This is a genomic window from Kitasatospora sp. NPDC057223 (assembly GCF_042669755.1).
GTDB lineage: Bacteria > Actinomycetota > Actinomycetes > Streptomycetales > Streptomycetaceae > Kitasatospora.
Window position 1 is genome coordinate 1 of the sequence record NZ_JBHUWW010000050.1, and the last position, 54,626, is coordinate 54,626.

47 protein-coding genes, 1 tRNA gene and 1 pseudogene are annotated in these 54,626 nt (G+C 72.7%); 25 read left to right on the forward strand and 24 right to left on the reverse strand.

Annotated features, from left to right (window positions below; translation table 11 throughout):
* Window positions 1-56 precede the first annotated feature (56 nt).
* From ACFUK0_RS19035 to ACFUK0_RS19055, 5 genes are all read right to left on the reverse strand, one after another.
* Window positions 57-2,183 (reverse strand): 3-hydroxyacyl-CoA dehydrogenase NAD-binding domain-containing protein, encoded by a 2,127-nt coding sequence (locus ACFUK0_RS19035; RefSeq protein ID WP_380251600.1) that lies wholly within the window; start codon window positions 2,181-2,183, stop codon window positions 57-59.
* 2 nt (window positions 2,184-2,185) lie between these two features.
* On the reverse strand, window positions 2,186-3,403 hold the full coding sequence (locus ACFUK0_RS19040) for a thiolase family protein (protein WP_380251602.1): 1,218 nt from the start codon (window positions 3,401-3,403) through the stop codon (window positions 2,186-2,188).
* A gap of 236 nt (window positions 3,404-3,639) precedes the next feature.
* Window positions 3,640-4,926, reverse strand: coding sequence for a ribonuclease D (locus tag ACFUK0_RS19045; RefSeq protein WP_380251604.1), 1,287 nt, complete (start codon window positions 4,924-4,926; stop codon window positions 3,640-3,642).
* 428 nt (window positions 4,927-5,354) lie between these two features.
* Window positions 5,355-6,071 (reverse strand): LuxR C-terminal-related transcriptional regulator, encoded by a 717-nt coding sequence (locus tag ACFUK0_RS19050; RefSeq protein ID WP_380251606.1) that lies wholly within the window; start codon window positions 6,069-6,071, stop codon window positions 5,355-5,357.
* A 321-nt stretch (window positions 6,072-6,392) separates the two neighbouring features.
* A complete protein-coding gene (locus ACFUK0_RS19055; protein ID WP_380251608.1) occupies window positions 6,393-7,043 on the reverse strand; it encodes a DUF3000 domain-containing protein in 651 nt (216 codons plus the stop codon).
* A gap of 146 nt (window positions 7,044-7,189) precedes the next feature.
* On the opposite strand from ACFUK0_RS19055, the gene hemE reads away from it, so the two are divergent.
* Window positions 7,190-8,278: a uroporphyrinogen decarboxylase gene (hemE, locus tag ACFUK0_RS19060; protein ID WP_380251610.1), complete on the forward strand. Its 1,089-nt coding sequence runs from the start codon at window positions 7,190-7,192 to the stop codon at window positions 8,276-8,278.
* A gap of 62 nt (window positions 8,279-8,340) precedes the next feature.
* Here hemE and ACFUK0_RS19065 read toward each other — a convergent pair whose 3' ends face one another.
* The 7 genes from ACFUK0_RS19065 to ACFUK0_RS19095 all read right to left on the reverse strand — a co-directional run bounded on the left by ACFUK0_RS19065 (window position 8,341) and on the right by ACFUK0_RS19095 (window position 16,344).
* Entirely contained in the window at window positions 8,341-9,366 is a 1,026-nt protein-coding gene (locus ACFUK0_RS19065; protein ID WP_380251612.1) for a DUF4349 domain-containing protein, read from the reverse strand.
* Between the two features lie 212 nt (window positions 9,367-9,578).
* Complete coding sequence (locus tag ACFUK0_RS19070) at window positions 9,579-12,287, reverse strand: fumarate reductase/succinate dehydrogenase flavoprotein subunit (RefSeq protein WP_380251614.1); 2,709 nt, start codon at window positions 12,285-12,287, stop codon at window positions 9,579-9,581.
* Between the two features lie 13 nt (window positions 12,288-12,300).
* The gene (locus ACFUK0_RS19075) at window positions 12,301-13,038 is read right to left on the reverse strand and encodes an ABC transporter ATP-binding protein (RefSeq protein ID WP_380251616.1); all 738 of its coding nucleotides are present in this window, start codon (window positions 13,036-13,038) and stop codon (window positions 12,301-12,303) included.
* On the reverse strand, window positions 13,035-13,814 hold the full coding sequence (locus ACFUK0_RS19080; RefSeq protein WP_380251687.1) for an ABC transporter permease: 780 nt from the start codon (window positions 13,812-13,814) through the stop codon (window positions 13,035-13,037). The genes ACFUK0_RS19075 and ACFUK0_RS19080 overlap by 4 nt, the downstream gene beginning before the upstream one ends.
* 71 nt (window positions 13,815-13,885) lie before the next feature.
* The gene (locus tag ACFUK0_RS19085) at window positions 13,886-15,274 is read right to left on the reverse strand and encodes an ABC transporter substrate-binding protein (RefSeq protein WP_380251617.1); all 1,389 of its coding nucleotides are present in this window, start codon (window positions 15,272-15,274) and stop codon (window positions 13,886-13,888) included.
* A 14-nt stretch (window positions 15,275-15,288) separates the two neighbouring features.
* Window positions 15,289-15,516, reverse strand: coding sequence for a ferredoxin family protein (locus ACFUK0_RS19090; RefSeq protein WP_371479140.1), 228 nt, complete (start codon window positions 15,514-15,516; stop codon window positions 15,289-15,291).
* 63 nt (window positions 15,517-15,579) lie between these two features.
* Complete coding sequence (locus ACFUK0_RS19095; protein WP_380251618.1) at window positions 15,580-16,344, reverse strand: GntR family transcriptional regulator; 765 nt, start codon at window positions 16,342-16,344, stop codon at window positions 15,580-15,582.
* Between the two features lie 265 nt (window positions 16,345-16,609).
* Between ACFUK0_RS19095 and ACFUK0_RS19100 the strand changes: the two genes are divergently transcribed.
* Genes ACFUK0_RS19100 through hemQ form a run of 4 tightly spaced genes read left to right on the forward strand, consistent with a single transcriptional unit; the run spans window position 16,610 to window position 20,098 of the window.
* Window positions 16,610-17,320, forward strand: a complete 711-nt coding sequence (locus ACFUK0_RS19100; RefSeq protein ID WP_380251620.1) for a YoaK family protein — start codon at window positions 16,610-16,612, stop codon at window positions 17,318-17,320.
* 9 nt (window positions 17,321-17,329) lie between these two features.
* Window positions 17,330-17,917 (forward strand): Uma2 family endonuclease, encoded by a 588-nt coding sequence (locus ACFUK0_RS19105; protein WP_380251622.1) that lies wholly within the window; start codon window positions 17,330-17,332, stop codon window positions 17,915-17,917.
* A gap of 34 nt (window positions 17,918-17,951) precedes the next feature.
* Entirely contained in the window at window positions 17,952-19,385 is a 1,434-nt protein-coding gene (hemG, locus tag ACFUK0_RS19110) for a protoporphyrinogen oxidase (RefSeq protein ID WP_380251624.1), read from the forward strand.
* Window positions 19,382-20,098 carry a hydrogen peroxide-dependent heme synthase gene (gene hemQ / locus ACFUK0_RS19115; RefSeq protein WP_380251626.1) on the forward strand — a complete coding sequence of 239 codons (717 nt, stop codon included), beginning with the start codon at window positions 19,382-19,384 and terminating at the stop codon, window positions 20,096-20,098. The genes hemG and hemQ overlap by 4 nt, the downstream gene beginning before the upstream one ends.
* Before the next feature lie 46 nt (window positions 20,099-20,144).
* Here the strand turns inward: hemQ and ACFUK0_RS19120 are convergent, their stop codons facing one another.
* From ACFUK0_RS19120 to ACFUK0_RS19135, 4 genes and pseudogenes are all read right to left on the reverse strand, one after another.
* Window positions 20,145-20,924 carry a TIGR04222 domain-containing membrane protein gene (locus ACFUK0_RS19120; RefSeq protein ID WP_380251628.1) on the reverse strand — a complete coding sequence of 260 codons (780 nt, stop codon included), beginning with the start codon at window positions 20,922-20,924 and terminating at the stop codon, window positions 20,145-20,147.
* Window positions 20,925-21,010: 86 nt separating this feature from the next.
* On the reverse strand, window positions 21,011-21,976 hold the full coding sequence (locus ACFUK0_RS19125) for a protocatechuate dioxygenase (protein WP_380251630.1): 966 nt from the start codon (window positions 21,974-21,976) through the stop codon (window positions 21,011-21,013).
* Between the two features lie 75 nt (window positions 21,977-22,051).
* On the reverse strand, window positions 22,052-23,086 hold the full coding sequence (locus ACFUK0_RS19130) for a TIGR04222 domain-containing membrane protein (RefSeq protein ID WP_380251632.1): 1,035 nt from the start codon (window positions 23,084-23,086) through the stop codon (window positions 22,052-22,054).
* A gap of 62 nt (window positions 23,087-23,148) precedes the next feature.
* A pseudogene (locus ACFUK0_RS19135) lies at window positions 23,149-24,448 on the reverse strand (DUF692 domain-containing protein).
* A gap of 312 nt (window positions 24,449-24,760) precedes the next feature.
* Between ACFUK0_RS19135 and ACFUK0_RS19140 the strand changes: the two are divergent.
* From ACFUK0_RS19140 to ACFUK0_RS19150, 3 genes are all read left to right on the forward strand, one after another.
* Window positions 24,761-25,681 carry a GNAT family N-acetyltransferase gene (locus ACFUK0_RS19140; RefSeq protein WP_380251634.1) on the forward strand — a complete coding sequence of 307 codons (921 nt, stop codon included), beginning with the start codon at window positions 24,761-24,763 and terminating at the stop codon, window positions 25,679-25,681.
* Between the two features lie 68 nt (window positions 25,682-25,749).
* A tRNA-Trp gene (locus tag ACFUK0_RS19145) sits at window positions 25,750-25,827 on the forward strand.
* Between the two features lie 306 nt (window positions 25,828-26,133).
* Window positions 26,134-27,045 (forward strand): hypothetical protein, encoded by a 912-nt coding sequence (locus ACFUK0_RS19150; protein WP_380251636.1) that lies wholly within the window; start codon window positions 26,134-26,136, stop codon window positions 27,043-27,045.
* A 5-nt stretch (window positions 27,046-27,050) separates the two neighbouring features.
* Here ACFUK0_RS19150 and ACFUK0_RS19155 read toward each other — a convergent pair whose 3' ends face one another.
* From ACFUK0_RS19155 to ACFUK0_RS19175, 5 genes are all read right to left on the reverse strand, one after another.
* Entirely contained in the window at window positions 27,051-27,326 is a 276-nt protein-coding gene (locus ACFUK0_RS19155) for a hypothetical protein (RefSeq protein WP_380251638.1), read from the reverse strand.
* Between the two features lie 314 nt (window positions 27,327-27,640).
* A complete protein-coding gene (msrB, locus tag ACFUK0_RS19160; protein ID WP_380251640.1) occupies window positions 27,641-28,045 on the reverse strand; it encodes a peptide-methionine (R)-S-oxide reductase MsrB in 405 nt (134 codons plus the stop codon).
* Window positions 28,046-28,068: 23 nt separating this feature from the next.
* Window positions 28,069-29,478: a UDP-N-acetylmuramate--L-alanine ligase gene (gene murC / locus ACFUK0_RS19165; protein WP_380251642.1), complete on the reverse strand. Its 1,410-nt coding sequence runs from the start codon at window positions 29,476-29,478 to the stop codon at window positions 28,069-28,071.
* Window positions 29,479-29,618: 140 nt separating this feature from the next.
* Window positions 29,619-30,080, reverse strand: a complete 462-nt coding sequence (locus ACFUK0_RS19170) for an indole-3-glycerol phosphate synthase (protein ID WP_380251644.1) — start codon at window positions 30,078-30,080, stop codon at window positions 29,619-29,621.
* Between the two features lie 111 nt (window positions 30,081-30,191).
* Window positions 30,192-30,974 carry a dihydrofolate reductase family protein gene (locus tag ACFUK0_RS19175; RefSeq protein WP_380251646.1) on the reverse strand — a complete coding sequence of 261 codons (783 nt, stop codon included), beginning with the start codon at window positions 30,972-30,974 and terminating at the stop codon, window positions 30,192-30,194.
* On the opposite strand from ACFUK0_RS19175, the gene zapE reads away from it, so the two are divergent.
* The 6 genes from zapE to ACFUK0_RS19205 all read left to right on the forward strand — a co-directional run bounded on the left by zapE (window position 30,973) and on the right by ACFUK0_RS19205 (window position 38,567).
* The gene (gene zapE / locus ACFUK0_RS19180; protein WP_380251648.1) at window positions 30,973-32,094 is read left to right on the forward strand and encodes a cell division protein ZapE; all 1,122 of its coding nucleotides are present in this window, start codon (window positions 30,973-30,975) and stop codon (window positions 32,092-32,094) included. The two genes, ACFUK0_RS19175 and zapE, sit on opposite strands and share 2 nt — an antisense overlap.
* Before the next feature lie 52 nt (window positions 32,095-32,146).
* Window positions 32,147-34,237 (forward strand): excinuclease ABC subunit UvrB, encoded by a 2,091-nt coding sequence (uvrB, locus tag ACFUK0_RS19185; protein WP_380251650.1) that lies wholly within the window; start codon window positions 32,147-32,149, stop codon window positions 34,235-34,237.
* Window positions 34,238-34,521: 284 nt separating this feature from the next.
* Window positions 34,522-35,103, forward strand: a complete 582-nt coding sequence (locus tag ACFUK0_RS19190) for a TerD family protein (protein ID WP_380251652.1) — start codon at window positions 34,522-34,524, stop codon at window positions 35,101-35,103.
* Window positions 35,104-35,388: 285 nt separating this feature from the next.
* Window positions 35,389-36,363 (forward strand): TerC family protein, encoded by a 975-nt coding sequence (locus ACFUK0_RS19195; RefSeq protein ID WP_380251654.1) that lies wholly within the window; start codon window positions 35,389-35,391, stop codon window positions 36,361-36,363.
* A gap of 152 nt (window positions 36,364-36,515) precedes the next feature.
* Window positions 36,516-37,643 carry an RNA ligase gene (locus tag ACFUK0_RS19200; RefSeq protein ID WP_380251656.1) on the forward strand — a complete coding sequence of 376 codons (1,128 nt, stop codon included), beginning with the start codon at window positions 36,516-36,518 and terminating at the stop codon, window positions 37,641-37,643.
* Window positions 37,644-37,652: 9 nt separating this feature from the next.
* Complete coding sequence (locus tag ACFUK0_RS19205) at window positions 37,653-38,567, forward strand: AAA family ATPase (RefSeq protein WP_380251658.1); 915 nt, start codon at window positions 37,653-37,655, stop codon at window positions 38,565-38,567.
* A 41-nt stretch (window positions 38,568-38,608) separates the two neighbouring features.
* On the opposite strand, the gene ACFUK0_RS19210 is transcribed toward ACFUK0_RS19205, so the two are convergent.
* The 3 genes from ACFUK0_RS19210 to ACFUK0_RS19220 form a co-directional block, all read right to left on the reverse strand.
* Window positions 38,609-38,809: a hypothetical protein gene (locus ACFUK0_RS19210; protein WP_380251660.1), complete on the reverse strand. Its 201-nt coding sequence runs from the start codon at window positions 38,807-38,809 to the stop codon at window positions 38,609-38,611.
* Window positions 38,810-38,958: 149 nt separating this feature from the next.
* Complete coding sequence (locus ACFUK0_RS19215; RefSeq protein WP_380251662.1) at window positions 38,959-39,612, reverse strand: MBL fold metallo-hydrolase; 654 nt, start codon at window positions 39,610-39,612, stop codon at window positions 38,959-38,961.
* A gap of 74 nt (window positions 39,613-39,686) precedes the next feature.
* On the reverse strand, window positions 39,687-40,574 hold the full coding sequence (locus tag ACFUK0_RS19220; RefSeq protein WP_380251664.1) for a maleylpyruvate isomerase family mycothiol-dependent enzyme: 888 nt from the start codon (window positions 40,572-40,574) through the stop codon (window positions 39,687-39,689).
* A 416-nt stretch (window positions 40,575-40,990) separates the two neighbouring features.
* Between ACFUK0_RS19220 and uvrA the strand changes: the two genes are divergently transcribed.
* The 11 genes from uvrA to ACFUK0_RS19275 all read left to right on the forward strand — a co-directional run bounded on the left by uvrA (window position 40,991) and on the right by ACFUK0_RS19275 (window position 54,590).
* On the forward strand, window positions 40,991-43,993 hold the full coding sequence (uvrA, locus tag ACFUK0_RS19225) for an excinuclease ABC subunit UvrA (RefSeq protein ID WP_380251666.1): 3,003 nt from the start codon (window positions 40,991-40,993) through the stop codon (window positions 43,991-43,993).
* 177 nt (window positions 43,994-44,170) lie between these two features.
* Window positions 44,171-44,620 (forward strand): Rieske (2Fe-2S) protein, encoded by a 450-nt coding sequence (locus ACFUK0_RS19230; protein WP_380251668.1) that lies wholly within the window; start codon window positions 44,171-44,173, stop codon window positions 44,618-44,620.
* A 162-nt stretch (window positions 44,621-44,782) separates the two neighbouring features.
* Window positions 44,783-46,945: an excinuclease ABC subunit UvrC gene (gene uvrC / locus ACFUK0_RS19235; RefSeq protein ID WP_380251670.1), complete on the forward strand. Its 2,163-nt coding sequence runs from the start codon at window positions 44,783-44,785 to the stop codon at window positions 46,943-46,945.
* A gap of 124 nt (window positions 46,946-47,069) precedes the next feature.
* Window positions 47,070-47,948, forward strand: a complete 879-nt coding sequence (gene rapZ / locus ACFUK0_RS19240) for an RNase adapter RapZ (protein WP_380251672.1) — start codon at window positions 47,070-47,072, stop codon at window positions 47,946-47,948.
* Between the two features lie 133 nt (window positions 47,949-48,081).
* Window positions 48,082-49,086: a uridine diphosphate-N-acetylglucosamine-binding protein YvcK gene (gene yvcK / locus ACFUK0_RS19245; protein WP_380251674.1), complete on the forward strand. Its 1,005-nt coding sequence runs from the start codon at window positions 48,082-48,084 to the stop codon at window positions 49,084-49,086.
* Window positions 49,077-50,057 (forward strand): DNA-binding protein WhiA, encoded by a 981-nt coding sequence (gene whiA / locus ACFUK0_RS19250; RefSeq protein ID WP_380251676.1) that lies wholly within the window; start codon window positions 49,077-49,079, stop codon window positions 50,055-50,057. The genes yvcK and whiA overlap by 10 nt, the downstream gene beginning before the upstream one ends.
* A 366-nt stretch (window positions 50,058-50,423) precedes the next feature.
* Complete coding sequence (gap, locus tag ACFUK0_RS19255) at window positions 50,424-51,428, forward strand: type I glyceraldehyde-3-phosphate dehydrogenase (protein WP_380251678.1); 1,005 nt, start codon at window positions 50,424-50,426, stop codon at window positions 51,426-51,428.
* A gap of 229 nt (window positions 51,429-51,657) precedes the next feature.
* Window positions 51,658-52,863, forward strand: a complete 1,206-nt coding sequence (locus tag ACFUK0_RS19260; RefSeq protein WP_380251680.1) for a phosphoglycerate kinase — start codon at window positions 51,658-51,660, stop codon at window positions 52,861-52,863.
* 5 nt (window positions 52,864-52,868) lie between these two features.
* Complete coding sequence (tpiA, locus tag ACFUK0_RS19265) at window positions 52,869-53,654, forward strand: triose-phosphate isomerase (RefSeq protein ID WP_380251682.1); 786 nt, start codon at window positions 52,869-52,871, stop codon at window positions 53,652-53,654.
* Between the two features lie 88 nt (window positions 53,655-53,742).
* Window positions 53,743-53,976 (forward strand): preprotein translocase subunit SecG, encoded by a 234-nt coding sequence (secG, locus tag ACFUK0_RS19270; protein WP_380251684.1) that lies wholly within the window; start codon window positions 53,743-53,745, stop codon window positions 53,974-53,976.
* Between the two features lie 278 nt (window positions 53,977-54,254).
* Window positions 54,255-54,590 (forward strand): RNA polymerase-binding protein RbpA, encoded by a 336-nt coding sequence (locus ACFUK0_RS19275; RefSeq protein ID WP_207811681.1) that lies wholly within the window; start codon window positions 54,255-54,257, stop codon window positions 54,588-54,590.
* Window positions 54,591-54,626 lie beyond the last annotated feature (36 nt).

The window sequence follows — 54,626 nt, forward strand, 5'->3', positions numbered from 1 at the left end:
AGTCCACCTTCATCGAGGGCCTGGGTCACCGGCGCTCCGCCGCGAGCTGTCCGGTCTCAGGCCGGGACGGAGGCCACGCCCTGGGCGAGGAACGGCTTGCCGTTCACCCGCTCGGAGATGCCCTCACGGTCCAGGTACGGGGTGATCCCGCCCAGGTGGAAGGGCCAGCCCGCGCCGGTGATCATGCACAGGTCGATGTCCTGCGCCTCGCCGACGACACCCTCGTCGAGCATCAGGCCGATCTCCTGCGCCACGGCCTCCAGGGAGCGGGCGAGGACCTGCTCCTCGGTCAGCACGGTGTCGCCGAGGGTCAGCAGGGCCAGCACCTCGGGGTCGAGGACCTGCTGGCCGTCCTGCCAGACGTAGAAGCCGCGCTTGCCGGCCTTGACGACCTCGCCGAGGTTCGCGGAGACGGCGAAGCGCTCCGGGAAGGCCCCGTGCAGGGTCTCCGAGACGTGCTGGGCGATGGCCGGGCCGACCAGCTCCAGCAGGACGATGGGGGACATCGGCAGGCCGAGCGGCTCGACGCCCTTCTCGACGGTCGCGATCGGGGTGCCCTCGTCGATGATGCTCTGGATCTCGCCCATGAAGCGGGTCAGGACCCGGTTCACGACGAACGCCGGGGCGTCCTTGACCAGGACGGCGGTCTTCTTCAGCTTCCGCGAGACGCCGAAGGCGGTCGCCAGCGACGCCTCGTCGGTCTGCTCGCCGCGGACGATCTCCAGCAGCGGGAGGATCGCGACCGGGTTGAAGAAGTGGAAGCCGACGACCCGCTCGGGGTGCTTCAGCTTCGACGCCATCTCGGAGACCGAGAGGGAGGAGGTGTTGGTCGCCAGCACGCAGGTCGGCGAGACCACGGCCTCCAGGTCGGCGAAGACGGCCTGCTTGACGCCCATCTCCTCGAACACGGCCTCGATCACGAAGTCCGCGTCGCCGAAGGCCGCGGCCTTGTCGAGCGAGCCGGTGACCAGGCCCTTGAGGCGGTTGGCCTTGTCGTTGCCGATCCGGCCCTTGCCGAGCAGCTTGTCGATCTCGGCGTGGACGTAGCCGACGCCCTTGTCGACGCGTGCCTGGTCGATGTCGGTGAGGACCACCGGCACCTCCAGGCGGCGGGCGAAGAGCAGCGCCAGCTGGGAGGCCATCAGGCCCGCGCCGACGACGCCGACCTTGGTGACCGGGCGGGCCAGCGCCTTGTCCGGGGCGCCGAAGGGGCGCTTGGCCCGGCGCTGCACCAGGTTGAAGGCGTACAGGCCCGCACGCAGCTCGCCGCTCATGATGAGGTCGGCCAGCGCCGTGTCCTCGGCGTCGAAGCCGGCCTGCAGGTCCTGGTCCTTGACCTGGGCGATGATGTCCAGCGCCTTGTAGGCGGCCGGAGCGGCGCCGTGCACCTTGCTGTCGGCGATCAGGCGGCCCCAGGCGACGGCGTCGTCCCAGGCCTTGCCCCGGTCGATCTCCTCGCGCTCGACGGCGGTCGCGCCGGTGAGGACCTTGGCGCTCCAGAGCAGCGACTGCTCCAGGAAGTCGGCCGGCTCGAAGATCGCGTCCGCGATGCCGAGCTCGAAGACGTCCTGGCCGCGCAGCTGCTTGTTCTGGCTCATCGAGTTCTCGATGATGACCTTGATCGCCTTGGACGGGCCGATCAGGTTCGGCAGGATGGTGCAGCCGCCCCAGCCGGGGACGAGGCCGAGGAAGACCTCGGGCAGCGAGAACGCCGGGACGCCCGTGCTGACCGTCCGGTAGTCGGCGTGCAGGCCGACCTCGACGCCGCCGCCCATCGCCGCGCCGTTGTAGTAGGCGAAGGTGGGAACGGGCAGGGCGGCGATCCGCTTGAAGACGTCGTGGCCGCCCTTGCCGATGGCCAGCGCGTCACTGTGCTCCTTCAGCACCTCGACGCCCTTGAGGTCGGCGCCGACCGCGAAGATGAACGGCTTGCCGGTGATGGCGGCCGCGACGATCTGACCGGCGGCGGCCTCGGCCTCGACCTGGTCCAGCGCCTCGGACAGCTTGGCCAGCGAACCGGGGCCGAAGGTGGTCGGCTTGGTGTGGTCGAAGCCGTTGTCCAGGGTGATCAGGGCCAGCCGGCCGGCCTGCAGCGGCAGGTCCAGGTGCCGTACGTGCGCCGAGGTGACGACCTCGCCGGGGAACAGCTCGGCGGCGCGCTTCAGCAGCTCAGTGGTGCTCATGGTCACTTACCACCCTCGAAGTGCGGGTTCTCCCAGATGACGGTCCCGCCCATGCCGAAGCCGATGCACATGGTGGTCAGGCCGTACCGGACGTCGGGGCGCTGCTCGAAGCGGCGGGCCAGCTGGTTCATCAGGCGCACGCCCGAGGAGGCCAGCGGGTGGCCGAAGGCGATCGCGCCGCCGAACGGGTTGACCCGCTCGTCGTCGTCCGCGATGCCGTAGTGGTCCAGGAAGGCCAGCACCTGCACGGCGAAGGCCTCGTTGACCTCGAAGGCCTGGATGTCGTCGATCGTCAGGCCGGCCTTGGCCAGCGCCTTCTCGGTCGCCGGCACCGGGCCGATGCCCATCACCTCGGGCTCGACGCCGGCGAAGGCGTACGAGACCAGGCGCATCTTGACGGGCAGGCCCAGCTCCTCGGCCACGTCCTCGGCGGCGAGCAGCGAGGCGGTGGCGCCGTCGTTCAGACCGGCCGAGTTGCCCGCGGTGATGTTGCCGTGCGGGCGGAACGGGGTCTTCAGGCCGGCCAGGGACTCCATCGAGGTGCCCGGGCGCATCGGCTCGTCCGTGGTCGCCAGGCCCCAGCCGGTCTCGCCGGCGTCGGGGTTGCTGTTGCGGACCGAGACCGGCACCAGGTCGGGCTGGATGTCGCCGTTGGCGTACGCCTTGGCGGCCTTCTCCTGGGAGCGGACCGCGTAGGCGTCGCAGCGCTCCTTGGTGAGGTGCGGGAAGCGGTCGTGCAGGTTCTCCGCCGTCATGCCCATGAACAGGGCCGACTCGTCGACGAGCTTCTCGGAGACGAAGCGCGGGTTCGGGTCGACGCCCTCGCCCATCGGGTGACGGCCCATGTGCTCGACGCCGCCGGCGACGACGATGTCGTACGCGCCGAAGGCGATGCCGCCCGCGGTGGCGGTGACGGCGGTCAGCGCGCCGGCGCACATCCGGTCGATCGAGTAGCCCGGGACGGACTTCGGCAGACCGGACAGCAGTGCGGCGGTACGGCCGATGGTCAGGCCCTGGTCGCCGATCTGCGTGGTGGCCGCGATCGCGACCTCGTCGATGCGCTCGACGGGCAGGTTCGGGTTACGACGCACGAGCTCCCGGATGCACTTGACGACCAGGTCGTCGGCTCGCGTCTCGTGGTAGATGCCCTTCGGGCCTGCCTTGCCGAACGGGGTGCGGACGCCATCGACAAAGACGACGTCCCTCGCGGTACGAGGCACGGGGGCTCTCCTCCCAGGGACCAACGGATGAAGTGGGCAGGCCGCCACCGGCAAGGGCGAGCAGCGCTGCTACACCGCCATGCTACCCGCCGGTAACTAACTTGCCCAGGCCCGGTGCCCCGATCCGGAGGTGTGTCCCGCGCCACGTCCCGCGCCGGGCCGCTCCCGGCCGCCCCCGGGAACGACGGAGGGGACGCCTTCCGGCGTCCCCTCCGTCCTTGCTCAGCCCCGCCCGCTCACTCCGCGGCCGGCTCCGTGACCGGCTCCGTGACCGGCTCGGCCGCCGGCTGGGTGGCGGCCTTCACGAAGGCCGCGGCCAGCGCCGGAGCCACCAGGCCGACCTGCCACTGCCGGGCACCCAGCCCGCGCAGCGCGGTCGCCACGGCCTCGGCGGTGGGAGCCGCCGGCGGCTCCCAGGAGACCCGGCGCACCAGGTCGGGGGTGATCAGGTTCTCCGGCGGCATGCTGTGCTTCTCGGCCAGCTCGCTCACCGCGGCCCGCGCCGCCGACAGCCGGGCGGCCGCGACCGGGTCCTTCTCCGCCCAGGCGCGCGGCGGCGGCGGCCCCTCGTGCGGTGCGGACGGCGGCGGCAGCTGCGCCTCCGGGATCTCCCGGGCCCGCTGCACCGCGGCCAGCCACTGCTCCAGCTGCCGGCGGTGAACCCGCGGCCCGAAGCCCTGGACGGCCTGCAGGGCGGCCAGGTTGAGCGGGACGGCCAGCGCGGCGTTCACGATCGCGGCGTCCGACAGCACCCGGCCCGGGGAGACGTCGCGGTCCTGCGCCATCCTGTCCCGGGCCAGCCACAGCTCCCGTACGACGGCGAGCTGGCGCCGTCTGCGGATCTTGTGCAGCTGCGAGGTACGGCGCCACGGGTCGACCCGGGGGGCCGGCTTCGGGGCGTTGGCGATCGCGGCGAACTCCTCCAGGGCCCAGTCGAGCTTGCCCTGGGCGTCCAGCTCCTGTTCGAGTGCGTCCCGCAGCTCGACCAGCACCTCGACGTCCAGGGCGGCGTAGCGCAGCCACGGCTCGGGCAGGGGGCGGGTCGACCAGTCGACCGCCGAGTGCTCCTTGGCCAGCGTCAGGCCGAGCACGTTCTCGGTCATCGGCCCCAGGCCCACCCGGGGGAACCCGGCGATCCGCCCGGCCAGCTCGGTGTCGAACAGGCGGCGGGGCTTCATCCCGACCTCGGCCAGGCACGGCAGGTCCTGCGTCGCCGCATGGACGACCCACTCGGTGTCGGCGAGGGCCTCGCCGAGCTCACTGAGATCCGGACAGGCGATCGGGTCGATCAGCGCGGTGCCGGAGCCGGCCCGCCGCAGCTGGATCAGGTACGCGCGCTGCCCGTAGCGGTAGCCGGAGGCCCGCTCGGCGTCGACGGCGACCGGCCCGGTTCCCGCCACGAACGCCGCGACGGTGGCGGCGAGGGCCTGCGCGTCCGTCACGACCGGGGGGATTCCCTCCCGCGGTTCGAGGAGCGGGACCGGGGCTGTCTCTTCTGGGATGGCTGCTACGGCATCGGTCACCCCCCAAGGGTACGACGGCACCCGGCGGCAGGAGTGTTGTCGGACTGGTCAGACCACGTTCACGGATATGCCACCGGTAAGCGGCGCACCACGTTCCGCGACGGACAACCCGAAGCCGATCACGGACAGCGACCCGCCACGACCACAGTGCAGTGGACCCGGCCGGTGCCCCCTGCCGTGACCCCGGCCCCGTCTAGCCCGCCACGACCACAGCGCAGTGACCCCGGCCCCCGTCGCGCCCGCCACGAGCCAAAGGCGCGCGCCGGTGCCGAAAGGGAAGGAGCGAGGAAGCGACCGAGGAACGAGGGAGCGCCGGAGCGATGACCGTCGGCGCCGGATCGAAGCGCGCCGGCGGCGAGTGGCGCCAATAAAAGGTGCAGCCCGGAGGAAACGTTCCTCCGGGCTGCTGCCGTGGTGGTGCGGGTGGGTCAGTGGATGATTCCGGTGCGCAGGGCGACCGCGACCATGCCGGCGCGGTCACCGGTGCCCAGCTTGCGGGCGATCCGGGCGAGGTGGCTCTTCACGGTGAGGGCCGAGAGGCCCATCGCGACGCCGATCGCCTTGTTGGACTGGCCTTCCGCCACCAGGCGGAGAACCTCGACCTCGCGGCCGGAGAGCTCCCGGTAGGCGGACTGCGGCGCTCCCGGCGCACCGGGGGCTCCCGGGGCACCGGGTGCACCGGTGGCTCCGGGGACGCCCGGCATGCCGGGGCGGCGCATGCGGCCGGCCAGGCCGCCGGCTCCGATCGGCATGCCGGGGCGGCCCGGCATGGCGATGTTGGTTCGGGTACCGGTGACCACGTAGCCCTTGACGCCGCCGGCAAGGGCGCTGCGGACCGCGCCGATGTCGTCGGCGGCGGAGAGCGCGAGGCCGTTGGGCCAGCCCGCTGCGCGGGTTTCGGCCAGGATGGTCAGCCCGGAACCGTCCGGGAGGTGGACGTCGGCGACGCAGATGTCGCGCGGCGTGGAGACCCGGGGGCGGGCTTCGGCGATCGAGGAGACCTCGATGACGTCACGGACGCCGAGCGCCCACAGGTGACGGGTGACGGTGTTTCGGACTCGGGGATCAGCGATGACCACCATGGCGGTGGGCTTCGTCGGACGGTAGGCGACCACGTTTGCGGGGTGCTCAAGAAGGACCGACACCAGGCCTCCTGCGGGGAGTGGCGGACGGAACCCCGATGGGGCGGTCGGAGTGTTCCGCGTTTGGAAAGGGTCACAGTCTGCTTCGGCAACAACCGTGCCCGGCTTTAGCGAAAGATCACGATTTAGTGAGTAACAATACGGACAAATCGCGCAGGTGAGTGATGCGACATGCCCTGGAATCGCACAAAATCGATCAGATCCGGGCGTGGCTCGGTCAGCCCTGGCGGGTGAATTGACGAGGAACGGAGTGGAAGTCACACTCCGTCAGCCCTGGGGGTGGCTTTGGGGCACGACGGGCCGCTCAGGGCCCGCCGTCACCCGTCAGTGCGAGCGCGGACGGCGCCGGGCGGGCATCGGGACCACTCCACCGAGTGACGGCGCGTCGGGTGCCGTCTGCGGGGAGGCAGGCACCGGCGGGAGGCCGGCGCTGATGCAGAGCAGGTCGGCCCAGGCGGCCAGGTGGCGTTCGAACCGGCCGTCGGCCGGCGTCCAGGACGCCCGGATCTCGATCTCGGTTGAGGACGGCCGGTCGGCCAGCGCGCCGAAGTACTGCGAGGCGCACCTGGTCACCGTGCCGCCCGCCTCCGCGTGCCCGGCGCCGTGCGCCTGCAGCGAGTCCAGCAGCCAGGCCCAGCCGACCTCGGTGAGCATCGGGTCGCCGGCCATCTCCGGCTCCAGCTCGGCCCGGGTCATCGTGACGATCCGGAAGTCGCCGTTCCAGGCCTCCTGGCCCGCCGGGTCGTGCAGCAGCACCAGTCGTCCGTCCGACAGCTCCTCGCCGTCCACCTCGACCGAGGCGGTCAGCGCGAACGCGTACGGGGCGAGTCTGCGCGGCGCGGGGGCAGGGGAGAGCTCCACCTCGGGGCGAAGCCTCGCCCCCGTCAGCGCCTCGACCGCATCGCGGAACTCGATCGGCGCCGACTCCTTGCCCGTTCCTCCACCTTGTGCGGGGTGCCCGCCGACCGCTGCCATGCCCCGAAGACTAGGTCGGACGGCGCCGCAATTCCCGTAACTTCCGTTTGTGCGGCGTGCCGAGGCCCGTTCCGGAGCCAATGTTGGAGCTTCGTACCAACCGGGGGCGCGAAGGCGGGCCCGGGGCGCGTGCGAAGATTTGGACCGTGAGCGAGACAACGGCAGACACCACCGGTCAGCAGCCCCCCGTGCGCCGCGGCGCCGCGTACGACTCCGCGTTCCTGCGCGCCTGCCGGCACGAGCCGGTGCCGCACACGCCGGTGTGGTTCATGCGCCAGGCCGGGCGCTCGCTGCCCGAGTACCTGAAGGTCCGCGAGGGCATCCCCATGCTGGAGTCCTGCATGCGGCCCGAGCTGGTCAAGGAGATCACCCTCCAGCCGGTGCGCCGCCACGGCGTGGACGCGGCGATCTTCTTCAGCGACATCGTGGTGCCGCTCAAGGCGATCGGCATCGACGTCGACATCAAGCCCGGCATCGGCCCGGTCATCGCCGACCCGATCCGTACCGCCGAGGACCTCAAGCGGCTGCGGACCCTGGAGCCCGACGACGTCCCCTACATCACCGAGGCGGTCGGCCTGCTCGTCGACGAGCTGGGTTCCACGCCGCTGATCGGCTTCGCCGGCGCCCCGTACACGCTGGCCAGCTACCTGGTCGAGGGCGGGCCGTCGAAGAACCACGAGAACACCAAGGCCATGATGTACGGCCAGCCGGAGCTGTGGGCCGAGCTGGTCGACCGCCTCGCCGACATCACCTCCGCCTTCCTGAAGGTCCAGATCGAGGCGGGCGCCTCGGCCGTGCAGCTCTTCGACTCCTGGGTGGGCGCGCTCGCCCCGGACGACTACCGCCGCTCCGTCATGCCGTCCAGCACCAAGGTGTTCGACGCGGTGGCCGGGTACGGCGTGCCGCGGATCCACTTCGGGGTCGGCACCGGCGAGCTGCTCGGGCTGATGGGCCAGGCCGGCGCCGACGTGGTCGGCGTCGACTGGCGGGTGCCGCTGAACGTCGCCGCCGAGCGGGTCGGCCCCGGCAAGGCCCTCCAGGGCAACCTCGACCCGGCGGTGCTCTTCGCGCCGACCCACGCCGTCGAGACCAAGGCCCGCGAGGTGCTGCACGCGGCCCAGGCGATCGGCAGCAGCGGCCACATCTTCAACCTCGGCCACGGCGTGCTGCCCAGCATGGACCCGGACGCGCTCAGCCGCCTGGTCGCCTTCGTGCACGAGGCCAGCGCGCGCTGACCGAGCCGGGTGGCGGGCCCTCGCGGCCCGCCACCCGTGCCCGGCTGCGCCCTGCCGGTGCCCTACTGCTCGTCCGGCCCGTCGTGCGGGGCCGTCCACGGGTCCGAGGCCTCGGCCGGGGCCGGGCGGGACGCCTTGCGGGCCGCGCCGCGCCGGTTCACGAACCAGATCATCCAGCCCAGCGGGCCGAGCACCAGCAGGAACGGCGAGACGGCCGCCAGCGCGACCAGCAGACCCTTCACGATCGCGCCGAGCACGTGCCAGCCGCCGCCCAGCGCGGAGCCGACCGAGGCCCAGAACCCGTCCTTCTTCTCCGCCACCGGCAGCGGGGCCGCCGTCTCACGCTGCAGGTTGAGCGTGATGGTGGAGAGCGACGTCCGCGAGACCAGCTCCTGCTGCTGCCGCTGGAGCGACTCCAGATCGGCCTGCCGACGGCTCAGCTCGCTCTCCAGCGACACGATGTCGGACAGTGACCGCGCCTCCGACATCAGCGCCCGGACGCGCTCCACGCTGGCCTGCTGGCTCTGCAGCCGGCTCGCCACGTCGACGGCCTGCTGGGTGAGGTCGTCCGCCTGGCTGCTGCGGGACAGCACCTGCCCGAGCCCGGCGAGCCCGTCCAGGACCTGCTGGTAGGAGGAGGAGGGCACCTTCAGGACGATCTGGCCGGTCATCGCGTGACCGTCGGCGTCCCCGCCGGGCCGGCCCGAGCCGGCCGAGCCGCTCACCGTCTCCTTGCCGACGTAGCCGCCGGCGCCGGCCGTCAGGCTCCGGGCCTGCTGGGCCGCCTTCTCCACGTCGTCGGTCAGCAGGGCCAGCTGCGCGGTGTACGCGATCAGCCGGGTGTCGGCGGTGGCCACCGCCGAGGGCTGGGCGGGCGCGGCACCGGCACCGGCGCCCGAGCCGGGCACCGCGTTCTTCCCCGCGGCGCCCGGGTCCGCCTTCGGCGCCTGGGCGACGGCCGGGGCGGCCGCCGCGTCCTGCGACGACCTGGAGCCGCCGCCCTCCCCGCTGCACCCGCCGACCAGTAGCGCCGCCCCCAGCACCGCGGCCGCTGCCAGTACCCCCGGTCTGCGCCGTCCTGTTCCCATCGTCGTGCCCTCCCCGTGTCCGGTCTCCGAGCCCCCCGACCGGGGGCTCCGAACCATTCGACGGGCCCGGCGGCCCACGGGATCCGTCCGGGAGGTCGCGATGTGATCACGGGTCGGCGGCGGCCCGGACTCGGGGCGGCGCTATCGGCCGGAGTGCACCGAAATGCTCTCGCGGCGCGGCGCCCCTGCCCTCGGTCCGGCGGCGCGGGGCCTCACCCGACCGCCCGCAGGGCGAGCCTGGAGTACGCGCGGACGTCGGCGTCCGAGTCGGCGAGACGCTCGCGCAGCGCCCCGGCGACGGCCGGGTCGGCGGCCTGCGCGGCCAGTGCCCGGACGGCCGCCTTGCGGACGTCCATGTGCTCGTCGGCGAGTGCGGGGAGCAGGGCGGGGATGCCCGCCGGGCCGGTGGCGCCGAGCGCGGTGGCAGCGGCCCGGCGGACCTGCCAGGCGTCGTCCGGTACGGCCGCCAGGGCGGCCAGCGGCGGCGGGCACCCGATGCCGGCGGCGCCCTGGAACGCCGCGGCGCGCACCAGCGGGTCCGGGTCGGCGGCGAGCCGGACGAGGACGGGGGCCGCGGACCGGTCCCCGATCGTGCCGAGGCCCTCGCCGACCAGCACCCGGACTTCGCGGGAAGCGTCCTGGGCCGCCGCCGCCAGGGCGCCGGCCGCGTCCAGCGAGACCAGCCCGCGGACGGCCTGCAGCCGGACGGGCGTCTCGGGGTCGGCCAGCGCGGCGGCGAACAGGCCCGCCGAGCCGGTGTGCAGGGCGCGGGCGACGTCCAGCGCGCCGGCCCGGACGCCGGGGTCGGGGGAGCCGGCGGCGAGCCGCAGCGGGTCTGCGAGCGCGGGGCCGTCCAAGACCTCGACGAGTTCGCGCAGCCCGGCGACGGCCGCCGCCCGGACGGAGGCGTCCGGGTCGCCCAGCGCGCGGGCCAGCTCGGAGCCGGTGCCGTCCGGGGCGGCCTCGGTGAGGACGGCGAGGGCGGTGCGGCGGACGTCCGCGGCCGGGTCGTCGAGGTAGGGGAGCAGCTGCTCCAGGGTGGGCTGCTCCTCGGCGAGCCGGAGCAGGCCCAGCAGCCGGGGGGAGGAGGGGGCGGCGCCGGGGGCGGCGCTCGCCCGCGCACCGGTCGCGGCGGTGGCGCCGGTCCGTCCGACGGGCATCGCGTGCACCTCGCCGATGACGGTCACCGCCCCGCCGGCGGGCGGCTCCAGGCCCTCCACCGGGACGAGGTAGGGCGCCACCGGCCGGGTCAGGAACTCCATCGCCCCGTCCGCGTTCCGGCGGACGTTGAGGTGGCTGAACCAGCGCTCGTCGTCCTTGCCGGGGTGGTCGATCCGCTCGTGGTAGAGGCCCCAGCGGCTCTCGGTGCGGGCGAGCGAGGAGCGGGCGGCGAGCTCGGCGCAGTCCCGGATGAAGTCGACCTCGACGCAGCGCATCAGCTCGTGCGGGGTGCGCCCGCCCATGCCGGCGATCTCGCCGCGCATCCGCTCGAAGTGCTCCAGGGCGACGGAGAGCCGCGACCCGGTCTTCGGCGGGGCGACGTAGTCGTTGACGAAGCGGCGCAGCTTGTACTCGACCTGCGGCTGCGGCGGCCCGTCGGGGTTGCGCAGCGGGCGGTAGACCAGCTCGTGCGCCTCCTTGACCTGGTCCTCGGGCAGTTCGGGCCGGTCGGCGGGCAGGTGGGCGGTGGCGTGGGTGCCGGCCAGGTCGCCGAACACGAACGCGCCGATCATGTAGTTGTGCGGGACGCAGGCCAGGTCGCCGGCCGCGTACAGGCCGGGCACGGTGGTGGCGGCGTTCTCGTCCACCCAGACGCCGGAGGCGGAGTGCCCGCCGCAGAGGCCGATCTCGGAGATGTGCATCTCCACGTCGTGGGTGCGGTAGTCGTGGCCGCGCCCGGCGTGGAAGGTGCCCCGGCTGGGGCGTTCGGTGGTGTGCAGGATCGACTCCAGCGCCTGCACGGACTCCTCCGGCAGGTGGGTGGTCCGCAGGTACACCGGCCCCCGGTCGGACTCCAGTTCGGCGGCGAACTCGGCCATCATCTGGCCCGACCAGTAGTCCGAGTCGACGAACCGCTCGCCGTGCCGGTTGACCTGGTAGCTGCCGAACGGATTGGCGACGTAGGCGCAGGCAGGCCCGTTGTAGTCCTTCATCAGCGGGTTGATCTGGAAGCACTCGATGCCGCTCAGCTCGGCGCCCGCGTGGTACGCCATCGCGTAGCCGTCCCCGGCGTTCGTCGGGTTCTCGTAGGTGCCGTAGAGGTAGCCGCTGGCGGGCAGGCCGAGCCGTCCGCAGGGGCCGGTGGCGAGGATCACCGCGCCGGCCGAGACGGTGACGAACTCGCCGCTGCGGGTGTCGAACCCGGCCGCGCCGACCGCCCGGCCGCCGGCGGTGAGGACCCGGACGGGCATCACCCGGTTCTCGATGGTGATCCGCTCGCGCATCTCGCGCCGGCGCAGCACCCGGTACAGCACCTTCTTGACGTCCTTGCCCTCCGGCATCGGCAGCACGTAGCTGCCGGAGCGGTGCACCTGGCGGACCTGGTACTCGCCGTACTCGTCCTTCTCGAACTTCACGCCGTACTTCTCCAGCCGCTGCACCATCGCGAAGCCGCGGGTGGCGGTCTGCCGGACGGTGCGCTGGTCGACGATGCCGTCGTTGGCGCGGGTGATCTCGGCGACGTAGTCGTCCGGTTCGGCGCGGCCGGGGACGACGGCGTTGTTCACGCCGTCCATCCCCATCGCGAGCGCACCGGAGTGGCGCACGTGCGCCTTCTCCAGCAGCAGCACGTTCGCGCCCTGCTCGGCGGCGCTGAGCGCGGCCATCGAGCCGGCCGTGCCGCCGCCGACCACCAGGACGTCAGAGGTCAGCCGGCGGGCCTCGGCGAGGTCGGGGATCCGCAGGGTCTCGGTGCTCGGCATGGCGTGCGGCCTCTCAGGACAGCCCGGCGAGGACGGCCTCGCGCAGGCGCAGTACGGCGGGATCGGTACGGGCGGCGCCGTCGCGCGGGCGCGGCACCTCGTGCAGGGCGGCGATCGCACCGCCGCCGAGCACTGCGACGCGGTCGCCGAGCAGCAGAGCCTCGTCCACGTCGTGGGTGACGAACACCACGGTGCAGCGCTGGCGCTCCCAGACGGTGAGCAGCAACTGCTGCATGGCGGAACGGTTCTGGGCGTCCAGGGCGCCGAACGGCTCGTCCATCAGGACGGCGCGCGGCGATCCGACCAGGGCGCGGGCGAGCTGCACGCGCTGGCGCTGGCCGCCGGACAACTGCCGCGGCAGCCGGTCGTGGTGGCCGTCCAGGCCGACCCGGGCCAGCCAGTCCGCGACCGGCCGGCTGCGCTCGGCGCGCGGCACCCGGCGGATCGCCAGCGGGAGTTCGACGTTGCGGCGCACGCTGCGCCAGGGCAGCAGGCCGTCCTCCTGGAAGACCAGCGCCCGGTCGGCGTGCGGGCCGGCCAACGGCTCGCCGTCGGCGAGGAGTTCACCGCCGGTGGGCGGCAGCAGGCCGGCCAGTGCGCGCAGCAGGGTGGACTTGCCGCAGCCGGACGCGCCGAGCACGGTCAGCACCTCGCCGGGCGCCACGTCCAGATCGACGCCGTGCAGCACGGGGTGCCCGGCGTGGCCGAGGCTGAGGTCGCGGGCGGTCAGCCGCAGGCCGGTGGTCGTCACAGCGCGCTCCCGGGTCGGGTCGGCAGCCACCGGGTGACGCGGCGGCCGAGGAGTTCGACGGCGGCCGAGGTCAGCCAGCCGAGCAGGCCGATGGTGGCCATCCCGACGAACACGCCGGGGTAGTCGAGCACGGTGTACGACTGCCAGGTGCGGTAGCCGACGCCGAACTGCCCGGAGACCATCTCGGCGGAGATCACACAGATCCAGGACACCCCGATGCCGACCGACAGCCCGCCGACCACCCCCGGCAGGGCGCCCGGCAGCACCACGCTCCACAGCACCCGCCACCGCCCGCCGCCCATCGTGCGCACGGCCTCCTCCCACAGCGGCGGCACCGCGCGCACCGCGTGCCGGGTGGAGACGGTGACGGGGAAGAACGCGGCGGCGAAGGTGATGAAGACGATGCCCTGCTCGTTGTCCGGGAAGAGCATGATCGCCACCGGGACGAGCGCGATCGCCGGGACGGGCCGGATCACCTCCAGCACCGGTCCGAGCAGGTCCGAGGCCCACCGCGAGCGGGCCGTCGCGACCCCGGCGGCGACGCCGAGGACGGCCGCCAGCAGGAAGCCGCTGCCGATCCGGCGCAGGCTGTCCGCCAGGTCCTGCCAGTACTGGTCGGTGCCCAGTTGCCGGCCGAACGCCTGCCAGACCTGGACGGCCGTCGGCAGGTGGTCGAACCGCACCCACAGCTGCACCTTCGCGGCGGTGAGCCACTGCCACAGCCCGGCGAACGCGAGCAGTGAGGCCGCCCGCAGCGCCCGCCGGCGCCAGCGCACCGGGCGGGGAGCGGTGGCCGGGGGCCGCGCCTGCGGCGGGGCGGCCGGCCGGGCGGTGTCCTGGACGGTGCTCACGACGCCGCCAGGGCTTCCTGGTAGCTCAGCTGCCGGGCACCCGGGTGTGCGGCCAGGTACGCCTTCACGCCGTCCTCGGTGGTGAAGGGCAGCAGTTCGGCGCCGTCCTGCGCCCAGAGGTCCTTGTCGGCGAACCAGCGGGTGCCGGTCGCGGCGTCCGGCACGTACGCCGCGCGGACCTTCTTGTCGCCGGCGGCCCTGACGGCCTTCAGCAGGCAGGCCGGGGTGGCGGCGGGCCGGGTGGCGTCCTCGCCGTCGAACCAGATCTCGCCGGCCTTCGCCGGATCGTCCACCGGCCGGCCGCAGACCGCGTCGGTGCCGGTGATCCGGGCCGGCGCGATGTCCGGCAGGGCAGCCTTCGCCAGGTAGGACGGGTCGACGAAGGTGTCGAGGTCCAGGGCCTTGAGCACGCCGACCGACTTCAGGAACGGGACGTCGTCGCGCAGCGCGGCCAGCAGCTCCGGCCGCAGCGGCAGCGCGAAGGTGGCGATGCCGTTCGGCCCGTTGTAGAGGTGCACGACCTCCGGCGCCAGGCCGGTCGCCTCCGCCACCTGCCGGGAGGCGGCCAGCGGCTGTTCGTTGAGGTAGCGGGTGGCGTCCGCCTGCGCCCGCAGGAACGCCTCGACCACCTCGGGGTGCGCGGCGCCGTACTTCTGCCGGACGACCACCCCGTGCAGGGTCGGGCGGCCGAGCGCCGCGCCGTCGTACAGCAGCCGGGCGCCGCCGCCGAACACCACCAGGCCGGGCCAGGCCACGAACTGCGCGAGCGCGTCCACGCTGCCGGCCTGCAGCGCCGAGGCGCCGATGGCGGGCTGCTGGTTCTGCTTGGAGATGTCGGAGTCCTGGACGCCCGCCTTGCGCAGCGCCTGGACGAGCGTGCCGTCGGCGGCCGAGCCGACCGAGGTGGAGACCTTCCTGCCCTTCAGGTCGGCGAGCGTGTGCGCGGGCGAGGCGTTCGGCACCACCACGCTGTTGAGCGCGCCCAGCTCGTTGTAACCGGTGATCGACACCAGCCGGGTGCCGGGCCCGCCGGCCTCCTGCGCCCGCGAGCCGTTGATCAGCAGCGGGTAGTCGCCCATCGAGCCGATGTCGGTCTTGTCCGCCAGCATCTGCGCCGTGATCGGGGCGCCCGAGTCGTAGTCCTGCCAACTGACCTTGTACGTCCGGCCGTTCTTCTTCCCCTCGGCGGCGAGCTGCTGCTCGAAGTAGCCGCGGGCCCGCAGCAGGGTACCGGCGGTGACGGTGTTGATCGTCTTCGACTGGTAGCCGACCACGACCTCGACGGCCGAGCCGGACGAGGCGTCGGCGGCGGAGCAGCCGGTGAGGCCGGCTAGCACGGCGGCGGCCAGCAGGGCCGGCGGCAGGGGTCTGGGCTTGCGGGACATGGCGGTTGAACTCCTCAGCGCAGCAGATAGGGCATGTTGACGGTGACCGCCCCGGTGGGGCAGCGGGCGGCGCACGGGCCGCAGTACCAGCACTCGTCGACGTGCATGTAGGCCTTGTCGGTGTCCGGGTCGATGGCCAGCGAGTCGAGCGGGCACATCTCCACGCAGAGCGTGCAGCCGTCGATACAGAGCGAGGCGTCGATGGTGACGGGCACGTCTGAGCGGTGGTCGGCGAGCGCCATGGGTGTCTCCGTGAGTCGGCTCGGGCCACGGTTTCGGGCCAGGGGAGTCGGGGGGTGAGGGGTTCAGAGCGCGGAGCGCAGCAGGCGGCCCTGCATGGTGATCCGGTCGCCGCGGAAGCGCACGTACTCCAGGTCGACCGGGCGGCCGTCCGCCAGCGTGGTCAGCCGCTCCAGCATCAGCAGGGCGCCGCCGCGCGGAACTTCGAGCACGGTCGCCGAGTGGGCGTCGGCGTTCACCGCCTCCAGCGTGATGTCGGCCCGGCCGAGCGGCTGGCCGGCGACCTCCTCGATCAGCCGGAACACGTCCTGGTGGACGAGGTCCTCGGCGTCCAGCGCGGCGCCGATGTCGGGCGCCAGGTAGGTGAGGTCCAGCGACAGCGGCAGCCCGTTCAGCCGGCGCAGCCGCTCGACGTACACGACGTCCGCGCCGTCCGGCAGCTCCAGGCGGCGGGCCACCGGGCCCGGCGCGCGGACCGGCCCGAACGCGCGTACCTCGTTGGTCACCTCGCCGTGCTCGTGCAGCGTCTCGGCGAGGCCCATCAGGCGGTCCAGCCCGTGCGGCACCTTGTCCGCCACCACCAGCGTCCCCGAGCCCGGCACCCTGCGCACCAGGCCCTCCGTCCGGAGCAGGTCCAGCGCGCCCCGGATGGTGTTCCGGGACTCCCCGAACTCCTCCGCCAGCACGTCCTCGTGCGGCAGCGGCCGGGGCCCGTACACCTCGCTCAGCACCTGCTGGCGCAGCACGTCCGCGACCTGCCGGGCCCGGTCCGCGCGCAGCCGCCGGGGCGGGCAGGCCCCGGTGGGGCGGGGCGGGTTCTCGGTGGTCATCGCGATGTCTCCGCTGCTCGGGGCTTCGGTGGGCCGGTGGTTCTCGCAGAACCATAGGGGCCTACCGGAGGGTTTTTCGTTGCCGCGGCATTACGCCACCTGACGCCCCGTCGGCAGCCCGCGCCAGCAGGGCCGCAGGCCCCGCCCCGGTCCGAACCGCCACGGACGGCGCAATGACGGCCCGCGCCCGGGGCCGGGCGCGAGAGTGGGCGCAGAGGTGGGCGCAGAGGGTGGGCGCAGTCGTACGCGAGGGGAGGACATGGTCGTGGGCCTGAGGCGCAGTGCCACGCTGGACGCCGTGCTGATCGTGCTGACCATGAGCACCGGCGTCATCGAGGCGGTCAGCCTGCTCGCCCTCGGCCACGTCTTCACCGCGATGATGACCGGCAACATGCTCTTCCTCGCCTTCGGGCTGGCCGGCGGACCGGGCCTCTCGGTGACGGCCTCCAGCGTCTCGCTGGCGGGCTTCGCCGCCGGCACCCTGGCGGGCAGCGCGCTGGAGACCCGGGTCGCGGCGCACCGCAGCCGCTGGTTCGTCACCGGCCTGGCGGCCGAGGGGGTGCTGCTCGGCGCGGCCGGGCTGGCCGCCGGCGGGATCGGCCCGATCGGCTCGCCGCTGTCCGGCCGGCACTACGGGGTGATCGCGCTCATCGCCCTGGCGATGGGCCTGCGCAGCGTCACCACCCTCCGGGCCAAGGTGGCCGAACTGCCCACCACCCTGACCACCCGCGCGCTCACCTCGCTGGTCGGCGACCTCGCCCCGGGGACGGCGGCCGGCCGCTCGGGCTCCCGGCCGCTGCGCGTCGCGGGCATCCTCGCGATGTTCGTCGGCGGGATCCTCGGCGCCTGGATGCTCACCGCCGGCTGGCGCCCGCAGATCCCGCTGCTGATCGCCGCCGCCGTGGCGCTGGCCGGGGCGGCCGCCTACAGCCGCGTGCCGCGCGTACACCCTCCGGAGCAGCGGCCGACTGGCTAGTCCGGGGGCATGAGCGCGCTGCCCGAGTGGATGCGACCGCCCCGCGAGGAGGGCTGGTTCGCGGAGGATCTCGACGGGCTGACGGAAGCACCCCGGCACACCGAACTGCTGCACGGCGCACTGGTCTTCCGGTTGATCCCCCGGACGGTCCTGCACAGCCGGATCGTGACGGCACTGACCGCCGCCCTGGCGGACCAGGCGCCCGTCGGCACGCTGGTGGAGCGTGAGATGACCATCCGGCTCGACGCCCGCAACCGTCCCGAGCCCGACCTGCTGGTCGCCACCGCCGATTTCGACCCGGACCGGACCTGGTTCGAACCTGCCACGGTCTCCCTGGTCGTCGAGGTCGTCTCCCCCGAGTCCGCGCACCGCGACCGCACCGTGAAGGTCCGCAAGTACGCCGAGGCCGGTATCGCGCACTACTGGCTGGTCGAGGAGGAGGGCGGCGTCCCGGTCGTGCACGTCTACGAACTCGACGCCGCCACCTCCTCCTACGCCCCCGCCGGAATCTTCCGCGGAAAGCTGGAGCGCCCCGTCCCCTTCCCGGTCACCCTCGACCTCGGCGGCCTCGTCCCCGCCCGGAAGCGTACGGATTGAGGGCTTTGCGCCCGGCTCTGCAAGACTGCGAGGCATGTCGCAACCTCATGTCGTCGTGATCGGCGGCGGTATCGCGGGCCTTGCCGCGGCCGCCTTCCTCAGTGGGGCGGCGGGTGGCGCCGCGAGAGCCTCGGTGACGCTGCTGGAGGGATCGGAGCGCCTCGGCGGGAAGCTGCGCGGAGGCGAGGTCGGCGGGGTCCGGGTCGACCTCGGCGCCGAGTCGATGCTCGCCCGCCGCCCGGAGGCCGTCGCGCTCGCCCGGGCCGTCGGGCTCGCCGACGCGCTGGAGCCGCCGGCCCCCGTCAAGGCCGCGATCTGGACCAGGGACGCGCTGCGCCCGCTGCCCGGCGGCCAGGTGATGGGCGTCCCCGGCGACCTCGACGCGCTGGCCGCCTCCGGCGTGCTGTCGCCCGAAGGCCTGGCCCGGGTCCGGGCGGAGGCCACCGCCCCGGACGCCGCCGGGGTCGGCGAGGACGTCGCCATCGGCGCGTACGTGGCCGCCCGGCTCGGCCGCGAGGTGGTCGACCGGCTGGTCGAGCCGCTGCTCGGCGGCGTCTACGCCGGCCACGCCGACGAGATCTCGCTGCGTGCCGCCGTCCCGCAGCTGCTGCCGCTGGCCCGCTCCGGCGAATCGCTGGTGGCCGGTGTGCACGCGCTGGCGACCCGCCCGCAGACCACCGCCACCCCGGTCTTCAACGGCCTGGACGGCGGCATCGGCACCCTCCCGGAGGCCGTCGCGGCCGCCTGCCGCAAGGCCGGGGCGGACCTGCGCACCGACACCCCGGTACGCGGGCTGCGCCGCACCGGCCTGGGCTGGCGCGTCGTCGTCGACGGCGAGGACCTGCACGCGGACGCGGTCGTCCTGGCCGTCCCCGCCCCCGAGGCCGCCCGCCTGCTGCGCGCCGACGCCCCCGGCGCGGCCGCCGAACTGGCCGCCGTCGAGTACGCCGGGATGGCGCTCGTCACGATGGCGTTCCGCCGCGCCGACCTCGGCGGGCCGCTCACCGGCAGCGGATTCCTGGTGCCGCCGGTCGACGGACGCAGCATCAAGGCCTCCACCTTCTCCTCCAACAAGTGGGGCTGGCTGGAGCGCTCCGCCCCCGACGCCTTCCTGCTGCGCACCTCGCTCGGCCGCCACCGCGAGGAGCAGGCCCTCGACCTGCCCGACGAGGAACTGGTCGCCCGTTCGCTGGCCGACCTGGCCGAGGCCGTCGGGCTGCGTGCGAAGCCCTACGACACCGCCGTCACCCGCTGGCGCGCCGGCCTGCCGCAGTACCCGGTCGGCCACCTCGACCGGGTGGCCCGGATCCGCGCGCAGGCCGACCGGGCCGGGGCGCTCGCGCTGTGCGGCGCCGCGTACGACGGGGTGGGCATCCCGGCGTGCATCGCGAGTGCGCGGACCGCCGTTGACAAGGTGTTGACCCCGGGCGCCGGGGCACCCGCGACAGAGGGGACAATGTCCGCATGACCGATACCGCTGAGCAGCAGCAGCCGGAGAAGAAGAAGGCCCGCGACCTCAACCAGGTGATCCGCTACACCCTGTGGTCGGTGTTCAAGCTCAAGGGCAACCTGCCCGAGGACCGCGCCACGCTCGCGGCCGAGGTCGACGAGCTGTTCGCGCAGCTGGCCGCGAAGGACGTCACGGTGCGCGGCACCTACGACGTGTCGGGCCTGCGCGCCGACGCCGACCTGATGATCTGGTGGCACGCGGAGGACTCGGACGACCTCCAGGAGGCGTACAACCGCTTCCGCCGCACCGCGCTCGGCCGCAGCCTGGAGCCGGTCTGGTCGAACATGGCGCTGCACCGCCCCGCGGAGTTCAACAAGTCGCACATCCCGGCGTTCCTCGCCGACGAGCAGCCGCGCGACTACATCTGCGTGTACCCGTTCGTCCGCTCCTACGAGTGGTACCTGCTGCCGGACGCCGAGCGGCGCGCGATGCTCTCCGAGCACGGCCAGATGGCCCGCGGCTACCCGGACGTCCGCGCCAACACGGTGGCCTCCTTCGCCCTCGGCGACTACGAGTGGCTGCTCGCCTTCGAGGCCGACGAACTGCACCGCATCGTCGACCTGATGCGCGACCTGCGCCCCTCGCGGGCCCGCCTGCACGTGCGCGAGGAGGTGCCGTTCTTCACCGGCCGCCGCAAGCCGGTCGCCGAGCTGCTGAACGGCCTCGCCTGACCCGGACGTTCCCGCGCGTGCCCCCACCGGGTGGGGGCACGCGCGGTCAGTGCCGCAGGGCCGCCCGCAGCCGGGCGTCCTGGACGGCGGCCGGGCCGACCATCGCCACGGCCGTCAGCAGCTCGCGCTCCCCGTCGGGCAGGTCCGCGGGGGAGCGCCGGCGCGGCAGGCGGACCTTGCGCAGCACCTCCTGGCCGGCCGGGGACGCCCAGCGGGTGTAGGGGTAGACGTCGACGCGGGCCATCAGCAGGGTGCCCGAGGTGAGGATCACCGGCAGGGCGAACCAGGCGAGGGCCGCCACCGCCTCCGCCTCGTCGGCGGAGCCCAGGGTGACCGCCCCGGTCAGCAGGACCACCGAGCAGAGCAGTGCCAGCCGGACGTGCCGTACCGCCGCCGCCGTGCTCTCCCGGACGAGGCCCGGGGTGGCCAGCCCGGCGAGCGACAGCCGGGCGCCGATCTCCAGCACGGTCGGGTGAGCGGCCATCACCTCGCGCAGTTCGCCCGTCCGGCACTGGCCGTCCGGGCCGGTCTCCGTCACCAGGGCCCGCTCCAGCCGGCTGCGGCCCTGCGGGTCGACCACGGTCGTCCACCCGGTGTGGGCCAGGTGCAGCCGGCCCCGGGAGGCCATCAGGACCAGGGCGAGGTCGACCACCCGGGTCGGGCCGCCCGCGAGGTACGCCATCTCGTACAGGCCGATGCCGACCGCCTCGGCCGGGCGCGGCCCGTCCACCCCGGCGAGCGCGTCCGCGGTGGCCGCGATCCGGACCAGCCGCAGGCAGGAGAGCACGGCGCCGACGCAGGCCGGGACGAGGAAGAGCAGCCACATGGGGCTGTTCTAACCCGTCCCGGCCACAGGTGGCCCGGTTCCGGGCCCGCGATACCGAACTGTGACCGGCCGGTGCCGCCGGACGGTCACTTGCCGTTGTGGTCCGGGTCGGCGCCGAAGGTGATGACGCCGAGATACCCGTCGCCGTCCTCGCTGACGGTCAGCAGCATGCCCGGCCGGTAGATGGAGTCGCCGTCGTTGAAGGTGTCGCGGCCGGTGTGCTTCGCGTAGGGGGCGTCGGCGAAGACGGCGGTGTTGAGCTTCTCGTCCATCATCATCTGGGTGGTCAGGGTGCGTTCGTTGTTGATGTGCACCATCGCGTGGACGTGGACCGTCCGCCCCCGGTACCAGCCGGGCCAGACCGTGGTGAACTGCACGATGCCGTCGCCGTTGGTGACCTGGGCGCCGCGCAGGTAGCGCTTGTCGTCGCTCGGCGTCAGGTCGGCGGCCCCGCCACCGGCCCCGCCACCGGCGCCCGGTGCGCCGGACGGTGCGCCCGACGGCGGGGTGCCGCCGGGGGCACCGGGTGCGCCGGACGGCGGTGCGCCGCCGGGCATCCCGCTGGGCATCCCGGACGGTGCGCCGCCCTCCGGCGGGGTGCCCCCGCCGCCCCCGCCGCCGCCCGTCGACAGCGACTCGGCGCCCGAGTACAGGCCGTCCGCGTCGCAGTGCCAGATCTCCACCACCGCGTTCGGGATCGCCGCACAGCTCTCGCTGTCCTGCACCCGGATCGCGAGCCGCAGCTGCCTGCCCGCCCGGTCCTCCCGGATGTCGCTGCGGATCTTGTCCGCGTCGAAGTAGTACGGGCCCTGCGTGGTCTCGGCCGTCAGGGTGCAGGTACCGGCGTTCGCGAACAGGGCGGTCAGGTCCCCGGTGGTGACGGCCTGCGGCGAGACACTGGCGCTCGCACCGGTGGTGGTGGTCGCCCGAGCGGCGCCGCCGGTCGTGCCGCCCTTGCCGCAGGCCGCGAGCAGCGCGCCCAGTCCGATGCTGCTGATACCGGCCAGCGCGGTCCGGCGGCTGACCCGCTGACCTTCGTGATCATGTCCCATACCGGCGAGCCTAGGAGCGCCCGATGAGGACGGCATGTGAGGCGGATGAGCATCCGCTCAGCGGCGGGGCGCCGGTCAGGAGCCGCAGCCCGACCCGCAGCTCGACCCGCAGCTGCTGGAGCTGGAGCCGCAGCTGCTCGACGAGGAGGACCCGCAGCTGCTGGAACCCGACCCGCAGCTCGACGACGACCCGCACCCGGACGACCCGCAGCCCGACCCGCTGCCGCCGCCGGAGCCCGAGTCGGAGAACCCGCACCAGCTCGCCGACGAGGAGGAGCAGCTCGACGCGCCGCCGTCACTGCCGGACGAGCCGCCCACACCCACCGGCGGCCGCGTCACCGAGGCGGCGAGCATCGCCTCCTGCAGCTCCTGGTCCGGCAGGCCGGAGCCGATCCCCTCCAGCGCGACCGCCCCGAGCAGCAGACTGCTCGCGATCCCCACGCCGTGCCGGGGCTTCCACGGACCGCCCTGCGTCATCAGCGAGAGCTGCCGCTTCCCCGCCGGGGTGATCCGGCCCTTGCGCACCCGGCTCACCAGCAGGAAGACCAGGCCCAGGGCGACCAGCCCGAGCGCCCCCGCGATCGACGGCCGGTCGGCCTCGGGCCGGTCGTGGGTCACGACGAGGCCCACGGCCGTGGAGACGACGACGGCGAGCATCGTCAGCCAGACCAGCCGGCGGGCGCGCCGGGCCCGGCGCAGCCGTCCGGGGTCGCGCATCAGCCCGTGGTCGGCGAGCCGGTTGCCGATCTGCTGGACGGCGTCCGACGTCATGGTCGTCCGGCGCAGGCCGACCAGGTCGCGCTGGCGCAGGTCGCCGGCCGCCGTGATCAGCGCCGCCTCGACGTCGTCGTAGGTCTTGCCGGCGGTGACGGTGACCAGTCCGCCGCGCGAGACGATCACCCGGCCCTCCTGGTGCATCCGCACCAGCACGGTGTCGACCACCCGGCCGGGGCCGCCGGCCAGGAAGGCCGCGTCCAGCAGTGGCAGGCCGCGCCCCGGCAGGCCCTTCGGGTTCGGTACGTGGCGGACCCGAAGGGCCGCCCGGATCGCGTACAGGCCGGCGGCGACCAGCAGCAGCGTGGCGATGGTGATGTACGTGGTGTGCCACATGGTGTCTTCCCCCGGTGGTGAGTGGTGCGGTCGGTCCTGGTGCGGCCCGCCGTGCGGGTGCGTCAGTCGTGGTCCGGGCGCAGGGCCCGGCGGAGCCGGTCCAGCGGGTGCGGCCGCCGTCGCTCCGGCGGCGGGGCGAGCCAGTCCCGCAGTGCGCGGCCGGCCGCGGGGCCGGGCCCGTCGGCGAGCGCCCACTGCGCGAAGGCCCGGGCGTCGGCGCGGTAGCCGCCGTCCTGCGGATGCTGTTGGGCGTACCGCAGGAAGGCGGGGCCGAACGCCGGCCCGAGCAGCAGCGGCAGTTCCGGGGCGACCCGGGCGACGGTGTCCCGCCGCTTGGCGGCCAGCCCGACCGCCTGGGCGCGCACCTGCGCCGGGTCGAAGCCGGCCGGCAGCGGCCCGCCCGCGACCAGCGCCGCCATCAGCGCGTGCTGGCGCTCGGCCAGCCCGGCCCGGGCCACCGTCAGCTCCGCGTCCTCGCCGGAGCCGGCGCGGGCGAGGTACTCCAGTCGCTCAGACATGCTGCGGCACCCCCTTCCGTACCTCGTGGTCCAGCACCCGGCGGATGGCGTCCAGTTCGCCGGCGAGTTCGGCGGGCGGCGGGAAGTTGCCGTCCCGCTCCAGCAGCACGCCGGGCGGCGCCACCCGGGAGCACAGTTCGGCGAGCACCTCCAGCACCGGCGCGGTGACGGGGTGCGCGTGCGTGTCGTGCCAGACCCCGTCGACCAGCCGGCCGCCCGCGACGTGCACGTACGCGATCGCCTCCAGCGGCAGGAGGTCCAGCTCGGCGGCCGGGTCGAGCCCGAGGTTGACCCGGTTGGTGTGCAGGTTGGCGACGTCGATCAGCAACCGGACGCCCGTCCGCTCGACCAGCTCCGCGAGGAACTGGCCCTCGGTCAGCTCGTCCTCGGGCCAGGCCAGCTGCGCCGCGATGTTCTCCAGCGCGAGCGGCACCGGCAGCTGCTCCTGCGCGATCCGGACGTTCTCGGCGATCACCCGCAGCGAGTCGCGCGACCGGGGCACCGGCAGCAGGTGCCCCGCCTCCAGGCCGCCCGCCCGGACGAACGCCAGGTGCTCGGTGACCAGCGGCGACTCCAGCGCCCCGGCGGCGTCCGCGAGCCGGGCCAGCCGGGCGGCGTCGGGCGGTGCGGCGCCGCCGACACCGAGCGAGACGCCGTGCGGGATCACGGTGACCCCGCGGCCGCGCAGGATTCGCAGCGATTCGGGCAGGTGGCCGGCGCAGATGTTCTCGGCGACGACCTCGACCCAGTCCAGGCCGGGCAGCCGCTCCACCACGGTGTCGATCTCGGTCCGCCAGCCGAGGCCGACGCCGAGCCGGGGCAGGTTCGTTGCAGGGGAGGTCATGGAGTGCGCCCCCTTCGGAGGGCTCGCGGTGACGGTGCCGGCAGGTGGCGAGAGGTGCTGAGAGGTGCCGGGCGGGACGCGGGCCTCGTTGCCCAGGCGGCCGCCGGTCGGTGTGGAGCGCGGTGAGCGGTACTGGTGGCCGCTCGTGCTGAGGATGTCCCCGGTGGGGGCTGCTGCCAAGCCTCGGCCGGGATTCTCAGAGCATTACTTGAGCATATCGATCCGCCCCGGCGCCCCCCGGGGCGGTGCCCCCGCCCTGAGCAGGGAAAAGGGGAGGCGCCCGGCCCGAGGTCCGGCTACCGTGACATGCATATGACTCTGATGATCCGTGACTTCACGCCCGCCGACGCCGACGCGGCCGCCGCCGCCCACCGGGCCGGCCGCCCACACCTCGTCCTGACCGCCGAGGTGTTCAGCTGGCTCCCCGGCCACCTGCCCGCCGAACAGCACTACCGCACCCTCGTCGCCGAACTCGACGGCCGGGTGGTCGGCAGCATCCGGTGCGGCCTGGTCACCGGCACCAGCACCGAGGGCATCGGCTACGCCAACGGCAGCGTCCTGCCCGAGTACCGGCGGCGCGGCGCGTTCACCGCCCTGCTCGGCGCCGCCGAACGGCACCTCGCCGCGCACGGCGCCACCGAGGTCCACAGCTGGGTCGACGACGTCCCCGACGACCTCGCGTTCGCCACCGCCCGCGGCTACCAGCAGGGCAGGGCGGCCCACTTCGCCCGCCGCGACCTCACCACCGCCCTGCCGCCCGTCCCCCCGCTGCCACCGGGCGTCGAACTCCGCACCGCCGCCGCCTACCAGGACGACCCGCACCCGCTGTTCCTCGTCGAGGCGGACGCCGCGCGGGACGAACCCGGTGAGGTCGAGTACGACAACGCCGACTACCAGGACTGGCTGGACAGCGTCTGGTCCCGCCCCGACCTCGACCGCGAACTCACCCTCGTCGCCGTCGTCGACGGGCAGCCCGCCGCCTTCAGCGCCGCCCAGACCGACGGCGCCACTCGCTACTGGTCCGCCTTCACCGCCTGCCGTCGCGACTTCCGCGGCCGCGGCCTCTCCACCCTGGCCAAGACCGAGTCGCTCCACCGGGCCCGTGCCGCCGGCCTCACCGAAGCCTTCACCAGTAACGACGCCACCAACGCCCCGATGCTGGCGATCAACCACCGCCTCGGCTACGAACGCTGCGCCAGCGAACGGAAGTTCATCAAGAAGCTGACCGGCTGACGGCCCCCGGGGGGTGCGTAATCCGGTTGTGCGCACACCTCCGCCCCGGGCAGTCTGAAGCCACACCGAGGGGTGTAGCTCAGCCCGGCCAGAGCAGCGGATTCCAAACCCGCACGTCGCAGGTTCGAATCCTGTCGCCCCTGCCACCACGCCCGGTCCCGGGCCGCCCGACGTCGGCCGACGGCCGCTCCGACTGCCGCTCCGGCCGCCGTCTCCCTGCGGAGGGCCGGCGGCCGGAGCGGGTCCGCGGCACCGAGGGGCCTGGCCGCCAGGAGGGGCCGGTTCGCCCCGGTGGGCGGAGTGACCATTATCGGCACACCCGGGCCGCTCGGGCGCGGCTTTCACGGCCGTTTCACCCGGTGGCGAGACCGCACCCCGGATCCCCGGCAGGCCCGGCCGCCTCCGTAGGGTGGCGGGAGCCCGCGTGTGCGGGCAGGAGACGAGGAGGTCCGGTGCCGGCGGAGGTCGTTCCGGACGAGGTGTGGCGGCTGCCCGCGGCGGACGCCGGGGCGGGCTTCACGGCCGTCTCGTGGACGGCCGGCCCGCAGGGCGACCTGGCCGTCCTGCTGGTGCATCAGCGGTACCTGAAACCGGCGTGGACCGGGAAGCACCTCGTGCCGCAGCCGCCGTTCGATGCGGAGCTCCTTACCGTCACCGGCGGGGGCGTACAACGGCTGCCCGTCCGGGACATCCGGGTGGACCCCTCCTACCTGGCGCTGCTGCCGGGCGGACGGCTGCTGCTGGCGGACGGCCGTGCCGAGGAGGACGAGCAGCAGGGCAGCTGGGAGCCGAACGCGGTGGTGCACGCCGCGAGCGGGGAGCCGGCCGTGGCGTTCCTCCTCGGGGACGACGTCCAGGCCCTGGTCACCGACCGCGCGGGGCGCATCTGGACCGCCTACGGGGACGAGGGTGTCTACGGCCACCACCAGGAGTCCCAGGCGGGCCTCGCAGGCTGGGACGCCCGGGGCCGGTGCGTCTGGTCCCCCGGACGCGCTCTTCCCGCCTGGCCGCTGGAAGGCTGCGCGGCGTCGAGTGAGGGCGCGGCCGTCTGGCTGGCCTGGTACTCGGAGAACCTCACGACCTTCCTGACCCGGATCGATCCGGCCACCGGCGAGTCCGCCAGCCGTCCCTGCCCCGTCCCCGACCCGTACGGCTTCGCCGTCCGCGGCGACCGGGCCGTGCTGGTCCGACGCAGTCCGGGAGGCGCCGAGATCGCCCACGCGGAACTGGCCGGCAAGCGTTGGCAGGTGACCCGGCGGCGCCCGCTCCGGCTGCCCGGCGGACTCGCCGAGGGGCCGGGGCAGGGCCGGGACGGCGTCCTGTGGTTCCGGTCCGGCGACACATGGCTCCGCGTCGAGGCCTGAGACCCCTACGGGGTGGGTTTCTGCAGCCCCACCGGTACCGCACGGAACACGAGCAGCAGCCTCGTGCTGCCCTTGAAGCCGGGTGCCAGCGACTGGGTCTGCTCGGTGCGCCAGCCCGCCGACTCCACGGACTCGATCAGGTCGGAGAGATCCTCCAACTCACCGACCGCCCCCACCGGCGGCCCCTCCCACAGCACGGTGTGGACGCTGTGCCCCGCCAGGTGCCGCGCGGCGGCGTCGCGAGCGTAGTCCGGCGGCGCGGTCTTCCCCGAGTTCCCCATGGGCGGATGCTAGCCGTCTCCGGTCCTCGCCCCCGACCACACCGAGCGAGCCCTCCGAACAGGTTCAACCGGGCTGGACCGGTGGGCCCTTCGGCCTGTGCTGAGCGACCGGTCTCCACCGGGATGCGGAGACGACCGGTGCTCCGGATAGTGACCCGGTTCTGGCCACGCCTCAAGTCCCTTCCGTAGGGCGGGCGCAGGTGGAGCGCCGCCCCGGCCGGCCGCCCCAGCCCGTCGTCGTGGGCGGCTTTCACGGAAGAGCGGAGCCCCGGGACACCTGGCGATGTCCCGGGGCTCCGCGCCGTGTGCTGTGGCTACTCCGCCGGCTTCAGCGTCAGCGAGATGCTGTTGATGCAGTACCGCTGGTCGGTGGGGGTGCCGTAGCCCTCGCCCTCGAAGACGTGGCCGAGGTGGCCGCCGCACTTCGCGCAGCGGACCTCGACGCGGCGCATGCCGAGGGTGGTGTCCTCGATGTACTGGACGCGGTCGCCGGCCAGCGGGGCGTAGTAGCTGGGCCAGCCGCAGTGGCTGTCGAACTTGGTCTCCGAGCTGAAGAGCTCGGTTCCGCAGGCGCGGCAGCTGTAGACGCCGACGGTCTTGGTGTCGGTGTACTCGCCGACGTGGGGCCGTTCGGTGCCCGCCTCACGGAGTACGTGGTACTCCTCGGGGCTGAGCTGGGCGCGCCATTCGGCGTCGGTCTTCTCGATCTCGTAGCTCATGGCGTGCTCCTTGGCTGAGGTGTTCAGGCGCTGGTAGCAACGTTCGAGAGGTGCTTCAGGATTTCGGGGCCGAGGTTGGTGACGTCGCCGGCGCCCATGGTGAGGACGAGGTCGCCGGGCCGGGCGAGGCCGGCGAGCAGGGCGGGGGCGGCGTCGAAGGCGTGTTCGGCGGTGACGTCGGCGCCGGCGCGGTGGGCCGCGTCGATGATGAGTTCGCTGGTGACGCCGGGGATCGGGTCCTCGCGGGCCGGGTAGATGTCGAGGACGACGGAGGCGTCGGCGAGGGCGAGGGCCTGGCCCATCTCGTCGGCGAGCTGCTGGGTGCGGCTGAAGAGGTGGGGCTGGAAGACGACGAGGATGCGGCCCTCGCCCTCCAGGCCCTCGCGGATGGCTTCGAGGTCGGCGGCCATCTCGGTGGGGTGGTGGGCGTAGGAGTCGATGACCTGGACGCCGCCGGCCTCGCCCTTGAGCTGGAGGCGGCGGCGGACGCCGGTGTAGCTGCCGAGGGCCTTGGCGAGGTCGGTGGCGGGGACGCCCAGCGCGGCGCCGGCGGCGAGGGCGGCCACCGCGTTGTGCGCGTAGTGGCGGCCGGGGACGGAGACGGTGAAGGTGAGCTCGGCGCCGTCGAGCAGGACGGTCACCTCGCTGGTCATGCCCCGGGCGGCGACCGACAGGACGCGGACGGTGGCGTCCTCGGCGGCGCCGACGGTGACGATGTTCAGGCCGTCGCGGCCGGCGATCCGGGCGGTGAGTTCGCGGGCGCCGGCGTGGTCGGCGGAGATCACCAGGGTGCCGCCGGGGGTGATCCGCCCGGCGAAGGTGTCGAAGGACTCGTAGATCTCTTCGATCGAGGCGTAGTTGGCGTGGTGGTCGAGTTCCACGTTGAGGACGATGGCGACCTCGGGGGCGTACTTGTGGAAGCTGCGGTCGCTCTCGTCGGCCTCGGCGACGAAGATCTCGCCGACGCCGTGGTGGGCGTTGCTGCCGGGGGCGTCGAGGTCGCCGCCGATGGCGTACGAGGGGTCGAGGCCGAGTTCGGCGAGGCTGACGGCGAGCATGCTGGTGGTGGTGGTCTTGCCGTGGGTGCCGGCGACGGCGAGGGCGCGGCGGCCGCCCATCAGGGCGGCGAGGGCGTCGGAGCGGTGCACGACGGGGATGCCGCGTTCGCGGGCGGCGGCCAGCTCGGGGTTGTCCTCGCGGATGGCGCTGGAGACGACGATGCTGCTGGCGCCGTCGGGGACGTTCCCGGCGGCGTGGCCGACGTGGACCCGGGCGCCGAGGGTGCGCAGGGCGAGGACGGTCTCGGATTCCTTGGAGTCGCTGCCGGAGACCTTGGCGCCGCGCACGGCCAGGATCTTCGCGAGCCCGGACATGCCGGCCCCGCCGATGCCGATGAAGTGCGGGGCGTGCAGGTCGTGTGCGGCGTCGTTCAAGGCGGGGCTCCGTACGGCAGGGGCGGCAGAGGCGGCAGAGCAGGGGTGACGGTGCGGACGACGGGTGCGAATCGTCCTTGCGGGGGCGGCCGGGTGGACCGGCGTCCGCAAGGACGATTCTGCACCACCGGGGGCCGGGGTCAGGAGTCGCTGGCGAACAGTCGCAGGACTGGTACACCCACCTTGTGCCGGGCCTGCGAGGCCCAGTCGCGGTGGAAGAACTCCTCGACGAAGTGCGGGGAGGTCAGCACGACCACCTCGTCCGCCGCGTTGTTCTCGACGACCGAGCGCAGGTGGTCGAGCGGCTTCTCCTCGACGACCTCGCCGACGGCCTCGGCGCCGGCTTCGCGCAGGTGGCGCAGGCTGTGTTCCAGTGACTCGGTGGCGAGCGTGGGGGTGCTCTCCGTCGCGTCGTGCTCGTGCACGACCTTGTCGAGATGTCCGAGAGCCACGTCGTCGAGTGCGCGGAGCAGTTCGTCCTGCTTCCCGCGCGGCTGCATCAGAACGATGAAGGAGACCTTCTCGTCGCTGTGGAGTGTGGTGACGAGTTCCACATCCGCATCGGAGAGTGCTTTCTCGATCATCAGTACGGTTTTGAACACGTGAGTCCCTTCCATTTGCAGGCCCCCGGGTCCGGCGTCCGGTTCCATACTGCCCGGAGGAAGCTTTCCTCACGCTGCGCACACGGCGCAGGAGCCACAGTGGGAGTTGGATCACAGGGCCTGCGGGCGCAGGTACCGGGCGAAGAGGAAACCTTTCTGCTCGATCAATGAGACCAGCCGCATCCGCTGGACGTCCGGCATTTGCGCACCCTGGACTATGCGCGGCGCGTCGCCGCCGGTGATCAGCGGGGCCAGCGACAGGCACAGCTCGTCCAGCAGGCCGCCCGCCGCCAGCTGCCCCAGCAGCCGCGGCCCGCCCTCGCTCAGCAGCCGGGTCCAGCCCCGCCCGGCGAGCGCCGCCACCGCCGCCGCGAGGTCCACCGAGCCCTCGCCCGCGAGGATCACCTCGGCCACCGCCGCGACCGCCGCCCGGGCCTCGGCCGGGGCGTCCTCGGTGGTGATCACCACCGTCCTGACCAGCGGCTCCGTGAACAGCGGCGCGGCCAGGTCGAGGTCCAGCGAGCGGCTGACGATCGCGATCACGGGCGCCGGGGCCTGCCCGGCGGCCTGCCGCGCGGCGGCGAACTCCGCCCGCGCCCGGGCCGGCCGGTACCCCTCGGCGCGGACGGTCTGCGCCCCCACCAGCACCACGTCCGACAGGGCCCGCAGCACCCCGAAGATCCGCTTGTCGGCGTCCCCGGACAGGCCCTCGGAGAGTCCCTCCAGCCGGGCTCCGCCGTCCAGCCCGGCCACCATGTTGGCCCGCAACCACGGTCGGCCGTGATTCACCTGGTCGGGGTACGCGTAGACGGCCGCGAGCGACTCCGACGAGGCCGGATCGAGCGGCGACGAACCGGGGGCGGGCGCGGCCAGGGGACTGATCAGCTGGTGCATGAAAGCCAGTCTTCCACCAGGCGTACCCTCTACTAACGTGTCCGCTGCCTCCCGCCCCGATGCCATAGCCACCCCCGTCGCGCTCACCGACCGCCGCCCGGTCGTGCCCGCCGAGCGCCTGGTCGCGGAGATGGTCCCGCCGCCGCGGTTCTCCGGCGTCAGCTTCGGCAGCTACCTCCCGGACCCGACCCAGCCCAGCCAGTACGAGGCCGTGCAGGTGCTGGAGCAGTTCGCGGGCACCCTCAACGGCGCGGACGGCGCCGGCGCGCCGAAGCGCAGCTGGTTCCGCCGCACCGCCCCCGCCCCCGCGGGACCGGCCGGCGTCTACCTGGACGGCGGCTACGGCGTCGGCAAGACCCACCTGCTCGCCTCGCTCTGGCACGCCACCCCCGGCCCGAAGGCCTTCGGCACCTTCGTCGAGCTCACCAACCTGGTCGGCGCCCTGGGCTTCCAGCAGGCCGTGCAGACCCTGTCGGGGCACCGGCTGCTCTGCATCGACGAGTTCGAACTGGACGACCCGGGCGACACCGTCCTGGTCTCCACGCTGCTGCGCCGCCTCGTCGACAACGGCGTGAAGCTGGCCGCCACCTCGAACACCCTGCCGGACAAGCTCGGCGAGGGCCGGTTCGCCGCCGCCGACTTCCTGCGCGAGATCCAGGGCCTGGCCGGTCACTTCCGGCCGCTGCGGATCGACGGCCAGGATTACCGCCACCGCGGCCTGCCCGAGGCCCCGCCGCCGTACAGCGACGAGGTCGTCGAGGCCGCCGCCGCCCGCACCCCGGGCGCCTCGCTCGACGGCTTCGGCGATCTGCTGAACCACCTCTCGGCCGTCCACCCCAGCCGCTACGGCGCGTTGCTGGACGACGTCCACGCCGTCTTCCTGCGCGGCGTCGAGCCGGTCGAGGACCAGTCCACCGCGCTGCGGCTGGTCGTCCTCGCGGACCGGATGTACGACCGGGAGCTGCCGATCACCGCCTCCGGCATCCCCTTCGACCAGGTGTTCTCCGCCGAGATGCTGCGCGGCGGCTACCGCAAGAAGTACCTGCGCGCCGTCTCGCGCCTGGTGGCGCTGGCCCGCGACAGCGGCAACGTCGGCCGGATCAGCCAGGGCGCCGCCTGACCGCGGCCGGCGGGCCCGCCGGATTGTCGGTGCCGGGCCGTACGGTGGTTGCGTGCGACCCATCACGAGCATTGAGCGGACCGAGGCGCCCTTCGAGGTCGTCAGCCCCTACCAGCCCAACGGCGACCAGCCGGCGGCGATCGCCGAGCTGGAGCGCCGCATCCGTGCGGGTGAACAGGACGTCGTCCTGCTCGGCGCCACCGGCACCGGCAAGTCGGCGACCACGGCGTGGATGATCGAGAAGCTCCAGCGGCCCACCCTGGTGATGGCGCCGAACAAGACGCTGGCCGCCCAGCTGGCCAACGAGTTCCGCGAGCTGCTCCCGAACAACGCCGTCGAGTACTTCGTCTCGTACTACGACTACTACCAGCCCGAGGCGTACGTCCCGCAGACGGACACCTACATCGAGAAGGACTCCTCGATCAACGAGGAGGTCGAGCGGCTGCGCCACTCCGCGACGAACTCCCTGCTCACCCGCCGCGACGTGATCGTGGTCGCGTCCGTCTCCTGCATCTACGGCCTCGGCACGCCGCAGGAGTACGTCGACCGGATGGTGCAGCTCAAGGTCGGCGAGGAGATCGACCGGGACGTCCTGCTGCGCCGCTTCGTCGACATCCAGTACTCCCGCAACGACCTCGCGTTCAGCCGCGGCACCTTCCGGGTGCGGGGCGACACCATCGAGATCTTCCCGGTGTACGAGGAGCTGGCCGTCCGGATCGAGATGTTCGGCGACGAGATCGAGGCGCTCTACACGCTGCACCCGCTCACCGGCGAGATCATCAGCCAGAACGACGCCGTCCACGTCTTCCCCGCCTCCCACTACGTGGCCGGCCCGGAGCGGATGGAGCGGGCGGTCAACGACATCGAGAAGGAGCTGGCCGAGACCCTCGCGCGGATGGAGAAGCAGGGCAAGCTGCTGGAGGCCCAGCGGCTGCGCATGCGCACCACGTACGACATCGAGATGCTCCGCCAGATCGGCACCTGCTCCGGCGTCGAGAACTACTCGATGCACTTCGACGGCCGCGCGCCCGGCACCGCCCCCAACACCCTGCTCGACTACTTCCCGGAGGACTTCCTCCTGGTCATCGACGAGTCGCACGTCACCGTGCCGCAGATCGGCGCGATGTACGAGGGCGACGCCTCGCGCAAGCGCACGCTGGTCGAGCACGGGTTCCGGCTGCCCTCGGCGATGGACAACCGCCCGCTGAAGTGGGAGGAGTTCCTGGAGCGCACCGGGCAGACGGTCTACCTGTCCGCGACGCCCGGCAAGTACGAGCTCTCCCGCGGCGACGGCGTGGTCGAGCAGATCATCCGCCCGACCGGCCTGATCGACCCCGAGATCGTCGTCAAGCCGACCGAGGGCCAGATCGACGACCTGGTGCACGAGGTCCGCAAGCGGGTCGAGCGCAACGAGCGCGTGCTGGTCACCACCCTGACCAAGAAGATGTCCGAGGACCTCACCGACTACATGCTCGGCCTCGACATCCGGGTCCGCTACCTGCACAGCGACATCGACACGCTGCGCCGGGTGGAGCTGCTGCGCGAGCTGCGGGCCGGCGAGTACGACGTGCTGGTCGGCATCAACCTGCTCCGCGAGGGCCTGGACCTGCCCGAGGTCTCGCTGGTCGCGATCCTGGACGCGGACAAGGAGGGCTTCCTGCGCTCCGGCACCTCGCTGATCCAGACCATCGGCCGTGCCGCCCGGAACGTCTCCGGCCAGGTCCACATGTACGCGGACCGGATCACGGCGGCGATGGAGAAGGCCATCGACGAGACCAACCGCCGCCGCGAGGTCCAGCAGGCCTACAACGCCAAGCACGGCATCGACCCGCAGCCGCTGCGCAAGAAGATCGGCGACATCCTCGACACCCTCAGCCGCGAGGAGATCGACACCGAGGAGCTGCTCTCCACCGGCTACCGGGGGAGCGGCAAGGGCAAGGCTCCGGTGCCGGCCCTGGGTGCCGACCGCAAGCCCGCCAAGAACCTGCCGGCCACCGAGCTGGCCGACCTGATCCAGCAGCTCACCGACCGGATGCACGCGGCCGCGACGGACCTCCAGTTCGAGGTGGCCGCCCGGATCCGCGACGAGGTCAAGGAGCTGAAGCGCGAGCTGCGGCAGATGCGCGAGGCGGGCATGGCCTGATCCGGCCCGTCCCGGCCGCTCCGGCCGCGAGGCGTCCGCAGTGTCAACCCCACGGGGTGTCTCAGGACTGGCACAAACGGGTACGCCCTGCGTGGTGCCCTCACCCGCAGGCCATAGGCTGGCCTGCGGGTGACGGCTGCGTCCCGTCGGACGGCCGTACGGCCGCCGGGCGGGCCCGGAGTGCCGGCACCAGGGGGCCTCGGCCGGGGGACGGCAACGGGGTAATCCGCCGTGGAGCCGCCGCGGGATACCGACCCGCGCGGCCGAGGAGAGAGGACAACACCGTGTCGGTGAACCTGGCCAAGGGACAGCAGGTCAGTCTTCAGAAGAGCTCGGGCGAGTCGCTGACCGTCGTCCGGATGGGGCTGGGCTGGCGGGCCGCCCCCCGGCGCGGCCTGTTCGGCAGCCGCACCCGCCAGATAGACCTGGACGCCTCGGCGCTGCTGTACGCCGAGAAGACCCCCTCGGACGTGGTCTTCTTCCAGCACCTGGAGAGCAACGACGGCTCGGTGCGCCACACCGGGGACAACCTGGTGGGCGGCGTGGGCGCAGGCGACGACGACGAGTCGATCCTGGTCGACCTCGCGCACGTGCCGGTGCACATCACCCAGGTGGTCTTCACCGTCAGCTCGTACACCGGGCAGACCTTCGCCGAGGTGCAGAACGCGCACTGCCGGCTGGTGGACGAGAGCACCGGCCAGGAACTGGCCCGCTACGAGCTGGCGGGCGGCGGCCAGCACACCGGCCAGATCATGGCCAAGGTGTTCCGGGAGGAGTCCGGCGGCTGGGGCATGCAGGCGATCGGGGCCCCGGCCCGGGCTCGGACGTTCCAGGACATGCTGCCGGCCATCGACCCGTTCCTCTGAGACCTCCCCGAGCGGGGCCGCTCCGAGTGAGGCTGCCCCGAGCGTGGCCTCCCCGGGCGGTGTTTCCGTCAAGAGAGTCTTTACCTTCTTTACCTTTTCTTGGGTTGCCTGTTAGTGTTGCGGCAGCGGAGGGGAGTATTCCCCCGCAGTGTTCCCGTCATCACGGACGCCGCCATCGGTGTCCCGGGGCACTGGTCCGTGTGCCCGCCACCTGCGGGCCGACGGGCGGAAGAGACCTCCGGCAGTGACGATGACTGTCTCGCCTACCTGCCGGAGGAGCAGCAAGTGGACGTTTCCGTATCCATGTGGGTCGGCACCATCGGGGTGTTGATCGCCCTGATCGTGGCCGATTTCTTCATCGGGGGCCGAAAGCCGCACGAGGTCTCCATCAAGGAGGCCGGCATCTGGACGGCCGTCTGGGTCGCCCTGGCGGTGGCCTTCGGCGGTTTCCTCTGGTCGCACTCCGGCTCGCAGCCGGCCGGCGAGTTCTTCGCCGGTTACATCACCGAGAAGTCGCTGAGTGTCGACAACCTCTTCGTCTTCATCCTGATCATGGGCAAGTTCGCGGTGCCCCGGATCTACCAGCAGCGCGTGCTGATGTTCGGTGTGATCATCGCCCTCGTCCTGCGGGCGGTCTTCATCGCCGGCGGCGCGGCCCTGGTCACCCAGTTCTCCTGGGTCTTCTACATCTTCGGCGCGTTCCTGGTCTGGACGGCCTGGAAGCTGATCAAGGACGCCCGGGCCGGCGAGGAGGAGGAGTTCGAGGAGAACCGCCTGCTCAAGACCATCGAGCGGCGCTTCCCGTCCACCAGCACGTACCACGGCACGAAGCTCTTCATCAAGGAGAACGGCCGCCGGCTGATGACGCCGATGCTGATCGTGATGATCGCGATCGGTACCACCGACGTCCTGTTCGCGCTGGACTCGATCCCCGCCATCTTCGGCCTGACCCAGGACCCGTACATCGTCTTCACCGCCAACGCCTTCGCGCTGATGGGTCTGCGCCAGCTGTACTTCCTGATCGGCGGCCTGCTGAAGAAGCTCGTCTACCTGTCCTACGGCCTGTCGGTGATCCTCGGCTTCATCGGCGTGAAGCTCGTGCTGCACGCACTGCACGAGAGCGGCGTGCACGTGCCCGAGATCGGCATCCCGCTCTCCCTCGGCTTCATCGTCGTGGTGCTCACGGTCACCACGGTGGCCAGCCTGATCGCCTCGAAGAAGCAGGAGGCGCTGGAGCAGGCGGAGAAGATCGACGCCTGACCGGCAACGGACCCGGGACGGGCCCGCGACCAGTACCCCTGGTCGCGGGCCCGTCCCGTGCCACGTCCGCCGGGCGGCGGGTGCGCGATATTCCGAACGGACATGCGGTCGGGCACGGCAGAATCACCGGCAGACACCGAAAGCAGGATCCCGTGACCCTCGCACCGACCCGCCTCACCCTCGACGACCTGTTCGACCCGACCGATCTCGCGGCCGCGATCGAGGACGGACACGTCACGCGCAAGTCGCACCCGACGCTGCCGCTCTCGATCTACACCTACACGCCGATCTGTCAGTACGGGCACATCTGGACACCGGTCACCATGCGGTGCCGGGGCCTGATCGCCGAGGACGCGACCGGCGAGGTCGTCGCCCTGCCGTTCCCCAAGATCTTCGTGACGGCGATGCACGGCCGGCACGACTTCGCGCCGGCCCTGCCCGCCGAGCCGTTCGAGATCTTCGAGAAGGCCGACGGGAGCCTCGTCATCGTGTTCCACCACGCCGGCCGGTGGCACGCCGCCTCGAAGGCGTCGTTCGGCTCCGAGCAGGCCCGCTGGGCGCAGCACGTCCTCGACCGCTCCGACACCGGCGGCCTCGACCAGGGCCTGACCTACCTCGCGGAGGCGATCTACCCGGGCAACCGGATCGTCGTCGACTACGGCGCGCGCCACGACCTGGTGCTGCTCGCCGCGTACCGGCCGGCCGACGGCACGGAGGAGCCGCTGCCGGCGGTGGCCCCGCACTGGGCCCCGATCGGCCCGGTGGTCCGCTCCTGGGGCCTCGGCACGGACGTCGCCGAACTGGAGAAGCTCGCCGCCGCCGACACCACCGTGGACGGCGAGCCGGTCGGCGGTACCCAGGAGGAGGGCTACGTGATCCGCTTCGCCTCCGGCGCCCGCGCCAAGCTGAAGCTGACCGCCTACCTCGCGCTGCACCGCCTCTACACCGGCACCAACGAGCGGACGGTGTGGGAGGCGCTCGCCGCCGGCCGCGACCCGGGGACGCTGTTCGACCGGGTGCCGGACGAGTTCCGGGACTGGGTGGAGGAGATCGCCGACCGCCAGCGGGCCCGGGCCGCCGAGTTCACGGCCGCCGCCGAGGCGGACTTCGCGCTGATCCCGCCGGGCCTGGACCGCAAGTCCTTCGCGGCCGAGGCCAGGAAGTCCCGCCTGCCCGCCGCGATGTTCCGCCTGTACGACGGGCGGGACGTCTCCGACATGGCCTGGCGCTCCGTCAGGCCCCGGGGCGACGCACCGTTCAAGACCGACGACGAAGGCTGACCGACACCCATGCCCACCGTGCACCTCACCACCGGCCTGCCCGCCTCGGGCAAGACCACCCGCGCCCTGCAGCTCCTCGCGGACTCCAAGGGCACCATGCGGCGCGTCAACATGGACGACATCCGCGCGATGCTCGACGACCACGGCGGCGAGCGGAGCTGGTCCCACCGGCACGAGAAGACCGCGATGGCCGTCCAGGAGGCCGCGATCCTCGCCGCGGTGAACGACGGCTTCGACGTCGTCGTCGACAACACCCACATGACCTCGGGCATGGCCGGCCGCCTGAAGGCCGTCCTCGCGCAGGCCGACGTCACCTTCGTCGTCCACGACTTCACCGACGTCCCGCTGGAGGAGTGCCTGGCCCGCGACGCGGCCCGCGCCAACCCGGTCGGCGAGGAGGCGATCCGCCGCCTGGACCAGCGCCACCGCTCGGCCCGTCGCAGCGGCTGGCGGCTCACCGCCGAGTGGATGGCCGAGACGATCCCCGTCGAGCCCTACACGCCCGCCGAGGGACTGCCGCCGGCCGTGATGGTCGACATCGACGGCACACTCGCGCTGAACGTCTCCCGGGGCCCGTACGACTTCGAGCACTGCGACGAGGACGCCCTCAACACGGCGGTCGCCGACGCCGTCCGGCTCTACCGGGGCGCCGGCCACCGCGTGGTGGTCCTGTCCGGCCGCAGCGAGCAGTACCGCCCGCAGACCGAGGCCTGGCTCGCCACCCACGGCGTGCCGTACGACGAGCTGTGGATGCGCGCGGCCGGCGACACCCGCCGCGACGACGCGGTCAAGCTGGACCTCTTCGACGCCCACGTCCGCCACCGCTTCGCGGTCCGGGTCAGCCTCGACGACCGCGACCGGGTGGTGGCCCTCTGGCGCCGCCTGGGCCTCGCGACCTTCCAGGTCAACTTCGGGGACTTCTGAGGCCGCGGGGCTCTGCCGGTGCGGCTGCCCCTACGCGTGCGCTACTGGTCCGCGGGCCACGGGTCGCTCTTCCAGACGATCGAGAAGACCGACTGCGGCGGGTAGGACGCGAAGCTCCCGCCGTCCTTCCTCACGTGGACCCAGCCCTCCGGGCCGATCCGGGTCAGGCCCTGGTCTGCGGCGTGCCCGCCCTCGGTGGCGGGGAGCATGATTCTGGCTTCGGTCCAAGTGGTCTGTGTCATGAGTCGACTGTTCCCGGCCCCGGAGCGGGACCGCCACCCGGCGTGCGCCGGTTGGCGGTGCGCCGGAGGACCCCGGGCATCGCGCCCGGGGTCCTCCGCGTTCGGCCGGTGCTGCTCCGCGAGGACCGGCCCTGGACCGGCCCGGTGTCCTACCAGCCGCGCTCGCGCCATTCGGCGAGCCTGGGGCGCTCCGCGCCGAGGGTGGTGTCGCCGCCGTGGCCCGGGTAGACCCAGGCCTCGTCGGGCAGGACGTCGAAGAGCTTCTCGTTGACGTCGCGGAACAGGCTGTCGAACGCCGCGCTGTCGCCCCAGGTGTTGCCGACCCCGCCCGGGAACAGGCAGTCGCCGGTGAAGACGTGCGGGTGGCCCTGCGGGTCGTCGTAGACCAGCACGATCGCGCCGGGCGTGTGCCCGACCAGGTGGCGGACGGTCAGCTCGACCTGGCCCACCCGGAGGATGTCGCCGTCGTCCAGCAGCAGGTCGGTGGGTACGTCCAGGGCTTCGGCGTCGATCCGCCCGGCCGCCGTGCGGGCGCCGGTCGCGGCCACCACCTCGGCGAGCGCGCCCCAGTGGTCGTGGTGGCGGTGGGTGGTGACGACGGTGGCCAGCCGTTCGCCGACCGTCTCCAGCAGGACGGGCGCGTCCGCCGCCGCGTCGATCAGCAGCTGCTCGTCGGTGGCCCGGCAGCGCAGCAGGTACGCGTTGTTGTCGTACGGGCCGACGGCCACCTTGCTGATGATCAGGTGGGCCAGCTCGCGCACGTCCGGCGGGCCGCCGACCTTCACCGCTCCGTGGTACGCCATCGGGCCGCTCCTTCGCTGTCTTTCGTACTGCCTGTCATGGGGTGTGCTGTCGGTGCTTTCCTATCGTCGCGCGGTCAGCCCATGGGGGGAAGCTTCGGCAGGGCGGTGCGGGCGTCGGCGAGCTGGACGCCCGCCCGGTGGACCTGGAGGCCGTCGCCGTCCGAGCGGCCGGAGAGCCAGGCGGTGAGCGCGCGCACCGGGCCCTCGACGGTCAGGGCGGTGTCGTCGCCGGCTGCGCCGTCCGGGGTGGCCGGGGTGCCGGGGGTGACGTGGGCGGTGCCGGTGTGGGCGCGGTCGGCGGTGTCGTCGGAGACGAGCAGGAGGGCGGGCAGGCCGGCCCGGCTGTCGAGAGCCGCCGTGAGCCGGTGGAACTCGACCACCGCGAACCGCTCCGGCCAGTGCGCGGGCGTGTATCCGGCGTCCAGGTCGACGTGGTGGTACTCGACCTCGACGAGCCGCCTCCAGGGGATCTCGAAGGCGCCGAAGACGTAGCCGGCACGGTGCCGGACCTCGGCACCCCACGCCGCGTCGTCGAGCGCCGCCGCGGCCATGGTGAAGCGCTCGGCCGATTCGTGCAGGTCGGCGAGCTGGAGGTCGAGCGGGCGCGGTGCGCCGTCCTCGATGTCCTGGTCGCGGGCCTCCGGGGTGGCGTACTGGGGGATGTCCCGGCCGGTGCGGGCGCCGTCGAGGAGGTTGACCAGGGAGTCGGCGTTGCGGGCGAGGTGGGTGAGGACGTGGCCGCGCGTCCAGCCGGGCAGCGCGGACGGTCCGGCGACGGCCTCCGGCGGGAGTTCGGCGACGGAGCGCAGCAGGTGCGCGGTGGCGTCGGCGACCAGGCGCAGGCCCGCGGCCGCCCTCGCGGTGCCCGTCCCGGCGCTCGTGGCGGCGTTCGCCCCGGTCCCGGGTCCGGCCTCCGCCCCGGCGCCGGCCCCGGTGCGGGCGGTGGGCTCGGTGTCACTCATGGAATCGCCTCCGGCTGGTGGTCCGTTGGTTCCGCTGGCGGCGTGCCCGGGAGGGCCGCCGCTCGTTGACGTTGATGACGCTATCGCCGACGCGGTGTGCGGTGCGGCCGGGTCGGACGCTGTCGGCGCGGAGCAGGGGGTTTGCGGCGGTCCGGCGCCGGTCCGCCGCAGTGGCCGTCACCCGTTCGGGTGATCTCCACTGGACAGGCTCGATAATCGAACGCCTGAGCTAGTAGGCTGGCCGTCCCAAGCTGTTAAGACTGGAACACTGGAAGAACGGGCCCTCCCGGTTCGTTGCCATGTGGGTGAGATTCCTCAGCGAGAGTCCTGAGCGAAGCCTGAGTGAAGAGTCTCCGGACGAAGCCCCCAGAAGAAGTCCCCAGAAGAGACCCCACCGGAGAAAGGCGCCAGAAGCAGTGGCCGACCGCCTCATCGTCCGCGGTGCTCGCGAGCACAACCTCAAGAACGTCTCCCTCGACCTGCCGCGCGACTCGCTGATCGTCTTCACCGGCCTCTCCGGCTCGGGCAAGTCCTCGCTGGCCTTCGACACGATCTTCGCGGAGGGGCAGCGGCGCTACGTGGAGTCGCTCTCCTCCTACGCCCGGCAGTTCCTCGGGCAGATGGACAAGCCCGACGTCGACTTCATCGAGGGCCTCTCCCCGGCCGTCTCGATCGACCAGAAGTCCACCAACCGCAACCCGCGTTCCACCGTCGGCACCATCACCGAGGTGTACGACTACCTGCGGCTGCTGTTCGCCCGGATCGGCAAGCCGCACTGTCCGCACTGCGCCCGGCCGATCGCCAAGCAGTCCCCGCAGGCGATCGTCGACCGGGTGCTGGAGCTCGCCGAGGGCACCCGCTTCCAGGTGCTGAGCCCGGTGGTGCGCGAGCGCAAGGGCGAGTTCGTCGACCTGTTCGCCGACCTCCAGTCCAAGGGGTACGCCCGCGCCCGGGTCGACGGCGTGACCGTCCAGCTGGCCGAGCCGCCCACGCTCAAGAAGCAGGAGAAGCACACCATCGAGGTGGTCATCGACCGCCTGACCGTCAAGGACAGCGCCAAGCGCCGCCTCACCGACTCGGTCGAGACGGCCCTCAAGCTGGCCGGCGGCATGGTCGTGCTCGACTTCGTCGATCTCCCGGAGGACGACCCCGAGCGCGAGCGGATGTTCTCCGAGCACCTCTACTGCCCCTACGACGACGTGTCGTTCGAGGAGCTGGAGCCGCGCTCGTTCTCCTTCAACTCGCCGTTCGGCGCCTGCCCCGACTGCTCGGGCCTCGGCAACCGGATGGAGGTCGACCCGGAGCTGGTCGTCCCCGACGAGGAGAAGTCGCTCGACGAGGGCGCGATCCACCCGTGGTCCGGCGGCCACACCAAGGAGTACTTCCAGCGTCTGATCGACGCGCTGGCCGGCGAGCTGGGCTTCCGCACCGACCTGCCCTGGGCCGGTCTGCCGGTGCGCGCCAAGAAGGCCCTGCTGTACGGCCACAAGCACCAGGTGGAGGTGCGCTACCGCAACCGCTACGGCCGCGACCGCTCGTACACCACGGGCTTCGAGGGCGCGGTTCCGTTCATCCAGCGCCGGCACACCGAGGCGGAGAGCGACAGCAGCCGCGAGCGCTTCGAGGGCTACATGCGCGAGGTGCCCTGCCCGACCTGCGACGGCACCCGGCTGAAGCCCGTCGTGCTCGCGGTCACCGTGCAGGACAAGTCGATCGCGGACGTCTCGGCGATGTCGATCAGCGACTGCTCGGACTTCCTCGGTGCGATGAAGCTCGACGCGCGCGACAAGCAGATCGCCGAGCGGGTGCTGAAGGAGGTCAACGAGCGGCTGCGCTTCCTGGTCGACGTCGGCCTGGACTACCTCTCGCTCAACCGCGCGGCCGGCACCCTGTCCGGCGGTGAGGCCCAGCGGATCCGCCTCGCCACCCAGATCGGCTCCGGCCTGGTCGGCGTGCTGTACGTGCTGGACGAGCCGTCCATCGGCCTGCACCAGCGCGACAACCACCGCCTGATCGAGACGCTGGTGCGGCTGCGTGACATCGGCAACACCCTGATCGTCGTCGAGCACGACGAGGACACCATCAAGATGGCCGACTGGGTGGTCGACATCGGCCCGGGCGCCGGCGAGCACGGCGGCAGGGTGGTGCACTCCGGTTCGCTGAAGCAGCTGCTCGCCAACAAGGAGTCGCTGACCGGCCAGTACCTCTCCGGCAAGCGGTCCATCCCGATCCCGGCGGCCCGCCGGCCGCGCGACAAGAAGCGCCAGCTCGTGGTGCACGGCGCCCGCGAGCACAACCTCAAGGACGTCACCGTCGGCTTCCCGCTCGGGACGTTCACGGCGATCACGGGTGTGTCGGGCTCCGGCAAGTCCACCCTGGTCAACGACATCCTCTACACCCACCTGGCCCGGGAGCTGAACGGCGCGCGCAGCGTGCCCGGCCGGCACACCCGGATCACCGGTACCGACCTGGTCGACAAGGTCGTGCACGTCGACCAGTCGCCGATCGGCCGCACCCCGCGCTCGAACCCGGCCACCTACACCGGCGTGTTCGACCACGTCCGGCGGCTGTTCGCGGAGACCCAGGAGGCGAAGGTGCGCGGCTACCTGCCGGGCCGCTTCTCCTTCAACGTCAAGGGCGGCCGCTGCGAGAACTGCTCGGGCGACGGCACCATCAAGATCGAGATGAACTTCCTGCCGGACGTCTACGTCCCGTGCGAGGTCTGCCACGGAGCCCGGTACAACCGGGAGACGCTGGAGGTCCACTACAAGGGCAAGTCCGTCTCCGACGTGCTGGACATGCCGATCGAGGAGGGGCTGGAGTTCTTCGAGGCCGTCCCCGCCATCGCCCGGCACCTGCGCACCCTGAACGACGTCGGCCTCGGCTACGTCCGGCTCGGCCAGTCCGCGCCGACGCTCTCCGGTGGAGAGGCCCAGCGCGTCAAGCTGGCCTCCGAACTGCAGAAGCGCTCCACCGGGCGGACGGTCTACGTGCTCGACGAGCCCACCACGGGCCTGCACTTCGAGGACATCAGCAAGCTGATCAAGGTGCTGGACGGCCTGGTGGAGAAGGGCAACACCGTCGTCGTCATCGAGCACAACCTCGACGTGATCAAGACCGCCGACTGGGTCGTCGACATGGGCCCCGAAGGCGGCAACGGCGGCGGCTCGGTCGTCGCCGAGGGCACCCCGGAGGAGATCGCCGCGGTCACCGCCAGCCACACCGGCAAGTTCCTGCGCGACATCCTGGGCGACTTCAGCGACGCGTCGCCGTCCGCCCCGGCGAAGTCGGCCACCAAGGCGCCGGCCAAGACGGCCAAGACCGCCAACACGGCGAAGGCGCCGGTGAAGGCGGCCGCCAAGGCACCGGCGAAGACGGCGGCCAAGGCACCCGCCAAGCGCGCCGCCGCGAAGAAGTAACCACGACCCCGTGCCGTCCGCCCCCGGCCCACCCGGGGCGGGCGGTACGGTCCTCTCCCGCCCCATAGACTTCCCTGCGCAACCAGCAGAGCGCGCCGACGCGCCCGCAACCGGGTACGTCGGCCCCCGAGCGCCCTGTACCCGAGCACATGAGCACCCGAGCAGGAGCAGCCACCGATGTCCGAGACCCCGGTCAGCCCCGCCACCACCCGCCGCACCCTGCTCTGCGGGGCCGCCGCCGTCCTGGCGGGCGGCGGCACGCTCGCCGTGTCGGGCTGCGGCTCCTCGTCCTCGTCCTCGTCCTCCTCCGGCTCGGACGCGGCGGCCGGCCCGGTCGAGGTCGGCCCGGCGTCCGAGGTGCCGGTCGGCGGCGGCAAGGTCTACCGCGAGCAGAAGATCGTGGTCACCCAGCCGACGGCCGGTCAGTACAAGGCGTTCAGCGCGAAGTGCACCCACGCCGGCTGCATCGTCGACCAGGTCAAGGACAGTCACATCCAGTGCCCGTGCCACGGCAGCCGGTTCGACATCACCGACGGTGCGGTCCAGCCGGGCGGCCCGGCCCCCACCCCGCTACCCGCCTACACGGTGGTGGTCGAGGGCGGCAACCTCAAGGTGACCCGGGCCTGAGCCGTCCGGGCCGTCCGCGCCGTCCGGGCCCCGGCCGGGGCGGCGCACCACCCGCCGGCCCGGCCGGTCGTCGGGCGCCCGTTCTGCGACAGGAGCGCCCGGACGGGCCGGATCGGCAGGTCCGGCCCCCGGAGTGTCACTGCGACTCGGTACGGTGGACCCATGGCTGACCCGTCCACCTACCGCCCCGCCCCCGGGGCGATTCCGACCTCGCCGGGTGTCTACCGGTTCCGCGACGTCCACGGGCGGGTCATCTACGTCGGCAAGGCCAAGAGCCTGCGTCCGCGTCTGTCCTCCTACTTCCAGGACATCGCCGGCCTGCACCCGCGCACCGCGACCATGGTCACCACCGCCGCCTCGGTGGAGTGGACGGTGGTCGGCACCGAGGTCGAGGCGCTCCAGTTGGAGTACTCCTGGATCAAGGAGTACGACCCGCGGTTCAACGTCAAGTACCGCGACGACAAGAGCTATCCCGAGCTCGCCGTCACCCTCAACGAGGAGTTCCCGCGGGTCCAGGTGATGCGCGGGGCGCACAAGAAGGGCGTGCGCTACTTCGGCCCGTACGGGCACGCCTGGGCGATCCGTGAGACGGTCGACCTGCTGCTGCGGGTCTTCCCCGTCCGCACCTGTTCCAACGGCGTGTTCAAGCGGGCGGCTCAGGTGGGCCGGCCCTGTCTGCTCGGCTACATCGGCAAGTGCGCGGCGCCCTGCGTCGGCAAGATCTCGCAGGCCGAACACGTCGAGCTGGCGGAGGAGTTCTGCGACTTCATGGCCGGGCGCACCGGCAACCACCTGCGCCGCCTGGAAGAGCAGATGCGCGACGCCGCCGCCGAGATGGAGTACGAGAAGGCCGCCCGGCTGCGCGACGACATCGGGGCGCTCAAGCGGGCGATGGAGAAGAACGCCGTCGTCCTCGCCGACGGCACCGACGCCGACCTGCTGGCGCTGGCCGAGGACGAACTGGAGGCCGCCGTACAGATCTTCCACGTCCGGGGCGGCCGGGTGCGCGGCCAGCGCGGCTGGGTCACCGACAAGGTCGAGGACGTGGACACCGCGGCGCTGGTCGAGCACGCGCTCCAACAGCTCTACGGGGGCGGGGCGGAGGCCGTCCCGCGCGAGGTGCTCGTCCCCGCCCTGCCGGAGCCGGCCGCCCCCGTCCGGGAGTGGCTGAGCGGCCTGCGCGGTGCCCAGGTCGACCTGCGGGTGCCCCAGCGCGGCGACAAGAAGGACTTGATGGCGACGGTGCAGCGCAACGCGCAGCAGTCGCTGGCCCTGCACAAGACCAAGCGCGCCTCCGACCTCACCACCCGCAGCCGGGCGCTCCAGGAGATCGCCGACGCGCTGGAGCTGGACTCCGTGCCGCTGCGCATCGAGTGCTTCGACATCTCGCACCTCCAGGGCGAGGACGTGGTCGCCTCGATGGTGGTGTTCGAGGACGGGCTGGCCCGCAAGAGCGAGTACCGCCGCTTCCAGATCAAGGGCTTCGAGGGGCAGGACGACGTCCGCTCGATGCACGAGGTGATCAGCCGCCGGTTCCGCCGCTACCTGCGGGAGCGCGAGGAGACCGGTGAGTGGGCCGTTCCGGAGGCCGACGACCCGGGGCAGCAGCCCGAGCAGTCCGGGCAGCCAGACCAGTCCGGCCTGCCCGGGCAGGCCGGACAGGCCGGCGGCGAGGTGCCGGCCGGTCCGATCGATCCCGAGACGGGCCGCCCGCGCCGCTTCGCCTACCCCCCGCAGCTGCTGGTGGTCGACGGCGGGCAGCCGCAGGTCGCCGCGGCCCAGCGGGCGTTGGACGAGCTCGGCATCGACGACGTCGCGCTGTGCGGCCTCGCGAAGCGGCTGGAGGAGGTGTGGCTGCCGGGGCAGGACGACCCGGTGGTCCTGCCGCGCAGCAGCGAGGGCCTCTACCTGCTCCAGCGGGTCCGGGACGAGGCGCACCGCTTCGCCATCTCGTACCAGCGGTCCAAGCGCTCCAAGCGACTCACCGCCGGGGAGCTGGACTCCGTCCCCGGCCTCGGCGAGACTCGCCGCCAGGCGCTGCTGAAGCACTTCGGTTCGCTGAAGAGGCTGCGGGGGGCGACCGTGGACGAACTGTGCGAGGTCCCGGGCATCGGCCGGCGCACCGCGGAGACTGTTGCGGCAGCGTTGGCGTCCCGTACACCCGCGGCGTTCGCCGTGAACACGGCCACGGGTGAGATCCTCGACGACGGCGCCGAGGACGGCACGGCCGCGGAGCCGTCCGCGGTGCCGCCGACCACGGCGGCGCCCACCGCAGTGCCCCCGGCAGCAGTGCCACCGACCGCAACGCCACTGGAGACGTCATGACGGCCGGCGCCGCCCGTCAAGGTGTGTGTCCCGCGTTCACTCCCCAGGGTGACCTGGGGAAGCGCGGGGCCGCCACGCGCGTTCTCCTCAGCAGAATCACCGAGAGCGGGGAACCGAAGTGACCGTGTCAGACGTGGGAGAGACCGCCCCGGAGCTGGTGATCATCTCCGGCATGTCCGGAGCCGGCCGCTCCACCGCGGCCAAGTGCCTGGAGGACCTCGGCTGGTTCGTCGTCGACAACCTGCCGCCGGCCCTCATCCCGACCATGGTCGACCTCGGCGCCCGCTCGCAGGGCGCCGTCGCCCGGATCGGCGCCGTCGTCGACGTCCGGGGCCGCAAGTTCTTCGACGACCTGCTGACCTCGCTGGAGGAGCTGGAGAAGCGCGGCGTCCGGCTGCGCGTGGTCTTCCTGGACTCCTCGGACGACGCGCTGGTCCGCCGCTTCGAGAGCGTGCGCCGCCCGCACCCCCTGCAGGCCGAGGGCCGGATCGTCGACGGCATCGCCCAGGAGCGCGACCTGCTGCGCGAGCTGCGCGGCGAGGCCGACCTGGTCATCGACACCTCCAACCTCAACGTGCACCAGCTGCGTGCGAAGCTGGACGCCCAGTTCGCCGACCACAACGAGCCGGAGCTGCGGGCGACGGTGATGTCCTTCGGCTTCAAGTACGGCCTGCCGGTCGACGCCGACCTGGTGGTCGACTGCCGCTTCCTGCCCAACCCGCACTGGGTCCCCGAGCTGCGCGCCCGGACGGGCACGGACACCGACGTCGCCGCCTACGTCTTCGAGCAGCCCGGCGCCAACGAGTTCCTCGACGGATACGGGGACCTGCTGCGCATCATCACCGAGGGGTACCGCCGTGAGGGCAAGCGCTACATGACCCTTGCCGTAGGCTGCACGGGTGGTAAGCACCGGAGCGTGGCCATGTCGGAGCGGTTGACGAAGCGTCTGATCGCGGACGGCGTCGAGACGGTGCTCGTCCACCGGGACATGGGACGCGAGTAGCCCCGCCGGCCTGCCGCCAGGCAGCCGGCGGCGGCAGGCAGAGGAACGCGAGGTGGGTGTGGCGGGATACGGGCCCGGGCGGCAGCTTCAGAACAGGGCCGCCGACCGGTCGGCGGCCCCGGCGCGCGCTTCGGTGACGGGCAGGCCGCACGCCAACGCGCCGAGGATCGCCGCGCTGGGCGGCGGCCAGGGCCTGTCCGCCTCGCTCTCCGCGCTGCGCAGGCTGACCACGGCGCTCACCGCCGTGGTCACCGTCGCGGACGACGGCGGCTCCAGCGGGCGGCTCCGCGCCGAGCTGGGCGTCCTGCCGCCGGGTGACCTGCGCAAGGCGCTGGCGGCCCTCTGCGGGGACGACGACTGGGGCCGGACGTGGTCCGAGGTGATCCAGCAGCGCTTCTCCGGCACCGGTGAGCTGGGCGGCCACGCCGTCGGCAACCTGCTGATCGTGGCCCTCTGGGAGAAGCTCGGCGATCCGGTGGCCGCGCTGGACTGGGTGGGCCGGCTGCTCAACGTGCAGGGCCGGGTGCTGCCGATGTCGGCCGTGCCGCTGGACATCGAGGCGGTCGTCCGGGGCCACGACCCGGCCCGGCCGGCCGAGCTGTCCGCCGTCCGCGGGCAGGCGAACGTCGCGGTGACCCCCGGCACGGTGCAGTCGATCCGGTTGCTGCCGGACGCGCCGCCGGCCGTCCCGGAGGCCGTGGCGGCCGTCCGGGAGGCGGACTGGGTGGTGCTCGGCCCGGGGTCCTGGTTCACCAGTGTGCTGCCGCACCTGCTCGTCCCCGACCTGGCCGCGGCCCTGGTCGAGACCCGGGCCCGGCGCCTGCTCACCCTGAATCTGGCCCCCCAGCCCGGCGAGACCGAGGGCTTCACCCCGCAGCGCCACCTGGAGGTGATCGCCGACCACGCCCCCGAGCTGGCGGTGGATGCGATCCTGGTGGACGAGCGGGCGGTCACCGGCGGTGCCTTCGGCGTGGCCGACCTGGCCGGGCTGGAGAAGGCGGCCGAGCGGATGGGCGCCGCCCTGGTGCTCGACCGGGTCGCCGCGGCGGACGGAACGCCGCGACACGACCGGGAGCTCTTGGCCGCGGCGTACGACCGGATTTTCCGGACACATGGAAGGATCGGCCCATGGCGATGACGGCAGCGGTGAAGGACGAAATCAGCCGGCTCCCCGTCACCCGGGCCTGCTGCCGCAAGGCGGAGGTTTCGGCGATCCTCAGGTTCGCGGGTGGCTTGCACATTGTGAGCGGCCGGATCGTGATCGAGGCTGAGCTGGACACCGGCGTGGCGGCGCGGCGACTGCGCAAGGATCTGCTGGAGATCTTCGGACACTCCTCGGATCTGGTGGTGATGGCCCCCGGCGGTCTGCGACGCGGCAGCCGGTACGTGGTGAGGGTGGTCAAGGACGGCGAGCTGCTCGCCCGGCAGACCGGGCTGGTGGACGGCCGAGGACGGCCGATCCGGGGTCTGCCCCCGGCGGTGGTGTCCGGGGCGACGTGCGACGCGGAGGCGGCCTGGCGCGGGGCCTTCCTGGCGCACGGCTCGCTGACCGAGCCGGGCAGGTCCTCCTCGCTGGAGATCACCTGCCCCGGCTCCGAGGCGGCGCTCGCCCTGGTCGGCGCGGCCCGGCGGCTCGGCATCCCGGCGAAGGCCCGCGAGGTGCGGGGCGTGGACCGGGTGGTGATCCGGGACGGCGACGCGATCGGCGCGCTGCTGACCCGGCTGGGCGCGCACGAGTCGGTGCTGGCCTGGGAGGAGCGCCGGATGCGCCGCGAGGTGCGGGCCACCGCCAATCGGCTGGCCAACTTCGACGACGCCAACCTGCGCCGTTCCGCGCGGGCCGCGGTCGCGGCGGGGGCCCGGGTGCAGCGCGCCCTGGAGATCCTCGGCGAGGAGGTGCCCGAGCACCTGGCGGCGGCCGGCCAGCTGCGGATGCAGCACAAGCAGGCCTCCCTGGAGGAGCTGGGCGCTCTCGCTGACCCGCCGCTGACCAAGGACGCGGTGGCCGGCCGGATCCGCCGGCTGCTGGCGATGGCCGACAAGCGGGCCTCCGAGCTGGGCCTGCCGAGCACCGAGGCGAACCTGACCGACGAGATGGCGCTCAGCTGACCGGGCCGGGCGGCTGATCCCGCGAAGCGCGGGAGCAGGAGCGGGCGCCGGACGGATCGGACGGCGCCGGGAGCGGGCCCGGTCTCACCTGCCGAACGGCTGATGTCCCGAATCGTGGACATCAGCCGTTTCGCATCCGAACTGTTCGCCGCCGCGGCCCAAGTGCCGTCCGGGGTCGGGGGAGCAGCTGTGCGGGGGATCGTGGAAGAGGGCCTGCTGGAACGCCCCGACCCGCCACGCCAAGGGGTTGACCCCGGGCGGATGTGCCCTCGAACGCCTCGTAGAGGTAGGGTCATGGGTGGTCGGGGACATCCCATTTCCACCCCGTCGGCATAGTTCCGGCGTACCTAACAAGGAGATCGGTTCGTGACGATCCGGGTAGGCATCAACGGATTCGGCCGCATTGGCCGCAACTTCTTCCGTGCGGTTCGGTCCCAGGGCGCGGACATCGAGATCGTCGGTGTGAACGACCTGACCGACACCAAGACGCTGGCGCACCTGCTCAAGTACGACTCGATCCTGGGCACGCTCCAGGCCGAGGTCAGCCACACCGCTGACAGCATCACCGTCGACGGCGTGACCTTCAAGGTCATCGCCGAGCGCGACCCGGCCAACCTGCCCTGGGGCGAGCTGGGCGTGGACATCGTGATCGAGTCGACCGGCATCTTCACCAAGGCCGACGCTGCGAAGAAGCACGTCACCGCCGGTGCGAAGAAGGTCATCATCTCGGCGCCCGCCACCGACGAGGACGTCACCATCGTCATGGGCGTCAACGACGACAAGTACGACGCGGCGAACCACACCGTCATCTCCAACGCCTCGTGCACCACCAACTGTGTGGCGCCGATGGCCAAGGTGCTGCTGGAGAACTTCGGCATCGTCAAGGGTCTGATGACCACGGTGCACGCGTTCACCAACGACCAGGTCACGCTGGACTTCCCGCACAAGGACCTGCGTCGCGCCCGCGCCGCCTCGCTCAACATCATCCCGACCTCGACGGGTGCCGCCAAGGCCACCGCCCTGGTCATCCCGGAGCTCAAGGGCAAGCTGGACGGCACCTCGCTGCGCGTCCCGGTCCCGACCGGCTCCATCACCGACCTGGTCGTCACGCTGGAGCGCGACGTCACGGTCGAGGAGGTCAACGCCGCCTTCCAGAAGGCGTCCGAGGGCTCGCTCAAGGGCATCCTGCAGTACACCGAGGACCCGATCGTCTCCTCCGACATCGTGAACTCGCCGTTCTCCACGATCTTCGACTCGCTGATGACGATGGTCCAGGGCAACCAGGTCAAGATCTTCGGCTGGTACGACAACGAGTGGGGCTACTCCAACCGCCTCGTCAACCTGACCACCCTCGTCGGCGGCCAGCTCTGACGCAGCGGGAGCTGACGTGATGTGAGGAACAGGGCCCGGACGGCCGTGCACGACCGTCCGGGCCTTGTTCCTTGCGTGTGCCCGCGCCACCTTCCGCGGCACCCTCGCTTCATGGACCGGGCGGCCCGGCGTCGTGCCGCCAGCCCGTCGCCCGGCGCCGCCCTCCCGGCCGGTGCCGCGCGCGACCGGGCTTGTCTGCGCCACCTTCTCCCCAGGAGACTCGAAGAACGTGAAGACCATCGAAGACCTCGACGTCGCCGGCAAGCGCGTGTTCGTCCGCGCCGACCTGAACGTCCCGCTCTCGAACGGGAGCATCACCGACGACGGCCGGATCCGTGCCGTCGCGCCGACGATCACCAAGCTGCTGCAGGCCGGCGCGAAGGTGATCGTCGCGTCCCACCTGGGCCGCCCCAAGGGCGAGCCCGACCCCCAGTACTCCCTCGCCCCCGTCGCCGTCCGGCTCGGTGAGATCCTCGGTACGCCGGTCGCCTTCGCGACCGACACCGTGGGCGAGAGCGCGAAGGCCACCGTCGCCGCCCTGGCCGACGGCGAGGTCACGCTGCTCGAGAACCTCCGCTTCAACGCGGGCGAGACCGCGAAGGACGACGCCGAGCGCGGCGCCTTCGCGGACGCCCTGGCGGGCCTGGCGGACATCTACGTGGGCGACGGCTTCGGCGCCGTGCACCGCAAGCACGCCTCGGTCTTCGACCTGCCGGCCCGCCTGCCGCACGCCGTCGGCGACCTGATCGCCACCGAGGTGGGCGTGCTCAAGCGCCTCACCGAGGAGGTCGAGCGCCCGTACGTCGTCGTCCTCGGCGGCTCGAAGGTCTCCGACAAGGTCGGCGTGATCGACAACCTGCTGGGCAAGGCCGACCGGATCCTGGTCGGCGGCGGGATGGTGTTCACCTTCCTCGCGGCCCAGGGCCACCAGGTCGGCAACTCGCTGCTGCAGGAGGACCAGATCCCGGTCGTCCAGGAGTACCTGAAGCGGGCACAGGCGACCGGCGTCGAGTTCGTGCTGCCGGTGGACATCGCGGTGTCCGGGAGCTTCCCCGACGTCAAGGGCGGCGCCCCGGTCGAGGACTTCCAGGTCGTCGACGCCGACAAGATCCCGGCCGGCGTGCTGGGCCTGGACATCGGCCCCAAGTCCGGTGAGCTGTTCGCCGAGAAGCTGGCCGACGCCAGGACCGTGTTCTGGAACGGCCCGGCGGGCGTGTTCGAGCACCCGGCGTTCGCCCCCGGCACCCGTGCCATCGCGCAGGCGCTGCTGGACAGCGACGCGTTCACCGTCGTCGGCGGCGGGGACTCCGCCGCGGCCGTGCGCATCCTGGGCTTCGACGAGACGAAGTTCGGGCACATCTCGACCGGCGGCGGCGCGAGCCTCGAGTACCTGGAGGGCAAGTCCCTCCCCGGTCTGACCGCCCTGGAGGGCTGAACCACATGAGCGAGCGTCTCCCGCTGATGGCGGGCAACTGGAAGATGAACCTCAACCACCTCGAGGCCATCCAGCACACCCAGAAGCTGGCCTTCGCGCTGGCCGACAAGGACTACGAGGCGGTCGAGGTCGCGGTCCTGACCCCGTTCACCGACCTGCGTTCGGTCCAGACCCTGGTCGACGGCGACAAGCTGAAGATCAAGTACGGCTCGCAGGACATCTCGGCCCACGACTCCGGCGCCTACACCGGTGAGATCTCCGGCCCGATGCTCGCCAAGCTGAAGGTCAGCTACGCGGCCATCGGCCACTCGGAGCGCCGCCAGTACCACGGCGAGAACGAGGAGATCGTCAACGCCAAGGTGAAGGCCGCCTACCGCAGCGGGATCACGCCGATCCTGTGCGTCGGCGAGCCGCTGGAGGTCCGCAAGGCGGGCACCCACGTCGCCCACACGCTGGCCCAGCTGGACGGCGCCCTCGACGGCGTGCCGGCCTCCGACGCCGAGAGCATCGTCGTCGCGTACGAGCCGGTGTGGGCCATCGGCACCGGCGAGGTGGCGACCCCCGAGGACGCCCAGGAGGTCTGCGCGGCGATCCGGGTGCGCCTGGCCGAGCTGTACGACGGCGAGCTGGCCGCCAAGGTCCGCGTGCTGTACGGCGGTTCCGTGAAGGCGTCGAGCGCGGCCGGCCTGATGGCCAAGCCCGACGTGGACGGTGCGCTGATCGGCGGTGCCTCGCTGGACGCCGACGAGTTCGTCAGGATCGTGCGTTACCGTGAGCAGGCAGTAGGCTAACGCCGCCGCAGCAACGTAGGCTTTGGGGCCGGACCGCTCGCAGCGGCCCGGCCCCTTGCCGATGAACGAGAGAGTTGGTCCCGCCGTTATGGTTATCGGGTTCTCGATTGCCCTGATCATCTTCAGCCTGCTGATGGTTCTCCTGGTGCTGCTGCACAAGGGCAAGGGCGGCGGTCTGTCCGACATGTTCGGTGGCGGCGCGATGTCCACCGGTGGCGGCTCGGCCGTGGCCGAGCGCAACCTGGACCGCATCACCATCATCGTGGGTGTCGCCTGGTTCGCCAGCATCATCATCCTGGGCCTGGTGCTGAAGGTTAAGTGACCGGCGTTCCTGCGCGAACAGCCGGTTTGCCGCATATCTGACGGCGCGTCGTCCGCCCGCCTATCCTGAGGGGGCGCCCGGTCCGGGCGCAGTCCCGGAGGCGGTGCGGACAGATCCTTATCGGCTGCTTACACTGGGACAACTTCGCCACCGCCCGCAGGCCGTCGCCGGCCGGCAGTGGATACTGGCCGCGACGTGGCCCCCTCCACGGGGCCGGGTCTCCCTGTCCCAGGGTGTCGGCTGAGATCGCATCGCATCAGCACGCAGGGAGTCAGACCGTGGCAAGTGGCAACGCCATCCGTGGCAGCAGAGTCGGCGCCGGCCCGATGGGCGAGGCGGAGCGCGGCGAGTCCGCGCCCCGCAACCGGATCTCCTTCTGGTGTGCGAACAAGCACGAGACGCGCCCCAGCTTCGCCGCCGAGGCCGTCATCCCGGAGACCTGGGACTGCCCGCGCTGCGGCTTCCCGGCCGGCCAGGACGAGCACAACCCCCCGGCGCCGTCGCGCAACGAGCCGTACAAGACGCACCTCGCGTACGTCCGCGAGCGGCGCACCGACGCCGACGGCGAGGCGATCCTCGCCGAGGCGCTCGCCAAGCTGCGCGGCGAGATCTGAGCAGACGCGTCCGTGACGTGGAGAGGGGGCGGGCGC

Excerpts from the sequence above, each read along its gene's own strand:
- ACFUK0_RS19035 (WP_380251600.1), bottom strand. The coding sequence starts at position 2,183 with ATGAGCACCACTGAGCTGCTGAAGCGCGCCGCCGAGCTGTTCCCCGGC.
- ACFUK0_RS19055 (WP_380251608.1), bottom strand. The coding sequence starts at position 7,043 with ATGGCAGCGGTCGGCGGGCACCCCGCACAAGGTGGAGGAACGGGCAAG.
- ACFUK0_RS19065 (WP_380251612.1), bottom strand. The coding sequence starts at position 9,366 with ATGGGAACAGGACGGCGCAGACCGGGGGTACTGGCAGCGGCCGCGGTG.
- ACFUK0_RS19070 (WP_380251614.1), bottom strand. The coding sequence starts at position 12,287 with ATGCCGAGCACCGAGACCCTGCGGATCCCCGACCTCGCCGAGGCCCGC.
- ACFUK0_RS19085 (WP_380251617.1), bottom strand. The coding sequence starts at position 15,274 with ATGTCCCGCAAGCCCAGACCCCTGCCGCCGGCCCTGCTGGCCGCCGCC.
- ACFUK0_RS19090 (WP_371479140.1), bottom strand. The coding sequence starts at position 15,516 with ATGGCGCTCGCCGACCACCGCTCAGACGTGCCCGTCACCATCGACGCC.
- ACFUK0_RS19095 (WP_380251618.1), bottom strand. The coding sequence starts at position 16,344 with ATGACCACCGAGAACCCGCCCCGCCCCACCGGGGCCTGCCCGCCCCGG.
- ACFUK0_RS19105 (WP_380251622.1), top strand. The coding sequence starts at position 17,330 with ATGAGCGCGCTGCCCGAGTGGATGCGACCGCCCCGCGAGGAGGGCTGG.
- hemG (WP_380251624.1), top strand. The coding sequence starts at position 17,952 with ATGTCGCAACCTCATGTCGTCGTGATCGGCGGCGGTATCGCGGGCCTT.
- hemQ (WP_380251626.1), top strand. The coding sequence starts at position 19,382 with ATGACCGATACCGCTGAGCAGCAGCAGCCGGAGAAGAAGAAGGCCCGC.
- ACFUK0_RS19120 (WP_380251628.1), bottom strand. The coding sequence starts at position 20,924 with ATGTGGCTGCTCTTCCTCGTCCCGGCCTGCGTCGGCGCCGTGCTCTCC.
- ACFUK0_RS19125 (WP_380251630.1), bottom strand. The coding sequence starts at position 21,976 with ATGGGACATGATCACGAAGGTCAGCGGGTCAGCCGCCGGACCGCGCTG.
- ACFUK0_RS19130 (WP_380251632.1), bottom strand. The coding sequence starts at position 23,086 with ATGTGGCACACCACGTACATCACCATCGCCACGCTGCTGCTGGTCGCC.
- ACFUK0_RS19140 (WP_380251634.1), top strand. The coding sequence starts at position 24,761 with ATGACTCTGATGATCCGTGACTTCACGCCCGCCGACGCCGACGCGGCC.
- ACFUK0_RS19155 (WP_380251638.1), bottom strand. The coding sequence starts at position 27,326 with ATGGGGAACTCGGGGAAGACCGCGCCGCCGGACTACGCTCGCGACGCC.
- msrB (WP_380251640.1), bottom strand. The coding sequence starts at position 28,045 with ATGAGCTACGAGATCGAGAAGACCGACGCCGAATGGCGCGCCCAGCTC.
- zapE (WP_380251648.1), top strand. The coding sequence starts at position 30,973 with ATGAAAGCCAGTCTTCCACCAGGCGTACCCTCTACTAACGTGTCCGCT.
- ACFUK0_RS19175 (WP_380251646.1), bottom strand. The coding sequence starts at position 30,974 with ATGCACCAGCTGATCAGTCCCCTGGCCGCGCCCGCCCCCGGTTCGTCG.
- ACFUK0_RS19205 (WP_380251658.1), top strand. The coding sequence starts at position 37,653 with ATGCCCACCGTGCACCTCACCACCGGCCTGCCCGCCTCGGGCAAGACC.
- ACFUK0_RS19210 (WP_380251660.1), bottom strand. The coding sequence starts at position 38,809 with ATGACACAGACCACTTGGACCGAAGCCAGAATCATGCTCCCCGCCACC.
- ACFUK0_RS19215 (WP_380251662.1), bottom strand. The coding sequence starts at position 39,612 with ATGGCGTACCACGGAGCGGTGAAGGTCGGCGGCCCGCCGGACGTGCGC.
- ACFUK0_RS19220 (WP_380251664.1), bottom strand. The coding sequence starts at position 40,574 with ATGAGTGACACCGAGCCCACCGCCCGCACCGGGGCCGGCGCCGGGGCG.
- ACFUK0_RS19230 (WP_380251668.1), top strand. The coding sequence starts at position 44,171 with ATGTCCGAGACCCCGGTCAGCCCCGCCACCACCCGCCGCACCCTGCTC.
- uvrC (WP_380251670.1), top strand. The coding sequence starts at position 44,783 with ATGGCTGACCCGTCCACCTACCGCCCCGCCCCCGGGGCGATTCCGACC.
- whiA (WP_380251676.1), top strand. The coding sequence starts at position 49,077 with ATGGCGATGACGGCAGCGGTGAAGGACGAAATCAGCCGGCTCCCCGTC.
- tpiA (WP_380251682.1), top strand. The coding sequence starts at position 52,869 with ATGAGCGAGCGTCTCCCGCTGATGGCGGGCAACTGGAAGATGAACCTC.
- secG (WP_380251684.1), top strand. The coding sequence starts at position 53,743 with ATGGTTATCGGGTTCTCGATTGCCCTGATCATCTTCAGCCTGCTGATG.